The sequence below is a fragment of the Mesorhizobium hawassense genome, assembly GCF_003289945.1.
Lineage (GTDB): Bacteria > Pseudomonadota > Alphaproteobacteria > Rhizobiales > Rhizobiaceae > Mesorhizobium > Mesorhizobium hawassense.
In genome coordinates this window covers 52,922-108,453 of record NZ_QMBP01000016.1, presented here as the reverse complement: position 1 = coordinate 108,453, position 55,532 = coordinate 52,922, and the positions used below count along the sequence as shown (strand labels likewise).

The following is a 55,532-nucleotide window of genomic DNA, read 5'->3' as shown; positions in this document are numbered from 1 at the left end:
TCTCCGAAGTCGTTGCGACGTTCGGCCTCGTCGCGGTCATCCTCTCCGGCCTGCGCTTCGAACAGCGGGCCGTGCCGTGGCTGGTCGGCCTCTACATCACGGCTGCCTACTGGTTCACGGCGTCCACGTCATTCGCCAACCCCGCCGTCGCCGTGGCGCGCTCGCTCACCGACACCTTCTCCGGCATCAGGCCGATCGATCTGCCGGGCTTCATTGCCGCCGAGCTGCTCGGCGCCCTGATTGGATTGGCGCTGATGGGCTGGTTGCTGCGTCCGGGCATGATCCAACAGCCTTTGAAAGCGGAGCCATGACGGTCACGATCTATCACAATCCCGATTGCGGCACCTCGCGCAACACGCTGGGCATGATCCGCGCCAGTGGCGAAGACCCGATCGTGATCGAATATCTGAAGACGCCGCCAAGCCGCGAACGGCTGCTGGAATTGATCTCGGCGATGGGCATGGCCCCGCGCGCGCTTTTGCGGGAGAAGGGGACGCCTTACGCCGAGCTCGGCCTCGCCGACCCGAAGTGGGGCGATGAAGAGCTGATCGATTTCATGCTCGCCCATCCGATCCTGATCAACCGGCCGATCGTCGAAACGCCCAAGGGCACGAGGCTATGCCGGCCGTCGGAAGCGGTGCTGCCGCTGCTCGACGATCCGGTGCGCGAATTCGTCAAGGAAGACGGCGAGAAGGTCGCCTATTCGAGCAATTCCAGGAAAAGTGTGTAGCGGTTTTCCGTCCGGAATTGCGCAAAACAAAGACTCTAGCCTCCAGCCTCAGGGCGCCAGGTGCTTCATGAAGTAGATGGACGACCTCGGTTTGCCGAACGGGTCGACGAAATGATGCGGCACGACGCCGACTTCCCGCCAGTTCATGCGCCGATAGAGCCGCTCGCTCGCTCCGCCTTCGGCGGTGTCGAGAAGCAGCAGGGGGCGCTTTCTCTTCCTTGCCTCGCCTTCCACGGATGCCATCAGCGCGGAACCGATGCCTTGCCGTTGGAAGTCCCGGTGAACGAGAAGTTTGTAGACCTCCGCCCGGTGCAGCGCATTCGGTTCCGGCGACAGATAGAGCTGGACGGTGCCGACGAGATTATCCTCGAGATAGGCGCAGATGAGGAGGCGTTCGCCTTCCGCCAGCGAGGGGAAGATGCCTTGCCAATAGGACCGGGCCTGTTCGGCGTCGAACGGCAGGACGAAGCCGACGAGCGCCCCATCCTCTATGCTCTGCATCAACATATCGGCGAGGCCGTCGAGCTGCGCCGTTGCCTCGGCCTCGTCGATCACCGCAATACGCATGTGCTTCCCCATTCGAGAAACTCGATTGATAGTGCGCTTTGAGCAATCCGTGAAGGCGCCTGCGCCGGTCGCGCGCAATCACCATGTCCTGCGCCCAGGCCTCATCGTCCGACCCGGCGCCACCGGCCCGGCCAAACTTTACATTTTTGTAAATTGCCCCTGGTCGCCTGTTCGCGATACGGCTGGCCGGCGGCTCGGTTCGCTCATCGACTTGTTGGGCAACAGCACTCCCGGATGAACGGGTCGAGCCGTCCTCGATTTGGGAGAAAGCCATGATTCGCAAGGTTCTGGTTGCAGCTTCGGTTACGGCGCTTTTCAGCATGCCGGCATTCGCCGCCACGCAATATTGGGTGGCCAAGGACGCCACGACGAAGAAGTGCTCGGTGGTTTCCACGAAGCCGGACGGCAAGAAACTGACCGACGCCGGGACAAAGGCCTATACGTCCCAGGCCAATGCCGAGAAGGCGCTGAAGCTGCTGAAAGACTGCAAGTAAGCTTGCAATCTTGAAGCTTTTCGCCCGCTCCGGCATGCCGGGGCGGGCTTTCTTTCGCCTGCCGGTCTGGGCGCACGGCCAGCCGGAGCGGCAGCACCCAGCCGATTTACTTGTCCACCGCCAGCGTCTCGTTGAGCACCGCCGCCAGATGCAGGCCGCCGAGCGCGAGCTGCTCGACCGCCACCGGCGAAAACTGGTCGAAATAGGCCTGGTCGAGGATCACCGCGTGCGGATTGTCGGACTTGATCTGCGTGCCCTTGGGCAGTGCGCGATAGGCCTCCTCGGCCTTCCCGTGGCATTCGGCCAACCATTTTTCCGGCGTCTGGTCGGCGGCCGGCATGGCTGGCAGATGCGGGATGACGTCGGTTTCGATGTCGAGCGCGACCTTGCCCCAGTCATAGTATTTGAACAGGATCAGGCTTGAATCCCACACCGCGTGGAAGGTGGTGAGGTCGCGATAGGTCGATCCGTCGGGCTTCGGCCTGTAGACGTTGAAACTCACCGTCAGGGTGTTGCCGCCCTGGTCGCCCTGGCTGCCGTCCATGCGCTCGACGCAATGCAGCGGCTGCGACAGATCGCCGACCAGATGGATGACGAAGGCCAGCGCCTGCCAGCGCTCCTCGTCGCTCTTTGCCGGATCGGCCAGGATCTGCTCCTGCGCCGGCAGCGCCCGCATCAGGCAGACGCCGAAGCTCGCATTGTCCTTGCAGTCGCGCGCCGGATCGTAGGCCGTGGTGCTGGCGCTCGCGTCGCCGGGTTTCGTGGCCAGCGGAATGTCGATGAAATGCCAGTTCGACGTCTCCTTGTGGCTGTCGGCGCGATAGTCGTCGGCCCAACTCGCCACCGAGGCCAGCGAGACGGTGGCCGGCGGCTGCAGCTTCAGATGCGAGCGCAAGAGCTGCTCGATCGTGTCATAGGTGTTTTGGTTCAACCGGTGCTGCGCGATCTCGGCGATCACCGCATGCCCTTCCTGTCCCCAGGCCAGCGCCTGACCGCACATCGCTCCACTCATCGACGTCGCCGCCAGGGAAAATGCCGCTGCAGCTTTCCACTTCATTGCCTTGCCTCCTCCAGACCAGAAGTCTCGATATGCAAGTACAATGGAGGCTTGTGACGCGGACATGAAAGATCTCACGGAGGCGAGATTTGTGCGTTGAAGTCGCCGGGCCGGCGATCATATTTGCCGCGCCGCGCAAAGAAACCTGGCCGGTAATTGCCGGCCAGGTTTCTTATTCACTTACAATCGCGAAGCGCTTCAGTCCCGATGCTCCGGCATCGCCTTCAACTGGTCCTTGGTCCAACGGGTGACGGCATGCACGTCGCCGTCCTCGTCGCGCATGAAATCGAGCTGGCTGGCGGTGACGGCCACCGGCTTGGCGCCGATGCCGAGGAAGCCGCCGACGTCGATGACGACCTGGCTGCCGTGCAGATGGTCGACCGAGCCGATCTTTTCGTCATCGGGGCCATAGATGGTGGCGCCTTCGAGGATGGCGGGCGTGAGCTCGGCATTGGTCAGTCTTACGTGGCTGGTGTGGTCCATGGGGCATCTCCTGTGGGTGTACAGGGGAAACCGCCGATGCGGCCGAGGGTTCCGCCGACGGAGCGAAAAGCGGGGGGCCGCTCTGGTCGTGGACGGCAAGGTTTCGCTGCTGCAGGCGCCAAGGAATGTGCCCTGGGGTATGCCTGTCGTGCTGACGGTGGAACGAAAATAGAGAGCGTAGTGATGGAGTTTTGTCCCAGCACAAGCTATCATTGGCCATGGGAAATGATGCGGTACACATGGTCTGGGATTACTGGGACGGAGTTCGGACTGGCGTCGCCGATCTGAACGGCGCTCCTCATTATTTTGCTGCCCAGTTCGACGACAGTGCCGACGGGTACTCTGATGATTTCAGACTTTTCCGGTCGGATCGGAATTCATGCAGCGTGCGAAACGCAATTGGGCGATCTATCGCGCCTGGGAGGATAAATTTCACGCTGGCGCAACGGATGTAAAATCTCACCCTGGCCACAGTGGGATCGACGCTGAATACGACGAGTTGGGAGCATGGCTCGACGATCAGATAACCCGGCTTCCCGCATTGCCATTGCTGTACCGAGCCAAGTTCCGCGCGCTGCCCGGTCAAGAAGGTCTTACCCCCGGCATAATGCGAGAACTGGAGGTGACCTGGTCGCCTTCTCCGAACCAAGCTGACAAGGTGACGTCATCGGCCTGACGAGCGCCGGCCTTTAGCCAACGCCCCGCTTCGCCTTCAGGCTCCGCGCCGCTTGCTCGATCGCCGCGCGATCGTTGCCCAGCCTGTCGAGCAGCGCCTGCGCCTCGTCGCCCGAAATGCCGGTGCGCATGGCGAGTGCCTCCACCGTCAGCACATCCGCGCTGTCGATCTCGCGCGTTTCGGGCAGTGCATCGCCTGCCGTCAGCGGCAGCGCCGCCTCGCGATCGATCTCCATTTCGGCCTGTTGCCAGTGCCGGTCATGGTGGCCGAGGATACCGCCCTCGCGCTGAAAGATCTCATAGGCACGCTGCCTGATCTTCTCGGTCCGATCGTCGTCGTCCATCGCCGTTCCTCCTTGCTCGTCACAAGAACGCAGGACTGGACAGAACGATCCGTAATTTTGGCGAAGTGATCGGCGGCGAGCACAGCCGGCCGAGATGTCCCATCGGGGTAATCGCATAGGTGGTTCCCCCACTGCGTCTCGGCTTTGCCGAGCCACCTCTCCCCCCTCCGGAGGGAGAGGAAATGCTAACCGTCGAGGGCGCGCGGAAATACTAAACCGCGAGGGAGTTAGAAAGGCTGACCGCAGAGGCGAGACGTCGGCGATTGGCATTTCCTCTCCCTCCGGAGGGGGAGAGGTGGCGCCGCGAAGCGGCGACGGAGTGGGGGACGGCGCTGATGATTGTTGCCAACGCCCGCGGCCGTTCCGATCCGTGCTTCTCGCTCTACGGCCCGTACATCGCTCCAGGTTTGCCGAACATGCCGGGTTCCGGCTTCACGCCCAGCCCCGACCGTTGCGGCACGGCGATGTGACCTTGCTTGATGACGACCGGATGCTTCTGGTCGAAATGGCCCTTGATGTATTCCTGCGCGATCCAGGCGCCTTCCATGCGGCGCGGCTCGACCGTCGCGGCCAGATGCACGCAGGCCGCGGCGATGATGTCGCCGCCCCAGGCGTCGTCGCAGCTGTGCGGCAGCGAGCGGATGGCACACAGGTCACGCACCGTCGTCATCTTCGTCAGACCTCCGAGACGGGTCACCTTGAAGCCGAAGCCGTCGGCGATGCCGAGCGAGATCGCCCTGAGCACCGCATTCTGGTCCTCGGTGCTCTCGTCGAGATAGACCGGATGCGTGACGCGGCCCTTCAGCGTCGCGATCTCGTCCATCGTGTTGCAGGGCTGCTCGAAGACGAAGGGGATCGCCTGGCAGAGCCGGTCGAGATGCATCGCGGCGGCCACGGTCATCCCCCGGTTGCCGTCGACCGCCAGTCGCGCCTTGTAGCCGACCGCTTCCCAGACCTTGTGGACGACGGCCACGTCCTCTTCGAGATCGCGCCCGCCGATCTTGACCTGCAGGCGCGGATAGCCGGCCTTGACCTTGTCGGCGGCGACTTTTGCCGTCTCGTCCGGAGGGCCGACGATCAGCGAATAATAGGCCGGCACGCGGTCGGTCAGCGCGCCACCGAGCAACGTCGAGACCGGCACGCCGAGCTTCTGGCCGAGCAGGTCGAGGAACGCCATGTCGAAGGCCGCCTTGGCGTAGCCGTGGCCGTTCAGCCGCTCGTTCATCTGTCTCGCCAGCAGCCTGATCGAGGCGATCTCCGAACCGATGAGGCCTGGCGCGATTTCGGCGATCGCCGCGCGGGCGCCCAGCGCATGATGCGGCTGATAGACCGGGCCGATCGGGCAGGTCTCGCCCCAGCCGGCAAACCCGTCATCGGTGACGATCTCGACAAGCGTGGAGTCCAGCGCCTCCACATCGGCACTGGCCATCCGGTAGACGCCGTTCTTGACCGGCAGCTGCGCCGAATAGACGTTGATCCTGTCGATGCGCATGCAGGCTTGTCTCCAAAGGACGGGTCGGCAACGGGGCCTTGACTGGGCCCGGTCCTACATCCGCGCCCGGGCCGAGGTCGGATCGTAAGGCGAATCCGCGACCACCTCCGCGACCTTCCAGTCCCCCAGGATCGCGACATCGAGCTTCGTGCCCGGTTTGGCGAAACGCTCGGGCAGCAGCGCCAGCGCTATGTCGTGGCCGAGCGCGTAGCCATAGCCGCCCGACGTGATGCGCCCGACCAGCGCGCCGTCGCTGTAGAGCCCCTCATTGGCAAGGGTGCTTGCGCCATCGGTATCGATCCTGAGCGTCACCGACCGGCGCTGGTCGTTGCGCTCCTTGTATTTCTTGACCGCCTCGCGCCCGACGAAGTCGCCCTTGTCGAGGCGGATGAAACGCTCCAGTCCGCTCTCCAGCGCGTTGAGTTCCGGATTCATGTCGCGATACATGGCGCGATAGGATTTCTCGAGCCTGAGTGACTCCAGCGCGTGCAGCCCGACCAGCAGCATGCCGTGCTTCTCGCCCTCCTTCAGGATCGCGTCGAGCAATTGCCGCTGGTAGGGCAGGGGATGGTAGAGCTCCCAGCCCAACTCGCCTTCGTAGTTGACCCGCAGCAGTCGCACGTCGCTGGCCAGGGCCACATTGCCGGTCTTGACGCCGAACCACGGGAAGCTTGCGTTGGAAAGGTCGATCTCGGTCAGCGGCTGCAACACCTCGCGCGCCTTGGGTCCGACGACCGTAAAACAGCCGCGATCGTTGGTCACGTTCTTCAAGGATACGCTGCCGTCGGCGGGCAGCAGCCTGGACAGATCGTCGAAATTCCAGCGCTCGGCGCGCGGCGTCGAGATCAGGTAGAACATGTCTTTGCCAAGACGCGCCACCATATACTCCGCCTGCACGCCGCCGCTCGCGGTAAGCTGGTGCGCCAGCGTCACCTTGCCGACCGCCGGCAAGCGGTTGGCGATGATCCCGTCCAGCCAGCGGGCCGCGCCCTGTCCCGACACCTCGAACTTGGTCATCGGCGTCATCTCGACCAGGCCGACGGCGTTGCGCACCGCCAGCACTTCCTCGCCGACGAGGTTCCCCTTGGGCGTCCAGCGCCAGCTATACTGGTCCTTCTGCTCGACCCCGTCGCGCGCGAACCAGTTGGGCATCTCCCAGCCGTTGAGCACGCCCCAGACGGCGCCGAGCTCGGTCAGCCTGTCGTATGAGGGCGCGGTCTTCTGCGGCCGCGCGGCGGGCATGTCCTGCCCCGGATATTTCTGCTCAGCATGCGTGCCCCAGGCCTCGCGCACCTTCTCGCGCGTCCAGGCCTTGTTTGCGTAGTCGCCGAAGCGGCGTGGGTCGAGGTCGGAGACATCGAGGCTGTTGCCGCCCTCGACGATCCGCTCCGACAGGTAATAGCCTATTGTCCCGCCCCACAGGATGCCGCCGGGCACGCCTTCGGCGAGCCAGACATTGGGCAGGCCCCAGGCCGGTCCCATCAAAGGCAGCTCGTCCGCCGTCATCTGGAAGGGGCCGCGCACATTGGCCTTGATGCCGACGCGCCCGAGCGCCGGCACCAGTTGCAGCGCCTGCTCCCAGTTCCACGACACCGCCTCGAAATCCTCTTCGACGAGGTCGGCGCCGAACCAGGCGGGAACGCCGTTCTCGGCGAACAGCTTCAGATGCTCTGTGCGCTCATAGGGCCCGAACATGAAGCCGTCGCCTTCCTCGCGCAGATACCCCTCGAAACCTTCGTCGCGCAGGATCGGCATTTCGGGACGTCCCGCACGCTTGCGCTCCACGATCTCCGGCACGGCCTCGGTGATCCAGTACTGGTGCAGGATCGGGATGGCCGGTATTTCGAGGCCGAGCAGCGCGCCGGTCTGGCGCGCGTAGTTGCCGGTGGCGCAGACCACATGCTCGCAGGTGATGTCGCCCTTGTTGGTCTGCACCAGCCACTCGCCGCCGGCGGTCCGCTTGAAGCCGGTGACCTCGGTGTTGAGATAGACTTTTGCGCCGAGATCCCGTGCGCCCTTGGCCATGGCGTGTGTGACGTCGGCCGGGGCGATATGGCCGTCATCGGGATGATAGAGCGCGCCGAGCATCTCTTTGTTGTCGAGCAGCGGCGCCAATTGCCTCGCCTCGGCGGGCGTCAGCAGCTGCGCCCGCATGCCCTGCACCTCGGCGACGCTCATATAGCTCTTGTATTCGTCGAGCCGGTCGCGCGAATTGGCGATCCGCAGCTGCCCGCATTTGTGCCAGCCCACCGGCTGCCCGGTCTCGGCTTCGAGCCCTTCATAGATATCGATGGTCTTGTTGATCATGCGCCCGACATTGATGTTGCGGGCATAGGAAGGGATCAGCCCCGCCGCGTGCCAGGTCGAACCGGCGGTCAACTGCGTGCGCTCCAAAAGCGCCACATCGGTCCAGCCGCGCTTGGCCAGGCCGTAGAGAATACCCGCGCCGACGCATCCCCCGCCGACGATCACCACCCGCGCATGTGCCTGCATCAAACCACCAGTTTCCGACCGAGCTGAGAACAACCGCGGTCGAAGTTACAGGCGCGAAAAGCCCGTGTAACGTCTTCAAAAATTAGGGGTCATGATAAATCGGGCTTATGCAGCGGCGATGCGCGATCCATGCGGCTGGCCCGCAGGCGCCGGACCAGTGCGCTCCGGCGACTATCCTCGAATGCCTATGCCTCAGCCAGTCGCCCATGCGCATGGGTCGTGTCGGCCAGCGTCTCGATGACGCGGCAGTCGCCGATCCGGCCGCTCTCGCATTGCTTGACCATGCGCAGCAGTTCGTCGCGCAGCGCATTCAGGCTGGCGATACGCTTTTCGACCTCGATCAAGCGAGCCTTGGCGATCGCATCGGCGGCGGCGCAGGACTGATCCGGACTGTCCTGCAACGTCAGCAAGGTGCGGATGGCCTCGACCTCGAAGCCGAGCTCGCGCGCGTGCCGGATGAAGGCGAGGCGGTCGAGGTCGCGGCGGTCGTAGAGCCGCCGGTTGCCTTCGCTGCGCGAGGCCGCGGGCAGAAGGCCGATCTGCTCGTAATAGCGGATCGTCGGCACCTTGACGCCGCTCTGCCGCGCGGCCTCGCCGATGGCAAAATCACTTTTGAGCATTTTCCGCTTGCTCCTCTAGTCGCTAGAGGATGTAGCACGACGTTCAAGCAAGGCAAGGAGGCCGATGTCATGGATGTCAAGGAGACCCGCTATCGCGTGACGGGCATGGACTGCGCCGCCTGCGCGGCCAAGATCGAGACGGCGGTGAGCCGCCTTCCGGGCGTAGCGAACGTCTCCGTCTCGGCGACGGCCGGCATGATGCGTGTCGGCCATGCGGACGATGCCGCGCTGTTGCCGGCCATGAAGGCGCAGCTCGGCAAGCTCGGTTACGGCATCTTTCCCGCCGACGGCGACAGGGTCGCCGCGAAAAGTCCCACCCATGACCGCAACGACCACGATCATGGCGACCACGCTCATGACCATCACGACCACGATCATGGCGATACCGGAAGTCACGCGCATGCGGATGAGGCTGGCGACGGGCAGGGCGCCTGGTGGCAGACCCGCAAAGGCATGCTCACCATCGGCTGCGGGCTGGCGCTCGGCGTCGCGTATGGTATTGGCCGGCTCTATCCGCCGGTCGAATGGTGGGCATTTCTGGCGGCCCTTGCCGTTGGCCTGCTGCCGATCACAAATCGTGCGCTCGCTGCCGCCCGTGCCGGCACGCCGTTCTCGATCGAGACGCTGATGACGATCGCGGCCGTCGGCGCGGTCATCATCGGCGCGGCCGAGGAAGCAGCGGCGGTCGTCTTCCTTTTTCTGGTCGGCGAGCTCCTCGAAGGCGTGGCCGCGCGCCGCGCCCGCGCCAGCATCCAGAATCTTGCCACCCTTGTCCCCAAGACGGCGTTCGTCGAGCGCGACGGCGCGGTCGCCGAGGTGCCCGCCGAAAGCCTTGCCGTCGGAACGGTGATCCTGGTTCGCCCCGGCGACCGGATCGCGGCGGATGGCGAGATCGTCGAGGGTGACGGCGCCATCGACGAGGCGCCGGTCACCGGCGAAAGCGTGCCGCTGCGCAAGAAGGCCGGCGACGCCGTGTTTGCCGGCACCATCAACACCGACGCCGTGCTGCGCGTGAAGGTCACGGCGGCCGCGGCCGACAACACCATCGCGCGCGTCGTCAAGCTGGTCGAGGAGGCGCAGGAGAGCAAGGCTCCGACCGAGCGCTTCATCGACCGCTTCTCCAAAATCTACACGCCCGGTGTGCTGGCGCTCGGCGCGCTGGTCGCCGTGCTGCCGCCGCTCACCGCCGGCGCAAGCTGGAGCGAATGGATCTACAAGGGCCTCGCCATCCTGTTGATCGGCTGCCCCTGCGCGCTGGTCATCTCCACGCCTGCCGCGATCGCCGCCGCCTTGTCGGCCGGCGCGCGGCGCGGCCTGCTGATCAAGGGCGGCGCCGTCCTCGAAGCGCTGGGCTCGATCGACGCCATGGCGCTCGACAAGACCGGCACGCTGACCGAAGGCAAGCCCAGGGTCACCGACATTGTCGCCATCGGCACCAGCGAGGCCAATGTGCTGTCGATGGCGGCCGCGCTCGAGACCGGCTCCAGCCACCCGCTCGCCATTGCCATCCTGGAACGCGCCAAGGCCGACAAGGTGCCGGTGCCGCCGGCGTCCGAGGCTTCCGCGCTCGGCGGCAAGGGCGTCGCCGGCAAGGTCGGCGGCAAGGAGCTGTTTCTCGGGTCTCCGGCTGCCGCCGGCGAGCGTGTCGCGCTGCCGGCCGAGCAACTGGCGCGCATCGCCGCCTTCAACGACGAGGGCAAGTCGGTCTCGGTGCTGCTTGTCGCCGGCGCGCCGGCCGGCATCATCGCCATGCGCGACGAGCCGCGCGCCGACGCGCAAGCCGGACTGGCGGCGCTGCGCGAGGCCGGCGTCGAGCCGGTCATGCTGACCGGCGACAACAAGCGCACCGCGCAGGCGATCGCCAAGGGCCTGGGGCTTCCGATGCATGCCGAAATGCTGCCGCAGGACAAGCAGCGCGTCGTTCGCGAATTGCAGGCCTCCGGCAGGAAGGTCGCGAAGGTTGGCGACGGCATCAACGACGCGCCGGCGCTTGCCGCCGCCGATGTCGGCATCGCCATGGGCGGCGGCACCGATGTCGCGCTGGAGACCGCCGATGCGGCGGTGCTGCACGGCCGCGTCGGCGACCTCGCCGCCATGATCGAGCTGTCGCGGCGGGCGCTGAGCAACATCCATCAGAACATCACGGTGGCGCTGGGGCTGAAGGCCGTGTTCCTGGTCACGACGATCATCGGCATCACCGGCCTCTGGCCGGCCATCCTCGCCGATACCGGCGCCACCGTGCTGGTGACGGCCAACGCCATGCGCATGCTGGCGTGGCGGCCGCGGGCGCTCGTCAAAGCGGCGTGATTTCCTCAAACAGCCAGTCGCGAAACGCCTTCACCTTGCGCTGGCGGATCGCTTCCGGCGGGTAGACCAGATAGAAGCTGGAGACCGCCTTCAGCGCATGGTCGAACGGCCGCACCAGCCGGCCTGTGGCGAGGTCGGCCGAGACCAGCATGGTGCGGCCGAGCACCACGCCTTCGCCTTGCACGGCCGATTCCACCGCGAAGGTGGCGGAATCGAAAGTGAGGCCGCTGTTCGGGTCGACGCCTTCGACGCCGGCGCTTGCGAGCCACGCCGCCCAGTCGATGCGGTAGCCGTCGCGGATCAGCGTGTGGTGCCTGAGGTCGGCCGGCGTCCTGAGCGGGTGCGGGCCTTGCAGCAGCTTCGGGCTGCAGACGGGAAATACTTCCTCGCCGGTGAGGAATTCCGACGTCAGCCCGTGATAGTGGCCGCCGCCATAGCGGATGGCGACGTCGATGCCGTCGCCGCGGAAATTGGTCAGCCTGCCGGTGGTCGAGACGCGCACGTCGATGTCGCCATGCGCGCGGTGGAAACGGTAGAGCCGCGGCACCAGCCATTTGCCGGCGAAGCCGTCCGACGTGCTGACGTTGAGCGTCGAGCCGGAATGGCGCGAGGTCGCCGTCTGCGTGGCGAGCGCCAACTGGTCGAGCGCCTCGCGCACGGCGACCGCATAGGGCTCGCCGACCGGCGTGAGCCGCACCGAGCGCGTCGCCCGTTCGAAGAGCTGCACGCCGAGCTGGTCCTCGAGATGTTTCACCGCGCGGCTGATCGCGCCATGGGTGAGGTTGAGCTCGTCCGCGGCGCGCGAAAAATTCAGGTGCCGGGCGGCGGCCTCGAAGGCCGGCAAGGCGTTGAGCGGCGGCAGTCTGCGTGCCATGACGACAAAGCCATTTGTGAGTTCTGGTAACCAATATTTGCCAAACTTTGGTTTGTCCGTCGAGCTTTTCCAGTCAAAAATCCTCACAGAATTTGTGACGAAAACTCACTTCGGATCAAACCTGCAAGGACATCATGGCCACCGTTCATCCCTTCCTCTGGTTCAACCTGGACGCCGAAGCCGCGCGCGATTTCTATCTCTCGGTCTTCAAGAACGGCCGGGCGCTGGAAACGATCACCTTCACCGACCATGTCGGCGGCACCAACAAGACCGTGCCGCACGCGATCTTCGATTTCGAGCTCGAAGGCCAGCGCTTCACCGCGCTCAACGCCGGCGGAGTGCCGCCCTTCAACGAGCGCATCTCGCTCTACATCGAGACCGGGGACCAGGCCGAGACCGGCTATTTCTGGAGCGCGCTCACCGCCGGCGGCGGTTCGGAGCAGCCCTGCGGTTGGCTGAAGGACAAGTTCGGCGTCTACTGGCAGGTCATCCCGAGCGAAGCCCTGCGGCTGATGAGCGACCCGGATCGTGCCAAGGCCGACCGGGCGCGACAGGCGATGTATTCGATGAAGAAGATCGTCCTCGCCGACATCGCGGCCGCCCACGCCGGTCACGCCTGATTTTTTGACCCACTACTGGAAAGACGGAGAAGACCCATGAGTAGTATCACGGGAAAGAAGATCGTTGTCGTCGGCGGCAGCTCCGGCATCGGCTTCGGCGTCGCGGCGGCCGCGCTGGAAAACGGCTCGGAAGTCGTGATCGTCGGCCGCTCCGAGGACAAGCTGAAGGCCGCCGAAAAGCGGCTCGGCGGGGCAGTGACGGGCATCGCCGCCGACATGGCCAACGAGGCGGACGTCGCCCGTCTGTTCGAAGCGGTAGGCGCCTTCGATCATCTGGTGGCGACGGCCGGCACGCCGCCGCCGAACGATCCGATCGGCGAGACCGACATGGATTTCGTGCGCGGCTTCGTCGACGGCAAGCTGATCGGCGCGGTGATGCTGGCCAAGCACGCCGTGCGCAGATTGAGCAAGGGCGGCTCGATGACCTTCACCTCCGGCATCAACAAGGACCGCCCGCCGGTTCCCGGCGGCTCGGTCGTCGCGGCGGTCGCCGGCTCCCTCAGCTATCTCGCCCGCGCGCTGGCGCTTGAGCTCGCGCCGACCCGCGTCAACATCGTCTCGCCCGGCTGGGTCGACACCGAGATGTGGGACGCGATCGTCGGCGAGGCGAAGACGGGCTATTTCGAGCAGATGGGCGCGCGCATTCCGGCGGGCCGGATCGCCACGCCCGCCGACATCACGCCGGCCTATCTCTACCTGATGCAGAACGCGTTCATGACCGGCGAAACCATCCACATCGATGGCGGACAGCGGCTGGTTTGACAGGCAGGACCGGAACCTTGGTTTGAGGATTCGGCTCACCGATCGCCGCCCTTCAGCGCAGAGCATCGCTTTCCGCGCATTCGCGGGCCGGTGGCCTTTCCGGCCGAACGCTAATAACATGACGCTCGAATGAGCAGCGCCTCCGCCTCGTCGAGGAATGCCATGCGAAGGGTCATCGTCACCGCCATGTGCATTGCCGCCGCGACAGGCGCCAACGCCCACGACTGGTACGAAAACAAGGTCGATCCGGTCACGAACTTCAAATGTTGCGGCGGCACCGACTGCCGCCCCATACCGGAGTCCACGGTGCAGTCGAGGGCCGACGGCGGCTACCTCTATCTGCCCGACGGCTTCAACATCCCGCGCGACCGCGTGCAGGAATCGCCGGATGGCCGGTACCATATCTGCGAGAACAGATATGTCATAACCAACCAGCCCTATCTTCGCTGTTTCTTCGCGCCGCGCCTCAAGGTTTCGCGGCTGCTCCCGCGCTGACCGCAAGCCCCCGTCAACCGCGATGCCGCAGCGCCTCGACGATCACCGCCATCGCGGGAGACAGCTGCCGCCGACTCGGATAATAGAGGTGATAGCCGGCAAAGGGCGGGCTCCAGTCGCCGAGCACCAGCGTCAGGCGTCCCTCGGCGACGTGGCGGCTGACCAGGCTTTCCGGCACATAGGCGATGCCGCGGCCGCTTAGCGCGGCGTCGATCATCGGGATGGTCGAGTTGAAGGTGAGCTGGCCCTCCACCCGGACCCTGAGGTCGCGGCCGTTCTTGGCGAATTCCCAGGCATAGAGGCCGCCGAACGTCGTCAGCCGAAGGTTGATGCAGTCGTGGCCGACGAGGTCCTGCGGTGTCTTCGGCGCCGGGCGTCGCGAAAAATACTCCGGCGAGGCGACGGCCACCAGCCGCCAGTCCGGCCCGATCCGCACCGCGATCATGTCCTTGTCGATGCTTTCGCCGAGCCGCACGCCGGCGTCGAAGCGCTCCTCGACGATGTTGCGCATGCCGTTGTCGCTGTAGAGCTCGACGCTGAGGTCGGGATAGTTGCTCAGCACCGGCTTGAGCTTCGGCCACACGGTCGACTGCAGCGCATGGTCGGAGAGCGTGATGCGCACCGTGCCGGCCGGCTTGTCGCGGAAGGCGACCAGCCCCGCGAGGTCGGCTTCGATCGCTTCGAAGCGCGGCGCGAGCGAATGGTAGAGCCGCTCGCCCGCCTCGGTCGGCGCCACGCTGCGAGTGGTGCGTGTCAAAAGCCGCACACCGAGCCGCGCCTCGAGCTCCTTGATGGTGTGGCTGAGCGTCGACTGCGACGTGCCGAGCTCGGCCGCCGCTTTGGTGAAGCTGCGCTCGCGTGCGACCGCCACGAACCACAGCAGATCCTTGATGTCGTCACGCTGCATGGGCCGCCTCGTAGATTTATATCACAGATCGATAAGTCCATGCTGATTATATCGCCTAATCGAACGGCGTCGACTGCAATATTCTTCCGGCAAACCGAAGCGGCAGGCTCGCCGGCGCTCCGGCCGGGTAGCGACGGCAAGGCCGTGACTGGCCAACAGGTCAGCGGCGCCGCCCACCACGCCCGACATTCGAACATCCGATATCCGAACCCAAGGGAAGCAAAAATGCTCGCAACCATTCTGCACAAGCCCGGCGACATCCGCTGCGAGGAAATCGCCGATCCGAAGATCCTTCGTCCGACCGATGCCATCATCAAGCTGTCGGCAAGCTGCATCTGCGGTTCGGACCTGTGGCCTTATCGCGGCCTGCAGCCGGCCGACGAGCCGATGCATATGGGCCACGAATATTGCGGCATCGTCGTCGAGGTCGGCGCCGAGGTGCGCACAGTCCGCCCCGGCCAGTTCGTGGTCGGCTCGTTCTGCCTCTCCGACAACACCTGTCCGCACTGCCGCTTCGGCTTCCAGTCGTCCTGCGAGCAGCGCGAGTTCATGTCGGGGGCGCAGGCGCCCTATGCCCGCGTGCCGCTCGCAGACGGCACGCTGGTGGCGACGGCCGAGGTGCCGCCGGCCGAGCTGGTGCCGGACCTTCTGGCGGTCTCCGACGTGCTCGGCACCGGCTGGTACGCGGCCGACGCCGCCGAGGTGCGCGAGGGATCGACGGTGGTCGTCGTCGGCGACGGCGCGGTCGGCCTGATGGGCGTGCTGGCGGGGAAGGAGATGGGCGCGGCGCGCATCATCGCCATGAGCCGGCACGAGAGCCGCCAGAAGCTCGCCCGCGAGTTCGGCGCGACCGACATCGTCGCCGAGCGCGGTGAGGAGGGGATCGCACGCATCAAGGAGCTTACCAAGGGCGTCGGCGCCGACTCGGTGCTGGAATGCGTCGGCACGGGCGAATCCTTCGACCAGGCGCTGGCCTGCTCGCGCCCCGGCGGCACCATCGGCTATGTCGGCGTGCCGCATGGCGTGAGCTTCGACGGCCAGAAACTGTTCTTCGGCCAGAAGCGTATGCTGGGCGGCCCGGCGCCGGTGCGCCGCTTCCTGCCCGACCTGATGGACCGCGTGCTGAAGGGCCGGATCAAGCCCGGCAAGGTTTTCGACCTGAAACTGCCGCTGGCCGAGGTCGCGGAAGGTTACCGCGCCATGGATGAGCGCCGCGCCATCAAGGTCATACTCGAGGTCTAGACATCGATGATGGCCTCGATCGACACTTCAGCCGATCGAAGCGGGACGACTGCGGGACTGCTGCCGATCATGGCGGCGGTTTTCGCCGGGTTCTTGCTGATCGGCCTGGCGCTGCCTGTCCTGCCGCTGCACCTTCATCAGGAACTGGGTTTCGGGCCTTTCGCCGTCGGGCTGGTGACGGGCAGCCAATTCGTCGCCTCGCTGCTGTCGCGCATCGGCGCCGGAAACTATGCCGACGGGCGTGGCGGCAAGCGCGCCGTCGTCATCGGGCTGGTTGCCGCTGCCTTGGCCGGGCTCATCTATCTCGGCTCGCTGGCTTTGCTCGACCGGCCGATAGCGTCCGCGACAGCGCTTTTCGCCGGTCGGGCGGTGCTGGGCGCAGCCGAAAGTTTCATCATCACAGGCGGCGTCGCCTGGGGGCTCGCTCTTGCCGGCGGACGGAATTCCGGAAAGGTCATCGCCTGGGTGGGCACCGCGATGTTCGCCGCGCTTGCCATCGGCGCTCCGATCGGCTCCGCGCTCTATACGGCCGGCGGCTTCGCCGCGATCGCGCTCGCCACATTCGTGCTCCCCCTGGCGACGCTTCTCGCCACCCTTCCGATGCGCGGCGCCAACGCGGCCGGCGGCACGGCACGGCAGTCATGGATGAGCGTGGCGCAAGCCGTGTGGCTTCCGGGCGTAGCCGCTGCCTTCAGCAGTCTCGGCTACGGCGCCATCCTGTCCTTTGCGGCCCTGCTCTTTGCCGAACGCGGCTGGCAGCCGGTGTGGCTTCCCTTCACCGCCTATGCCGCGTCGCTGATCGTGGCACGGCTGTGTTTTGGCCACCTGCCGGACCGGCTTGGAGGCGCCCGCGTCGCCACTATTTTCGTGGTGGTCGAGGCGGCGGGCCTCTTGCTGATCTGGTTGGCGGCGGAGCCGATGCTTGCCGTTGTGGGAGCAGGCCTGGCCGGCCTCGGCTACTCGCTGGTCTATCCCGGCCTCGGCGCCGAGGCCGTCAGCCACCTTCCGTCAAGTAGCCGTGGCCTCGCCATGGGGCTCTACACGGTCTTCCTCGACCTGGCGCTCGGCTTCGGCAGCCCGGCGCTCGGTCTGGTCGCTGCATCGGCCGGATTGCAGTTCGTATTCCTCGCCGTCGCGGCGGCGGCGCTTCCCGCCTTTGCCATCGCGCTCATGCTTGGCCGCAAGGCATCCGGGGCAAGGGGGCTGTAGGACAGCGAACGCGCTACCGCTCCGACGTTTCTGCCAGCCGTCGGTCGCCGGCCCGTCTCAGTGCTCGGGAAGCACCGCCCATAGCTTTTTGGCAAAACCCCGTTTGTCGAGCTGCCACGAACTGTCGGTGACCACCGCCTTGCCGCTCGCGCATTTGTAGGAATAGACGGCGTCGTGGCCGGTCGCGAAGGCCGGCACGACGTCGGCATTCGGGTTGGTCCTGCAGAATTCGTCGGCGCCCGGATTGTCGCGCGCTGCGTTCATTTTGGTGCAGGGCAGGTTGGCGCCGACGAAGCAGGCCAGCACCTTGCCGTTCATGCAGCGATAGCTTGCCTGGGTCCGCAGCTCCTGCTCCCGCGGCGCGTTCGTGGCATCGGGAAACAGCTTTTTGAACGCCTTGAGCGTGCCGGCGTAGAGTTCGTGCGAATAGGGGCGGATCGTGTCGTCGTTCCTCACCTGACGGCACAGCTTGTAGAGATCGTCCGCGGGCGCGGCTTTGGCAGTCGCGGCGCCGGCGGCGATGAAGGCCGACAACAGCGCGAACGCAAGCAAGCCGATCGTCGAAAGGCGAAATGCAGTCATTGTGACCTCCTCGAAGTGACCGGAGCAAAACGCCCGGGAAACCGTTAGACCCGATGATACGGGTCGAAGGAAGGGCAGGGATGGCGCAACTGGTCAAAAAGCTCGAACCTCTCGCCTTCCGGTTCGCCGATGACGGGTTGGTGCCCAACCATCCGCGCTGGCCGATGCTGGTTTATCCCGGCGTGGTGGAATTGCCGGACGACGTCGATCCGGCCGCGATCTTCGAGAATGTTTTCGGCGCCAATGGCTGGGGCGACAGCTGGCGCAACGGCATCTACGGCTTCGTCCACTATCACTCGCGCATCCATGAGGTGCTGGGCATCGCGCGCGGCGCCGCCGAGGTCCGCTTCGGCGGCGACAAGGGCAAGGTGATCGAGGTCAAGGCGGGCGACGTGGCGATCCTGCCGGCCGGCACCGGCCACCAACGCCTGTCGGCCTCCGCCGATCTGCTGGTGGTCGGCGCCTACCCACCCATCGGCACATACGATCTGTGCCGCGGTCCGGAGCAGCACGCCGAGGCGTTGCGCGCCATCCCGAAGGTCGGCCGTCCCGACAAGGACCCGGTTTATGGCGGCGGCGGGCCGCTGCTGAAAGCATGGCAGGAGGGATGATCGGCTAGGAGCCGTAGCGAGGGACGCGGGCTCCGTCGCCTACGGATAGTGCTGCTTCTTCGGCGCGTAGATTGCCGGGTCGAAATCCAGTTCCTTCGGCAGCGGTTGGCTCGAGCACTGCAGATGCATCTGGCGGGCGAGCAGCCGCCGCTGCTGCTGCTCATGTTCCTTGACCGACGCCACCATCCCCATGCTGTAAGGCCCGAGCAGGACGCCGAAGCCCCAGCCGGGATGGTCCTTCTCGCGCTGCGCATAATCCGCGGCGGCGGCACGGGCCTGCTGGCATTCCGGCGACGCCCATTTCGCATCCTGCTGCGACAGCGAGGCGCCATAATCGACCGGCGAGGACACGCATCCCACCATTGCCGCACAGAGCGCGACGATCACCGCAATTCTCATCCTTGAGTCCTCGCTAATGTAGGCCGGAGAGACCATAGAATGCTTCTTCGCACAAGCGAGATGGTGGCGAAAGGCGGGGGGAAGGCCGGACTTCCGCATCGCCGTCCTTCGAGAGATTTTTTCAACGTCTCGTTCCGTTTCCAGCCGCCGTTTCGTCCTTGGCTGCGTCCGCAACGAAAAAAGGAGAGCCGCTATGGCTGGAATGGTCGTTATCTACAAGCAGCCGGCTGACGCGAAAGCGTTCGACAAGCACTATTTCGAGACGCACATACCGCTGGCCAAGAAGATCCCCGGCCTGAGGAAATACGAGGTCAGCCGCGGGCCGATCACGGTGCTGGCCGGACCGTCCGACGTCTACCTGATCGGGACGCTGCATTTCGACGATCTCGACTCAATGCAAAAAGGTTTCGCGAGCGCGGAGGGAAAGGCGGCCGGCGCGGACCGCCGCCTTTACGCACCCGACGAGTCGGGCGTTCAGATGTTCATTTTCGACAGCAGGGAGGTTTGAGCCGGTCAATCGCGACCGGCCGGCTGAGACAGCGGGGCCTGCCGCGAATGCGGATTTCAGCAGAATTTCAGAACTCTGTCGGTACGGGACGGCCAATCTCGGGCAAGCTGGACCAAGAGATGGAGCAAGCCATGTTCGACGATCAAGCCCGCTACCGCGCACGCCAGGAACTCTTCGAGATCGCTGCCGCCGGAATGGTCAACCCCGGCTATGCGACACCAGGCGCGCTTATCGAAATGCTCGAGATCGCGGCGATGGACGTGAAGGGCGACCGCGCCCCCATTCCAACGGATATCTTGACCCCGGCGAGGATAAGTAGCCGAATGGGCGACTGGATGTTGCGCAAGGGCAGGTCGCTGTTCCATGGCGGAAGCCGCATCGCAGGGAGTTTTGCAACTCGGCGCCTGCCAGCTTGACCTGGAGCGCGGCCTGCTGCTGCGCGACGGAGCGGCGGTTCCGCTGCGCTCGAAGGCGTTCAGCCTGCTTTCCTATCTGGCCCGGAACGACGGCAAGGTCGTCACCAAGTCGGACCTGATCTCCGCGGTCTGGGGCAGCATCGCCGTCACCGAGGATTCCCTCACGCAAGCAGTGCGCGACATAAGGAAGGCGCTCGACGATAGCGACCAGGCGATCCTGAAGGCCGTGCCGAAACGCGGCTACGTTCTCTCGGCACCCGGTCAAAAGGCCCCGCTGTCATCGCAACCAGTCGTCGCGGTCGTGCCGTTCGAGGATGGTCGGTCGCCCGGTGAAACGTCGGATCCTGTGATCGATGCCTTCGCGGGCGACGTGGCGGACAAGCTTGCCCGCTTCCATACTGTGACGATCCTGAACCGGGAAACGGCGATCGCCGCCTTCCGCCAGGCTCAAGGCAGTGGCCCGCCGATCGCGGTACGGCCGGACTATTTCGTGCAAGGCTCCGTCATTCGCAACCGCGACCGGTTGAAGATCAGCGCCAAGCTCGTCGACGCGCGAGCCGGAACGCTGGTCTGGGGCGAGAGCTACACGGCCGCCGGGCCGGACCTGTTCGCGGTGCAGGACGAAATCGCCTATCGTGTCGTCAACCGGCTGGTTTCGAACCTGGAGGCGGCGGCGCTGCGGCGAACCGCCGGCAAGCCGACGCAGGACCTCGCGGCCTATGAACTGGTGACACGCGCGATCGTGCGGTTTCGCGGTTATCGTCCCGAGGACAACAGCGAAGCCTTGAGCATGCTCGAGGCAGCGGTTTCACGCGATCCAGACTACGGACTCGCCCATGCTTACATGGCGCTGGTGGAACTGGCGATTGCCGACTACGGAAGCGCGCCGCAGGATATCATCGCAAGCTGCATCGAGCGCGCCTCGCTTGCCGTGGCGCTTGCGCCGGACGAGCCTCGCTGCCACCGCATCCTGGCACAGGCGCGGCTTGCCGCGCGCGACCATGAGGTGGCGCAGTACCATATGCGGCGGGCGCTCGACATCAACCCCTACGATGCCGACACGATGATGCAGATGGGCCACGTGCTGTCCTTACGCGGAAGGCCGCGCGACGGGCTGGAGTTGATGGACAGGGCAATCGCGGTAAACCCCCTCCATGCCGAATGGTATCATTGCGACCGGGCAATGGCGCTTTACGCCGCCCGCGATTATGGCGGCGCGGCGACGACCATACAGCGCTTGCCTTACGGGCCTCGGCGCTGGTCGCTGCTTGCCGCCACGCTGGCGCGCTCCGGCGACGAGGCCGGCGCCAGGGAATGCGTCTTGCACATCCGCAAATCGGACCCGGGCTTCTCGCCGATAGACCACTTGCGCTTGGGTATCGAGTTCGAAAAGCCGGAAGACAGCGATCATCTCGTCGAGGGCTTCGAAATCGCCGCCGCGATTGCCGATTGAGAGATGCCGCGGGGCTGACTCAGAACCTGCGGCTGAGATAGCGCGATCCGCCAAGCCCGAACCGCCACTCGAATTCCACCGCCTTGGTCAACCCGATCCGGCGTCCGCTCACGATCGCTGCCGTATCGGTCCGCGATGGCGCGAACTCGAACGGCAAAGCGGTCAGCGGCAGTCGATTGTGGGAGGCATCAATGCCCAATGCCTGGCAGAGCTTGCCGGGACCGGAGCAGAGCAGCCGGTCGTCATCGGTGCCGCGCCTGTCGCGCATGGCGGCGATGCCCGATTGCGGCTGGAGTGCCCGGATCAGCACCGCGCTGCCCGGCAAGCACACCGCGTTCAGGCACCAGTGCAGGCCGTAGGAACGGTAGACATAGGCGGTGCCGGGCGCGCCATACATCGGCGCGTTGCGCGGCGTCTCGCCGCGATAGGCATGCGAGGCGGGGTCGTCGGGCCGGTAGGCCTCGGTCTCGACGACGATGCCGCCGACGCCGGCGAGCGTAAGCGTGGCGCCGATCAGGTCGCGCGCCACGACAAGCGCGTCGCGGGTGAAGAAATCGGAACCGACGTCAGGCGGCATGGCGATTGATCGGATCGTTGCCAGTCGATCAGCCCAGTAAATTGCGCGCCGTGCGCATGAAGATTTTTGAGCCGATCGGGATCAGGTCGTCGGGAAAATCATAGTCGGGGTTGTGGAGCGACGGGTACTTTTCGCCCGCCCCGAGGAAGAACATCGCCGATTTGGCGCTGTGGCCGAAAATGCCGAAATCCTCCGAGGCGCGCATCGGCAGCGTTGCCTCGCTGCGCACGACCTTTTCCTCGTCGAGCGCGCGGTTGAGATGCTCCACCGCGTCCGGTGCGTTGACGCTGGCGACGAAGATTTCGTGATAATCGAAGCGCGCGCCGAGGCCATGCCTGGCGGCGATCTTTGCCGCAAGCGCTTCGGCGGCGGCGACCTGCTCGGCCATGCGCTCGTCGCGCCGGGTGCGCAGCGTTGCCCACACTTCCGCATGGCCCGGCGCGATGCCGAACACGGCTTCGCCCATCGCACAATGGGTGACGGTCACCATGCCGAAATCCTCGTCCGCGAAGGTGCCGCGCCCTAGCGCGGGCAGCGCCGGCATCAGCTCGCTCACCGCCGGCATCGGCGAGATGCCGGTTTCGGGCATCGAGGAATGCGCGGTCTTGCCCTCGAGCACGATGCGCATGCCGCGCGAGGCGCAGTTGACGGTGCCGGCCTTGAGCCGCGCCTCGCCGAACGGCACGCCCGGCAGGTTGTGCAGCGAAAAGGCGAAGTCCGGCGTGATCTCGCCAAAGCGCGGATCGGCGACGACGCCGGCCGCGCCATTGCCGGTTTCCTCCGCCGGCTGGAACATCAGCACGACCCGGCCGCGCGCCGGCCTGTCGCGCCCGAACTGCCGGCCGAGCGCGGCCAGGATCGCGGTGTGACCGTCATGACCGCACATATGCGACTTGCCCGGCACCTGGGAGCTATGCTCGACGCCCGAAAGCTCCTCGATCGGCAGCGCGTCGAGCTCGGAGCGGAACAGCACCGTCGGCCCGGCCCGGCCGCTGTCATAGACCGCCGCCACGCCATGCCCGCCCAGGCCCGTCAGCACCTTGTCCGGCCCGGTATCGGCGAGGAAGTCCACCACTTCCCTGGCGGTCTTTTCTTCCTCGTTCGAAATCTCCGGTTGCCGGTGCAGCTTACGGCGCCATTCGGTGAGTTCGATGAGGTCGCGGTTGGTGAGGGTCATGAACTGAAACTCCGGTTGGGCTTTGCCGGTCACAGAAACACGATAGGGTTTTTCTCGCGCCGTGCCATGTCGATCAATTCCTGTAGGCCATTGGCGAATTCGCGGACATATTCGTCCGAGCTGGTCTCGATGAGCTTCAATTCGCGTTCGAGCTCGCCGAAGCTCGGCTCCTCGATGACATCTCCACCATGGCTGCCGGAATAGAGCACGAGCCGCTCCAAAGCGGACGCCTCACCGAGATATTCTCCAATTGTTATGCTCAGCGCTCCGATGTGGGAGATGTTCCCAAATCGCCTGCTGTACGCCACCACTTCGTCCAAGCGGAGTTCCACGCCCTCGGGATGGATGACCTCGCATTCGCCCGTCATCGGCTCGCGCTGAAATCGATAGTCGGGGAATTCCCGTTCCATCGCCGAGACACTTTTGAAAACCGCTGCGTCGAGACCCATGCCGCTCCTCCCGCCGAGCCGGAACCATCCTTGGATTCGACACCGTTGGAGGGTCAAACCTGATGCGAGCTGAGCCGAACCTCCGGGCGGTTGCAGGAGGCAGTCGCTGCCTATCGGGCCGAGGAGCGGCCGCCGCTGACTGGGCGAAAGCGGCGCCGAGACTGGCTTCCTTCATCCGGCAACTCGACGACGGTCCAGGAAACGCGATAGGTTTTCCGTCCGCAATTGCGTTAAAACAAAGAGATCGAACGGAGTTTCGCGAGCGGTGAAACGCCCGCAAGCTGACTTCGAACCGGGGGAAGCAGATGAGCGATGCGGAAGAACAGCTCGATCTGACGGAGATCGGCGCCATCCGCGCCCTGTTGGCGTCGAGGCCGCGTCCGGTGGGCTGGGACGAACGGCGGGCGCGGCTCGACGAGGTCGGCTCGTCGTGGCCGGTTGCTGGCGATATACGATGCGAGGCGGTGGCCTTCGACGGCCTCGCCGCGGAGTGGTCCCTGGCGCCTGGAAGCGACGGCGACAAGGTGCTGCTCTTCTTCCACGGTGGCGGCTACTGCTCCGGCTCGGTCAAGAGCCATCGCCGCATGGTGACCGAGGCCGGCCGTGCGATGGGAATGCGCACGCTGGCGATCGACTATCGACGCGCGCCGGAACATCCATTTCCCGCGCAGCATGAAGACGCGCTCGCGGCATGGCGCTTCCTTGCCAGGCAAGGCGTCGCGCCGGATCGCATCGTGGTCGGCGGAGACAGCGCGGGCGGCAATCTCAGCCTGTCGCTGGTCGGCCGGTTGCGCGCGGCGGGCGAGCGGCTGCCGTACTGTCTTTGGCTGGTCTCGCCCTGGACCGACCTCTCGATGTCCGGCGCTACCCTGGCGACCAAGGACGGCGTCGACCCCATCATTCACGGCGCCTATCTGGAGGAACTGGCGGGCGCCTATGTTCCCCGTGACGTTGAACGGCGTGATCCGCTGATCTCGCCCTTGTTTGCCGATCTGAGGGGTTTTCCCCCAATGCTGATCCAGGTCGGCTCGGCCGAGACGCTACTATCGGATGCGACGCGGCTCGCCGAGGCCGCCGGCGCGGCCGACGTCAAGCTTCGCCTCGAGATCTGGCCGCATATGATCCACGCCTGGCCGGTCTGGAATGCGCAATTGGACGCCGGTCGCCGCGCGCTTGCGAGCGCCGGCAACTTCGTCCGCGACCAACTGTAGCCCGGATGGCGGCGCCCTCGACCGACTGGTCTTTGTCGAAACAGGGTGGCTCGCTTCGGCGCTGCGGAAACTCCGAATTGAGTGCCTACCGCCCTTTCTTCACCTGCGGCAGGTCGCGGCTGATCGGGCGGAAGCCGACGCCGTAATACAGGGCGCGGGCGGCCGGATGCGCCGGGGCGCCGCGGCAGGCGACCAGCATGCGCGCAGCACCAGCCGCTTTGGCCAGATGCATGCCGTGCAGTTGCAGGGCGGTGCCCAGGCCGCGCCGGCGAAAATCGCGGTGCGTGCCGACCGGCTCGAATTCTGCCGTTCGCGTTTTCTCGTCCAACCAGATGATCGCGGTCGCGGCCAGCGTGCCGTCGGGCGCGGCGATCAGCACATTGAGGTCCGGCCGGTACGGCCAGGTCCGTCGCACGCGCTCGAACGCCGTCTCGTTGAAACGCGAGCGATCCCAGGCGTCGCGATGCGCCTTGACCGCGTCGGCCGTCGAGACATCCGCAGCCGTCAGGAAGCGAAACCCCTCCGGCAACTGCGGGCTCGGCACATCGGTCAATTCCCTTGTGTTGAACTGCACCCAGGAGCCGTCATCCCCGCCAGCTTCTGCATCGAAGGCATAACCATTCGCGGCGGCGATCGCCTGCGCCTCGACGTCCGCCGATTGCAGCGTCAGCAGCCGGTCGGCACCGTTCGCCACGTCGTCATACCAGTGGAGGATTTCGCCGAGCAGCGCCGCGCGCTCCGGATGCGTCTGCCAGGTCAGATTGGCGGTCTCGGCTTCGAGCGTCGTGCCGTCGCCGCGCGGCACCCGATAGGGCAGGCAGGCCCAGCCCCACGCCGCCAGCCGCCCATCGACGAACCACAGCCGGTGCCGCCAGAATGGGCCGAGCGCATCGAAATCCTTGGCCCAGACCCAGGCCAGCTCGCCGACGGTCGCGTCGCCGTTGAGCAATTCCGGCTGCAGCGCCGTCACTTCCTGGGCGAGGCCCTGCATCAGCCTGAGCTCGGTCGGACCAAGGGGTTCGATGTTCATCCGCCTGTTTTGGCAGCCCCGCCACCGATCTCACAGCAAAAACGTCTGCCGGTCGCGCAATGTCGAGGTGATGGCGGCGATGCCCGTCTCGATCTCGCGTTTGTTGGCCAGGATCGCTTCGCCCGCCACGCCCTCGACCAGCGAGCGCAGCAGCTCCGCCTGGCCGACGAGCACCGCGTCCTTTTCGGCGAGCGTGGCCAGCGTCGCCGCTTCCAGCCGGTAACGCTGCGTCATGCGATCGTTCTCCGGCACCGGCTGGTGGCGGATCAGACCTTCGAGCCCGCCCACCTCGCGTCCCAGCCGCTCCAGCGCCTGGGCGTTGGCGACGACGGCCGGATCGGGGAACGGATTGGCGCGCGTCGGCGTCGGGATGTTCTCGCGCCGGTAAGCACTCTCGGCCTCGTCGATCGCTCCTCGAGCCCGGCCGAGCAGCGAGCATGCCATCTGGCGCACCCGCTGGTCGTCCGCCCTGAGCTGGTTTTCCTGTCGGTAGAAATTGTAGCCATAGCCGTAGAACAGGTTGATCCCGACCTGCGCGAGCGGCCCTGCCTCGTAGAAGCGGCTCATCGCGTCGCGCCCACTTCGTCGCCGAGCGGGTAGAAGCCCGTCGGCTGGCCGCCGATCTGGAAGGGCACGCCGGCCGCCGCGTTGGGCGCCGAGACCAGGCCTTTGTCGGCCATGCGCAGCGCCAGGTAATAGCGCACCGCCTCGATGGGGGTGAGCCCGATCGCCTGCAGCGAGATCAATTCGCGCATGCGCTCGTCGCGCGGCATGATCAGAACCTTGAGGTCGTTGAGCATGATGCCGTAGACTTTCAGGAAGTCGGTGAGGTGCGCCTTCACCGCCTCGCGCACGTCGCTGATCCGCTCGTTGACGTTCTCCATCTTGGTGATCTGGATGATCTGGTTGATTGCCTGCTCGATGGCCGGCCCTGCATAGTCGGCGATCTCCTTGGTGTCGATCACAGCACCGGCGAACGGCATGTGGGTGATGAGATCGAGCGCTTCTTCCTTGCTGTCGATGTGGATGTAGTAGTCCACCACATAGGACATCTCCGCCATCTCGGCGCTGGTCGCCACGCCCTCGTTGCGCACCAAAAGCTTGGAGCGGTTGATGTATATGACCTCGTAGACCCAGGGCGAGGAGCCGCCAAAGAAGCCTTGCACGACCGAGCCGACCAGCGGCTTGTCCGGCGTCTGCAGCGCGTATTGCCCGGTCTCATAGACGTTGAGCACCGCGCCGCGCGACTTCAGGATGCAGAAATGGTTGCTCTCCACCGTCAGCAGCGAGCCCGAGACGATGCTCTCGTCGACGATCTTCATCGCCACGGTCCTGGTGCCGAGCGCGTCCGTGCCGTCGCGCTGTAACGACGTGATGACCTGTCTGGTGATTGCCATTTTCTTTCCCTCGCTGGTTGGAGGCGCGCCCCGCGCGAGCCTCATGGATTTACGATGTTAAAACAAAGAGTTGTAGCGGATAGGCGATTCAAGATGAGAGCCGTGCTAACGCGGCGAGCAGAGGCCCTTGCCCCTGAAGGATTGTTCGAGCCGGGCGGTGCGATCGGTGCGCTGCCGGAAGCCCCCGTCGCCGTCTAGCAGATATTTGGCGCGCTGCTTGCCCTGCTGCTGTGCGGTCGTTTTCTTTGCCGCCTGCTTGGCCTGCCGGATCGGCTTGATGACATCGGCGGCTCTCCGCTCGATCTCGCCGGCGACGCCGGACTGCTGCAGGGCATGGCTGACGGCCTGGCCCAGCAACTCCCGCCCGGTTTCACCCAGAAGGCCTTTCTCGCCGAGCAAGCCTGCCTCGCCCAGAAAACCCTTCTCGCCGAGGAAGCTGGACACCGCCTTGGCGACATCGGCGATCTCGTCGCCGTCCGCGTCCTCGTTGGACCGCCGCGAAGCGGCTTGGCCGCCTTCTGGTCGAATGTCTTTCGCCCCGCCCTGGAGCTTGGCGAACCACCGCCAGGCCACGAAGGCGAGGGCGAGGAAAAACAGCAGATGCGACATGCGAAAACCCCGTTCAAATCGAAGGACAAGGCAAACAACAACCACTCACGGAACCCGGGCATCCCGGTTTCGCGTCGTCGCGGAAAACCGTTTCGAACGGCCCCGCTCAGTAGTCCGTGTTGATTGCCGTGCTTGAAGATGCCGGAACGTGCCGCCAGCGGCGGATCAAGGCCTGTTCCGGACTGTTCGTCCCCCCTCCATCCGTTGCCTCATCGAAAAAGACGCTTCTTCCCGGACGGGGCTGTCCGGGACCTGTGGATGGCATGCTCAATCGTTGATAAGCGAAGACTGAATTGCCGGCCATACACATTATCGCGAGCTATTCTCGGTAAGGCGCCGCTGGCTCTCCGCGATGGCGGGGCACGCCTTGTTACGCCGCGGAAATATACCCTAACCGTTGGAATCCTTAACACGATTTTCATCCCGCTCGCCTAACCACGTTCATCATGGCGAAGCATGACGAGCGGCTGGTTGCAAGTCCCTCTTCCGGGGGACAGAGCGAAGCCGTCGAAGCCGGCATCCTGCGCGACCAACTTGGCGATCTGAGCAAGGGCGTCTTCGTCTCGATGCCGGTCGGCACGGTGCTCTCGGCCTTGGTCCTGATGGTGCAGCTGATCTCCGGCGGCGGCCTTGCCGCGGTGCTGTGGTTCGTCGCGATCGCCCTGATCAACGGCGCGCGCCTGGTGCTGGCCATCGCCCAGTCGGGCGCGGCCGACGACAGGCCGGAGGCGGTCCGCGCCCGGCTGTCCGTCTATGGCCTGCTGGCGCTGGCATCGGGCGTCGCCTGGTCGTTTCTGGCGCTGCTCAGCGACGGATACACCACGGCCGAGGCGCCGCTGTACCTGATCGTGCTGGCCGGCGCCGCGGCCGGCTCGGTCACCTACTGCACCTCCTACGCGCCGGCTTCGATCAACTTCGTCACGCTGCCGCTGCTTGCCGCCGCCGGCTGCGTGCTGGCGAATGGCGGCGTTGCCAACTATGTGCTGGCCTTCACCATCGCCATGTTCCTGGGCGGCATGGTGAGAGGCGCGCTGCTCGGACAATCCCGCTTCCAGGAGACCAGCCGTCTCAAATACGAGGCGCGCGAATTCGCCGCCGAGATGGAGCGCAACTCGCGGCGCGACCCGCTGACCAATCTGCTCAACCGCTACGGGCTGGAGCAGGCGATCCGCGAGCTCGGCCAATCCGACGGCCCGTTCGTGGCCATGCTGATCGACCTCGACGGCTTCAAATCCGTCAACGACACCTATGGCCACACCATCGGCGACGATCTGCTGGTCAAGGTGGCGCGCCGGATCGAGGAGCACGCCCCGCAAGGCGCGACCATCGCGCGCATCGGCGGCGACGAGTTCGTGCTGCTGTTCTCCGCCAAAGAATCCAGCCAGCAGGCCGGCACGCTTGCCTGCGCCATCATCGCGGCGATCGCCAATCCGGATCCGGATTTGAATTCGGTGCGCGTCGGCGCCTCGATCGGCATCTATCAGGCGGAAAAGCCGCGCCTGACCGAGATGCTGCTCAAGGCGGATTTCGCGCTCTATGCCGCCAAGCGCGGCGGCAGGAACGAATATTGCCTGTTCGATGCGGGTCTCGATGCCGCGCTGGAGCGCAAGAACTGCATCGAGCGCGATCTGCGTGGGGCTATTGAAGACGGCGCGCTCTGCTCCTGGTTCCAGCCGCTGGTGCGGCTCGACACCAGCGCGGTCGTCGGCTTCGAGGCGCTGCTGCGCTGGCATCATGACGTCCATGGCGCCATCTCGCCGCCCGAGATCGTCACCGCCGCGCGCGAGACCGGCCTGCTTTCGCTCCTGACCGAGACGGTGTTCTTGAATTGCTGCGCCATGATCGCTGAGCTGGTGCGGCAGGGGCGCCCGGATGTGCGCGTCGCGATGAACCTGTCGCCGCGCGAGCTCGAGGCCGGCAATGTCGACGACATGATCCTCGACGGGCTGAAGGCGGAGGACGTGCCGGCCGCCATGCTCGAGATCGAGATCACCGAGGAGGCGCCGGTCGACCGCGCCCGCGTCGACGAGAAGGTCGGGCGCCTGGCGGATGCCGGCATATCGATCGTCCTCGACGATTTCGGCACCGGCTTCTCGACGCTGGTGTCGCTGAAGGACAGCCGCATCCGCAAGATCAAGATCGACAAGGATTTCGTGCGCGACCTGGCGAAATCGGTGGAGGACCAGGCGCTTGTCGAGGCGGTGATCGGCCTTGGCCGCACACTGGGCATCGAGGTGATGGCCGAGGGCGTCGAGACCGACGCCGATCGCATGATCCTGCGCTCTCTGGGCTGCATGATCGCGCAGGGCTATCTGTTTTCGCCGGCCCTGCCGATGCGCGATGCGCTCGCCTTCGACCCGACCGGCGCCGAGGTCGTTTTCGAGCCGCTGCGCAGTCCTCGCAGCGGCAGCGCCGCCTGACGGGGAGCCGCGAAAGGGCAGGGTAGCGGCACAGGGGCACCCCGGGGGCAATCGCATGGCAGCGCTGCCCCCGCTCCGTCTCGGCGCTGCGCGCCGAGCCACCTCTCCCCCATTTCATGGGCGCGAGGAAACGCCAATCGCCAAGCGCGCGGCCTCAAAAGCTTGGGTTCCTCGCCCCCACGAATGTGGGGGAGCGGTGGCTCGGCGAAGCCGAGACGGAGAGGGGAGCGCCCTATACGATTGCCTCGGACGGCACTTCCATGAAACCTTTTGATTTTTGGGCCGTTGTCGCGCGATGCCCCCGGCCAAGCGCAAACCGAAACCGGACGACAGTGCCATTGAGCGCGGTGAAAGCAAGCCGCGCCCGGCGACGTCGCGCCACGATACCTCGCACCAGTTGAAGCCGCGCCAGTCGAAACCGCGCGGCGCTCCGAAGCCGCGCTTGGATAAGGCGGCGGAAGACAAACCGGAAGACAGGCTGAAAGAAGGCAAGGCGCGGCACGGCAAGCCGTCGGCCGGCGAGAAGCCATCCGGGAAAAAAACACCCGCCGACGCCGCGCCCGAGGCCATCGGCCATGCCGGGTCGCCGCCGCCGGAGGAGGCGGAGCCCAGTCCGCGGCTGTCACCGGAGGAGGCCGAGCGGGCGCGCAAGAAATATCTGCTCAGGCGCTTCTGGATCAGCGGACGCGGCTATTGGGGGCTGCGCGGCGACAGGCTCGCCTGGCCGCTGTCGGTCGGGCTACTCGTGCTCATCTGCGTCAATGTCGGCTTTCAATACGGCATCAACCGTTGGAACCGCGCCATCTTCGACGCCATCGAGCAGCGCGACGCGGGTACCGTCTACTGGCTGAGCGCCATCTTCCTGCCGCTGGTCGCCGGCAGCATCAGCCTGGTCGTCGCGCAGGTCTATCTGCGCATGACCATGCAGCGGCGCTGGCGCTCCTGGCTGACCACGGCGGTCATCCAGCGCTGGCTGGCCAGCGGCCGCTACTACCAGCTCAACCTCGTCAAGGGCGACCACGCCAACCCCGAGGCGCGCCTGACCGAGGATCTCAGGATCGCTACGGAATCGCCGGTCGATTTCGTCGCCGGCGTGCTCAACGCCTTCCTGGCTGCCTCGACCTTCATCGTCGTCTTGTGGACCATCGGCGGCGCGCTGAGTTTTACGCTGGGCGGCCACGCCATCACCGTGCCCGGCTTCCTCGTCGTCACCGCCGTCATCTATGCCGCGATCACCTCGACCTCGATGTTCTTCATCGGCCGCCATTTCGTCGAGCTTTCCGAGGAGAAGAACCAGACCGAAGCCGAGTTCCGCTACGTGCTGACGCGCGTGCGTGAAAACGGCGAGAGCATCGCGCTGCTGGGCGGCGAGGAGGAGGAGAATGCCGGCATCGACCGCTCCTTCGCCGCCGTGCTCGGCCGCTGGGCGCGGCTCACCGGCCAGCACATGCGTACAGCACTGGTCTCGCAGGGCTCCAGCCTGTTCGCGCCGGTCGTGCCGGTGCTTTTGTGCGCGCCAAAATTCCTCGACGGCTCGATGAGCCTTGGCCAGGTGATGCAGGCGGCCTCCGCCTTCGCCATCGTGCAGGGCGCCTTCGGCTGGCTGGTCGACAATTATCCACGTCTCGCCGACTGGAACGCCTCGGCGCGCCGCATCGCCTCGCTGATGATGTCGCTCGACGGGCTGGAGCGCGCCGAGACGAGCGACACGCTCGGCCGCATCCAGCGCGGCGAGACCAAGGGCGGCGCCATGCTGGCGCTCGACGAGCTCTCGGTGACGCTCGATGACGGCACCTCGGTGGTCAAGGAAACCGAGGTCGAGATTCAGCCCGGCGAGCGCGTGCTGGTCTCGGGCGAGTCCGGCTCCGGCAAGTCGACGCTGGTGCGCGCCATCGCGGGGCTGTGGCCCTGGGGCAGCGGCAGCGTCGATTTCCATCCCGGCAAGCGGCTCTTCATGCTGCCGCAGCGCCCCTATATCCCGTCGGGCACGCTGCGCCGCGCCACCGCCTATCCCGCCGCCGCCGACAACTGGAAGAAGCCCGAGATCGCCGCTGCCCTCGACAAGGTCGGCCTCGGTTACCTGAAGGACCGGCTGGAGGAGGAGGCGCCCTGGGACCAGACGCTGTCGGGCGGCGAAAGGCAGCGCCTGGCCTTCGCCCGCCTTCTGCTGCATGCGCCCGACATCGTCGTGCTCGACGAAGCGACCTCGGCGCTCGACGAGAAGAGCCAGGACAAGATGATGCAGACGGTGATCCGAGAACTGCCCAAGGTCACCATCGTCAGCGTCGCGCACCGCGCCGAGCTGGAAGCGTTCCACACGCGCAAGATCACGCTGGAGCGGCGCCAGGGCGGGGCGCGGCTGGTCAGCGACATCGATCTCGTGCCGCGCAAGAAACGCGGCATGCTGCAGCGCGCGCTGTGGGGGAGCGGCGCGAATGGCAATAAGGGGTAGGACGGCGCTCCGAGATTGTGCGCAATCGCTTAGGGCGCTCCCCCGCTCCGTCTCGGCGCTGCGCACCGAGCCACCTCTCCCCCACCTTCGGCGGGGGCGAGGAAACGCCAATCGCCGAGGGCGCGGCCTTGGAAAGCCTGGGTTCCTCGCCCCCACAAAGTGGGGGAGAGGTGGCTCGGCGAAGCCGAGACGGAGAGGGGGCAGCGCCGGCGTCCGCGATGTTGCACCCACCTTTGTGCCAACCGACAATTGACGCTTACACCCCCCAGTCTGTAATCGCCACAGGAGGACGCCATGGAAAAGATCATCCTCGACTGCGATCCGGGGCACGACGACGCCATCGCCATCCTGCTGGCGGCCGGCAATCCGAACATCGACCTGCTCGGCATCACCACGGTTTCGGGCAACCACAATGTCGACAACACCACGCGCAACGCGCTGGCCACCTGCACCGCCTATGGCATCGAGGTGCCGGTGGCGAAGGGCTCGCCCGGGCCGTTGATCATCGACCAGGTGCTGGCCGTCGAGATCCATGGCGAGACCGGGCTCGACGGCCCCGAATTGCCGCCGGCCTCGTTCGAGCTCGACCGGCGCCATGCCGTCGATTTCATCATCGACACGGTCATGGCGCATGAGCCGAAGACCGTCACGCTGGTGCCCGTCGGCCCCTACACCAACATCGCACTCGCCGTCCGCAAGGACCCGCGCATCGTCGAGCGGGTGAAGAAGGTCGTCGCCATGGGCGGCAGCTATACGCGCGGCAACATCACGCCCGCGGCCGAGTTCAACATCTATGGCGACCCGGAGGCTGCCGACGTGGTGTTCCGCGCCGATTGGGACGTCACCATGGTCGGGCTCGACCTCACGCACCAGGCTCTGGCCACGAGGGACCTGCAGGACAGGGTGCGCGCCGTCGGCGGGCCGATCGCCAAGTTCGTCCTCGACATCTGGGAGTTCATCGCCACCACGCATGGCGGCCTGCTGCAGATCGAGTATCCGGCCGTGCACGACGCCTGCTGCGTCGCGGCCATGATCGACGGGAGCGTCTTGACCACCGAGAAGGCCGACATCCGCGTCGAGACCGCTGGACGCTGGACCAAGGGCATGACGGTCTGCAATTTCGAGAAGATGGGCGGCATGCATCATTTCGGCGGCACGGCGAGCGAGCAGGTGAATTTTCGCCACAGCGTGGCGATGAAGCTCGACCACCAAAAATTCTGCGACCTGATCGTCGACGCGCTGGAGCGGCTGACCCGGCGGAAGGCGTGAGCCGCTTCGGCCCTGGCCTCGCCCGTTTCGAACGCCTCGCTTCGATGGCCGGCTTGTGGCAAGGAACGGCCGGAATATATTAGAATTTTCTTGAGTTGCCGGCGGAAGCAGGGAGCGGCTTTCGCCCGGCATGGCGCAGGCAGGGAACTCGGGCGCATTGGCGCCGTTGGTGCAGCATGCGCGCGAAGGGGGTATGGTGAAGGGGGTTGCGGTCCTGACCGAGGCAAGGAGCGGTTCGAGCTGGCTCGGCAGCCTGACGAATGCCTCGGGCGTCATGGGCCAGACGAAGGAATGGCTGAAACCGCTCTTTCTGAAGCCCGAGCCGCGCGGCTATGAGGCGCTCGAGCAAGCGGTGCTGCGCCAGGCTTCGACCGAAAACGGCCGCTTCGCCATAAAAGTGTTTCCGCGCCAGCTCGCCTGGTCGAAGGGCAGATGGGGCAGGGATTTCCTGTTCGAGATGCGCAGGCGGCACGATCTGGCCTTCATCACGCTCGAACGCCGCGACCGGCTCCGCCAGGCCATTTCCTTCTACCGCGCCGGCGTCTCGAATTCATGGACGAGCTGGGACAAGGGCAGGGATGTCGCGGTCCCTTACAGCTTCGCCGGCATCAGCCGCGCCTTCTTCCAGATCGAGCAGAGCTATGCCTTTCGGCGAGCCTATCTCGACTTTTCGCAATTGCCCTCCCGGCATTTCGTCTACGAGGATCTGCTGGCCGATCCGCAGCCCTATATCGAGGCCGTCGCCGGGCTGCTCGACGTTGGCGTGCCTGCAAGCCTGCCGGTTTCCCGCTTCGTGGTGCAGCGCGACGACATCACCGAGGATTGGGTCGCGCGCTTCCGTCAGGCCAGCGCGGAGAGGGGCGCCATCGAGGCGATCGAGGAGCAGCCGGTGCCGCGCACGCTGCAGAACTTCGCCCGCATCGCCCTGAAGCGGCCGCTGAACCGAAGGCAATTCTGACGCGCCCGCGGCAGGTGCAGACAAGCCGGCCGCGCCTGCGCTAGTCTCCTGCCGGGGCAGGGAAAATCATCGAAGGGGAGCATCGCGATGAACGAAGCCAAGTCGCAGGATCCGAGGCCGGTCGCGGAAATCGCCAGCTATCATGCCCACATCTATTACGGCGATCCGGGCGAGCGGCGGCATGCCGAATGGCTGCGCCTGCGCATCGCCGAGCGTTTCCGTGTGCGCCTGGGCAGCTGGCGCGACGAGCCGGTCGGCCCGCATGAGCAGGCCATGTACCAGGTCTCCTTCGCCACCCAAATTTTCGCCACGCTGGTTCCCTGGCTGATGCTGAACCATGGCGGCTTGAGCATCCTCATCCACCCCAACACCACGAACCCCAAACGCGACCACCTGATCGACCCGGTCTGGATCGGCCGCGCGCTCGGCGTGCATGGCGAGGTGCTCGGCGAGGAGGACGAGGCGGAGGAGGCGCTGGAGGTGAATACCGAGCCGACGCTGGAGGCTTAGAGCAATTCCAGGAAAGTGCGCAGCGGTTAGGCTCGGCGACGGCCGTAGCCTTCCGTCCGGAATCGCGTCAAAACAACGAGATAGAGCGGTCCGCCGTTTCCGTGAAACGGCGAACCGCCCTAGTAGCGCCGTTCGTTTGAGACCAGCCCCTGCTGCAAGCGTCCCGAAAATTGCCGAGACGGTTGCGAGGATCTCGCCGTCTCGGAGATCCGGAATTGCTCGACCTCGGCGCCCGCGGAGACGACTTCGTCGAGAACGATGGGCTTCGCGAAGTAATAGCCCTGAGCGAGCTCGACACGGGTCGTGGCCTGCAGAAAAGCCACCTCCTCGAAACTTTCCACCCCCTCGACGACGATTGTCATGCCCAGGGAATGACCGAGAGCCTCGATCGCTTTCAGGATGCTCTGGTTGCGCGGCCGGCGGTGCAGCTTGGTGATGAACGACCTGTCGATCTTGACCTCGTCGGCGGTGATGTCCGCCAGAACCGACAAGGACGAGAAGCCGACTCCGAAGTCGTCGATCGAGATCTTGGCTCCGATTGCCCGGATCATCGGCAGGATGCACTCCTGGAACTCGTTGCGCGACAGCAACGTTTCCTCCGTGATCTCGACGATGAAACGGCTGGCGAACCCTGTCTCTTCGATCGCGTCCACGAACGACCGCATGAACTGCCTGTCGCCGGCCTGCTTGGCCGCGACGTTGATGCTGATCGTCGACGTCGGTCCGAACATCTCGTTGAGGCGGTCGATCGAAGCGACCGTTTCCGCCAGGATCAGATGCGTCAGCTCATCGATCAATCCAAGCTCGACGGCCAGGCCGAGGAAGTCGCCGGGCGGCTGAATGGCGCCTTCCTCGTCGCGCCAACGCATCAGCACCTCGACACCCATGGTCTCCCCGGAGCGGAGGTTGACCTTGGGTTGGTAGGCGCAACACACCCGCTTGTCGCGGATGGCCAGGCGGATGCGCTGTTCGAGCCGACTGCGCTTGTCCACGACACGCTGGATGGATTCATCGAAAAAGCGGACGGTGCCCTTGCAAATGGTCTTGCCGTCATACATCGCGCGATCGGCGTTATCGCGCAGGACGTCATAGGCGCGGCCATGATCCGGGAACAGGCTGACGCCGAAGGACGCCGAGACCAGGATCTCATAACCGTCGATGAAGAAAGGTTCCTTCAGCCGCTCGCTCATCCAGACCAGATCGCGCTCCAGCTCGAGCCTGTCGTGCACGGGCGAGACGAGCAGGACGAACTCGTCGCCGCTCAGGCGCGCCAGCATGTCCGAGCGCCGCAGGCCGGCGCTGAGCCGTTCCGCGATCTTGACGAGCAGCCGATCGCCAACCCCGTGGCCGTAGTAGTCGTTGATGCTCTTGAAGCCGTCCACGTCGATGAACGCCAGCGCGAAGGTCCCGTTGGCGTCGGCAATGAGACCGCTCAGGCTCCGTTCGAGCAGGCTTCGATTGGGCAGCCCGGTCAGATCGTCGAAATAGGCGCTGCGTATCAGCTCGTCCTCGCGCGATTCCCATTCGCTTTCGTCGAGGGAGATGGACAGGGCGTAGGCCCTGCCATTGACGTCGATGTCGAAACGGCGCGTGCGGAAACTGTCGCTGTTTTTCGCCGGCGAGCAGAAAACGGTGTTCCCGTCCGCGGCGACGATGGTGAGGCCGAGCGGAGCCGCGGCCAGGATAATCGACAGATCGCCGTGGTCCCGCTGGGCCGTCGGCTCTTTGCTCGTCGGATCAGATGGTGTGCCCATTGCAGAGGCCGCGTCAGCGTTTGAGAATCGAATAGCGGGCCGGGTCGAGCGGGACCCGGTCCCTTTGAGGCAGCCGCTCGCTGGCGATCGCTTCCAGTCCCCGCTCCACGGCGTCGGTATCGAACTCCGGACCGCCGGCTTCGCGCGGGCCGCCCTTTTGCGGACCCGGCTGCGCGGTCGTCGCCTTGCGCCAGCGTTCGATCGTGCGGCGCACGAGCTCGGGGCGCGACAGGTTCGCTTGCTTCATTTCGTCCCCGTCCACCTGCTCGCTGCGCGGGACGAGATGGGCCGGCAATGTCCGGAAGGAAAGCCGGGCGGGCAGAGGCATGCCTTCGCCGATGCCGATGAGCTCGCCGGTGCCCAGCGAGGGAACGAAGGAAAGCAGGTTGGCGGCCGCGTCCGGCAGGGCCGACCTCAGCAGCAGCTGGTCTTCGTCATTGGCCATCCGCATCACGAAAAGGGTGCTGCATTGCGAGATGATCGTCGGGTCCAGCTCCGCGGGGCGCTGCGTCGCGAGACCCAGATAGACGCCGTACTTCCGCCCCTCCTTGGCGATGCGCGACAGCGCGCGCCGGGCCGGGGCGAAGCCGACCGTCCGATCCGACGCGGCGTAGCGGTGCGCTTCCTCGCAGGCGATCAGGATCGGCGCGGCGCCTTCGCTCCAAAGGCCGAATTCGAACGCGAGACGGCAGACGGCGCATACGACCGCGTCGAGGACCTCGCCGGGCAGGCTGGCGAGCGTGAGCACGGTGATGCCGTGCTCGTCCGATTCCAGCTGGAAGAGCTGGTCGAGCACCGCGGCCATCTTGTCGCCGGCGACATTCGAGCTCTCGAACATGAATGCGTAGCGCGGATCGTTCTTCAGCGCCTCGATCCGCATCATCAGGCGGTGATGGACCATGCGGGTCGAACGGTTCTCGAGCTTGCCCATGCGCTCGTCGATGAGCCAAAGCAGGTCCTGGACCTGGTAGGGCGACGGCGTGTCGACCGTGAAGCCCATATGGCGCGGCCCCTTGCGCGCCAGCGCGGCGCGCTCGCCGCCCTGCTGCAGCGCCATGTAGGTGGCCTTGGCGACCGGGATCAGCTCGGCGAGGATTTCGACTTCCTCGGCGACCGGCGGCCGGCCGGCGAAGATGACGTCGATCATTTCCTCGAAGCTGAACAGCCAGAAGGGCAGCCTGAGGTTGCTCAGGCCGAAGACATGCGCCTTCTGCCCGAAGCTGTGTCCGTATTCGCCATGGATATCGAGCAGCAGGATCCGCACGTCCGGCCGTGCGCGCATGACTTCGTTGAGAATGATGGCGACGCCGCTGGATTTGCCGACGCCGGTGGACCCCAGCACCGCGAAGTGTTTCGACAGCATGCTGTCGACGTCCACGCAGGCGGCGATCGAGGGGTCCTGCTGCAGGTGGCCGATCTCGATCGAGTTGCTGGTCGACTTGGAATAGATGAGCTTCAGGTCCTCGCGGCTGACCATCACGGCTTCGTCGCCGATCGCCGGGTACTCCCGCACGCCGCGCCGGAACCACGACGAGCCGCCGCCGCGGCATATCTCACCCATCAGGTCGACGCGCGCCAGCGCCTTGTAACCCGATCCCGCGCCGCCGGGGGCGGCCTCCACCTCCGTGATCATGCCCAGCACGACATCGTCGCGGATACGGATCGCGATGAATTTGCCGACCGTCGCGCGGTGGTCTTCCGACATCTGCGAGCTCAGCACTCCCACTGTCGCCTGGGATCCGCAGCAGGACAGGACCTGCCCGAAGGTCACCGGGCGGCCGGGCGGCGGATAGGACGGTTGTTCGGACACTTGGGACATTGGACTACGATGCTCTGGTCGACTGGGTTGAAAGACCGAAGGCGGCCTCGTTCCGCCGGGAAGTCCGCGCGGCGCATCGTCGGCGATGGCCGCTCGCAGGACGGCGACCGATCGCGCCGGGACGTTGCGGCGCTCGAAATCCCCTGCCGCCGGCCGGCCGATGGGGGCTGGCTTCAAGTCTTGCCGAAAGGGGAAAGAATTCCATGGTGGGTCGTTTCTTGCCTCGGGTCCGGTATTTATTAGTTCAACCTAATTCGAAAATTATTAAGCGATGCACGCATGAGGGGTGTTCCTGCCTGCGTGGTTAAGCAATCGTCATTCGCGCGCATCCGAGTTTCAACATCGGGCGCCGTGGGCCGATCGCCGCGCAACGCCGCCAACCCCAGTGCGACCATCTGATCGACCCGGTCTGGATCGGTCGGGCGCTCCGCGTGCATGGCGAGGTGCTGGGCGAAGAGGACGAGGCGGAAGAGGCGCTGGAGGTGAATACCGAGCCGACGCTGGAGGCGTGAGCGGGTGCTTCAGGTGGCCGGCGCCTGTTGCCAGTTGCCCGATGTATCGACGTCGGCCCGGCGAACCGGAGTCCGCCGCAGCATTCAGCCTAGCTAAATTAGCGACACCGCGACATGGCGCGATCGGATAAGCGGCGATTGGCGTTTCCTCGCCCCCCACGAATGTGGCTACGCTATGCACACATCTTCTGTGACTGGCGTGACTGATCGGCCGAGGCTTGATTGCCACGTGGTTCCCCCAATCCGTCGCTGCTTCGCAGCGCCACCTTTCCCCCTTCCGGACCCTCCGGAGGGAAAGGAAGGGAGCGTCGCTGGACGAGTGTTGACGCCAAAAAGGCTTAGCGCCTTCCTCTACCCCGTCGATCGGGGGAGAGGTGGCTCGGCGAAGCCGAGACGGAGTGGGGGTCGACCAGCGCTACATTGGACAATAAATGCATGGCTCGGCGCGCAGCGCCGGGACGGAGAGGGGGCAGCGCCGCCCTCTGCGATTATCCGCCCCTCAAGCTGGCGCCATCTCCTCGACCCGCTCCAGCCTTGCCGCCTCGTCGACCACGACATTGCCGAGCGGCGCCGACAGCGTCCAGCGCACGAAGCCGGGCTGGCGCTCCAGCGAGGCGCTGCCGGAGAGGCTGGTGGGCACGACGCGCTGCAGCACCACGCTGCCGAAGCCGAGCCGCTGCTCCGCCTCGGGCGGCTCGGCGCCGCACGCCGTGCGCTCTTCCCACACCAGCTCGAAATCGCCGCGCTCCTGCGTCTCCGTCGGCACCCGCCAGCTCACCCGCACGGTGCCTTTGTCGGCCGAAAGCGCGCCATATTTGGTGGCGTTGGTGCCGAGCTCATGCAGCGCCATGCCGATGTTCTGCACGGCGTTGAGGCGCAGCGTCACATCCGGCCCCGACAGCTCCACGCGCTCCTCATGCGCGAAGGGCGTGAGATGCTCGCGCACCAGGTCGGACATGCCGGCGCCGCGCCAGTCGTTCATCACCAGGAGGTCGTGCGAGCGCGATAGCGCCATGATGCGCTCGCGGATCTGGTGCTCGAAGACGCGCGGGTCGGTCGCCCGCTTGGCCGTCTCGCGGATCATCGACAGGATCACCGCATACTGGTTCTTCACGCGGTGGTTCACCTCGCGCATCAGAAGCTGGATGTGCAGGTCGCTCGCCCGCTTGTCCGTGATGTCGGCCGCCATGCCGAACCATTCGAGGATCGCGCCGTCCAGATCCACGATCGGGATCGCCCGCGACAGCGTCCAGCCGGTGCTGCCGTCGGCGCGCCGCACCCGGTGCTCCAGCTCGAACACGCCGCGCTCGAGGATCCCCCGGTCGATCACCGCCTGCACCGCCGGCATGTCCTCGGGGAACAGATAGGCGTCGCGCCAGCGGATCGCCGGCCCATCGGCCGTCGACAGGAAGCCGCGGCCGTCCAGCTCGTGCATTTCCTGCCAGTCCGGGCTCATGCGGTAGATGACGTCGGAGCTGGCATTGACCAGCGCGCGGAAGCGCTGCTCGCTCTCGCGCACTTTTGCCGCCGCCAGCACCCGCGCGGTGGTTTCCGAGACGATGCACAGCACCGCCTCGACCGAGCCGTCCTGCGCCCGCACCGCCGAATAGGAAATGTCGAAATAGACCGTCTCGCCGACCCCGCCCGAACGCTCGATGTAGAAGGGCCGGTCCTTGGCCGAAAACGTCTCGCCGGTGGTGAGCACGCCGGAAAGCAGCGGCTCGAGGTCGGTCCACAGCTCCGCCCAGTTCTCCCGCGCCGGCCGGCCGAGCGCGCGCGGATGCTTGTCGCCGATGGTCGGCGCATAGGCGTCGTTGTAGAGAGCGGCGAAGTCAGGCCCGCAAAACAGCACGATCTCGGCCCGCGCCGCCAGCATCAGTTCGACCGTGGTGCGCAGGCTTGGCGTCCACGCCTCGGGCGGCCCGAGCGGGCTCGAATCCCAGTCATAGCCGCGGATCAATCCCGCGACCTCACCCTTGCCCCGAGGCCATGCGCCGTCCACCATGGGGGCATAAACGCGCGAGGCGGGAGATGTATCCGTGCGGCGGGGAGGAAATTTGGCCGGCCGAGCGCGGGTCGCCGATGGTCGGCGCACAGGCGTTACCATAGCGCGAATTGCGGCCCGCGAAATGGCACGAACCCCGGCATTCGCGCCGGCGCGAAAATCGGTGCGTGAACCCCCTTTCATGCGCTATGATGCGCTCCGTTGCATTGGGGCGTGCCGGGCGAGACGACACTGGATTGTCCCCATCAATGCCTTTCCACCGTCGGAGGGACATCGTGAACCTCTTGATCGTCTATGGAACGACTGAAGGGCAGACCAGGAAAGTCGCCGAACGGATGGCGACCGACATTCGCGGGCGCGGGCATCGGGTCGAGCTGCTGGACAGCGCGAAGTTCACGCCCGATTTGAAGCTCGGGCATTTCGACGCCTTCGTCATTGCCGCGTCGGTCCACCAGGAGCACCATCAGGAAGCCGTCACGACCTTCGTGTTCGCGCATCACGACCTGTTGAGCGGCAAGCCTTCGGCGCTGGTATCGGTCAGCCTGTCGGCGGCTCTGGAAGGCCACGGGGCCGCTGCCCGGAAATATGTCGACCACTTCGTCTCCCTGACGGGGTGGCAGCCGCGCATGACACTTCTGCTGGGCGGCGCCTTGCGCTTCACCAAATACGATTACTTCCAGGAGCAGTTCGTCAAATTCGTCGTCATGAAGGGCGAGGATCCAGGCCCGGAGCAGGATCACGAATTCACCGACTGGAACGCGCTCGCCGGCTTCACCGATCGGTTCCTCGCGACGGTCGGCTAGAGCAATTTCAGGAAAAGTGTGAAGCGGTTTTCCGTCTGAAATTGCGCCAAGACAAAGAGATAGGGCATTCGCCGTTTCCGTGAAACGGCGAAATGCCCTAGCCTGCGGCTGAGCCGGCCTGTCCCGCGCCGGCGCCTGGTTGCTTAAAGCACGCGGTCAGCGCCGTTTCGAAAGCCGGTCAAAATTGCGCCGCACCTGCCTGGCCGCGGGCAAGAGGGCAGCCGCCGCCGCTTCCATCGCCACCGTTCCATCGCAAAGCGACGGGCTTTTGCCGGAAAGGACGTCAGGCCAGAAACGCAACGCCGCCTCGAACGTCTTAGCCTGTGCCGCGAACAAACCTTCGGTCGCCGCCAGCACCTTTTCCTGCACCGCCTGCAGCGCTTCCCGCCCATTGGGCGCATGGCTCACGGCATCCAGCACCAGCAGCGGCACCCGCATGCCGACCACCGCCGGCGCCAGCAAGAGATCGCTGCCGGAATGCTTCCTGCGTTTTCTGCGGACGGGCATGAGCATCTTGCCTTGTGATGAGAACGATGGCGAAACTACGCGCCAAAGGCAGGTTGGTTCCACCTGGATGGAGTGCAACTGTTGCGGGAACTCGTCGATAGGCGAGACGGGCGGACAGGCGCGCTCCGCTGGCGAGAGCCGTGACGGCTTGATGCCGGTCCACCGCGATGGCGAGCTTTCCCGCCTGCGCCTCGGCAACTGGTGCGACGAGTCGGTCGGCCCGCACGGGCAGGCTAAGGTCTCATTGGCCACCGGGTCTTCGCCACGCTGATTACCTGGCTGATGTTGAACCACGGGGCATCCTCATCCATCCCGACACCACCAACCCTAAGCGCGACCACCTGATCGACTCGATCTGGACCGGCAGGGCGCTGGCGGTGAAGAGCGAGGTGATGGGCGAAGAGGACGAGGCGGAATAGGCGCTGGAGGTGAATATGGAGCCAACGCTGGGGGCGTGAAGGGCGGCTTCGACCGGGCGGGGCACCGGCTGGCTGAAGGGCAGTATCGTGGAAGAGTAGTACTTTGGAGCTAGACTACAGTGGCGAAAAGCAGTCTGGCCTTCATGCGCTTCTCCCTGGGCAGGCCCGATGTCTAATTATGGGTGCGTAACGGAGGGAAAGCTACTCAGTTTCATTCTATTGCGGCGATCGCCATCAGTTCAGAAAAGTCTAGACAATCTTCTCGGAAACAATCAGTAGTAACAAATCAACGTTGGGTAGCAGGGGTGGAAGCGTGCAATTTGTAAAAGACGGACCTGATATTCCAGAATTATTGCTACAAGCGCACGAGGATGGCAGGGTCGTATTTTTTTGTGGTGCAGGAATATCGTACCCGGCTGGTCTTCCAGGCTTCGCCGGGCTTGTCCAAAAAATCTATTCCGAAATCGGCGAGTCTCCAAACGAGGTCGAACAAACTGCCCTCAAAGCCAATCTTTATGACACTGCAATTTCGCTTCTTGAGAATCGCGTCGTCGGCAACCGAAATACAGTTCGCGCTGCACTCGCAAGAGTTCTAACTCCGGATCTGGCACTATCAAACGCAACCACAACGCACGAGGCCCTTATCACCCTTAGCAAAACTCTGAAGGGTCAGTTCAGATTGATCACGACCAATTTCGACCAATTATTTGAGGAAGCCAAATCTCGACTGAACACCAACTTCCAAGAGTTCAGTGCGCCGCTTCTGCCGGTCCCAAAAAGAAAATGGGACGGGCTAGTTTACCTGCACGGGCTGTTGCCGAAAATCGCTACGAGTGCCGCTCTCGACCGTCTTGTGGTGTCCAGCGGAGATTTCGGGTTGGCATATCTCACAGAGCGATGGGCCGCTCGCTTCGTCGGCGAGTTGTTTCGGAACTACACAATTTGCTTCGTCGGATACAGCCTAAACGATCCTGTCCTCCGGTATATGATGGACGCTCTTGCCGCCGACCGATTGTTGGGCGAAGCGCCTCTCGAAGTGTTTGCTTTTGGGAGCTATACAAAAGGTCAAGAAGCGCAGATTACAAATGAATGGCGCGCGAAGAATGTAACGCCCATTCTATATCGCAGTCGTAACCGCAGAGATCACGCTCACCTTCATGAGACTTTGCGGGTTTGGGCAGGCACCTACCGCGATGGCACGCGTGGTAAGGAAGCTATAGTTGCCCGCCATGCAAACGCGAAGCCGACAGGCAGCACTCGGCAAGATGACTTTGTCGGACGATTGCTTTGGGCGATCAGCGATAGTACGGGCCTCCCTGCTAGGCATTTTGCCGAGTTCACCCCACTGCCGCCGCTCGACTGGCTATTCGCTTTCGCTGAAAATCGGTTTCACCAAAGCGACCTTATCAGATTTGGCGTTCGGGCCAACGAGGTCGAGGACGAGAAGCTTACTTACAGTCTCGTCGCGCGACCGGCTCCATATACTCATTCCCCATGGATGACACTCGTTCACCGCACCTCTCGGAACATTTCGAGTTGGGATCCGGTTATGATCCAATTAGGCAGATGGCTTGCGCGCCATGTCCCCGATCCGAGATTGCTGGTCTGGGTGGCACAGAACGGCGGGCATTTGGATAATCGCTTCGGCTACTTCGTCTCTGAGGCACTTGCGTCGAATCCACCACCACAATTGATAGAATCGTTATGGCTGTTCGCTCTTGCAGGGCGACTACAAGACATCACGGGGCGGTTTGATTTGTACGATTGGTGTCGTCGGTTCTCCAAGACCGGCATGTCGCCGATCCTTCGTTTGGAACTCCGCGAAATCCTAGCGCCCCGCCTGAAGCTGCGTGAAGGGTATCAGTGGCAGGATAATGAGGTTGAATCCCGCACCGAAGTTGAACGCATTGAGAGCGCTATTAGTTGGGAGATTGTTCTTGGGGCGGAGTTCGTTCGTTCCGCCCTCGATCCAATGAACAGTAACGAGCGGTGGCAGGCAGAGATGCCAATGCTGCTTGCCGATTTCACTCAGTTGTTGCGCGACGCGTTAGATATTATGCGTCAGTTAGGTGGTGCTGGGCCACATTCCGATCGCTCTCACTGGTATCAGCCCTCAATCCAGCCCCATCCCCAAAATACACGATTTCGGGACTGGACCGTTCTGATCGAACTCGTACGCGATGCATGGGTTGAGACAGCACACTCAACTCCCGATAGAGCACATCACGAAGTCCTAGCCTGGCTTAATATTGACTATCCGCTTTTCAAAAGGCTCGCATTTTTTGCTGCCACAGAGCAGAGAAATCTATTTCCGACAAGCCAAGTCATTGGGTGGCTTCTGTCAGATGCTCAATGGTGGCTATGGGCGACTGAAACACAACACGAGGTCCTCCGACTACTCGCATCCTTAGGCCCAGATGTGACTGCTGTCGAAGCGGAGGCGCTGCAAACAGCCATTTTGAATGGTTTACCTGAGGAGATGAAAGGGACCGCCGATGCGGAACAGGTCAGGCTTATCCAGGACAGGGAAATTTGGCGAAGGCTATCGATCCTCTCTACGGCAGGATGTGCACTTACCCCGGCCGCGTCCCAAAAACTGGACGATATCCTGCAGGAGCATCCTGGTTGGGGGCGGGTTGAGGAGCGTGACGAATTCCCAGTTTGGATGTCAAGCGATGGCAGTTGGCGCCGGTTCTCCACGACCCCCAAGTCACGGCGCGAGCTGGAAACGTGGTTGCAGGAAAACCCCAACGTTGATGACCTTCATCAAGAAGATGACTTCAGGGAAAGGTGTCAGACGGATTTTCCGCGAACACTTGTTGCGCTCGTCAATTTAGCTCGCCGTAATATTTGGATCGTGGACAGGTGGCACCAAGCTCTTAACGCTTGGTCCGACGACTCTCGCGCGCGGAGAGCTTGGCGCTGCCTACACGTCCCGTTGGCGGAAGCTCCGGACTATGTAATGGAGGCCCTTGCTCGACCCATAGCTCAGTTGCTAAAAGCCTGCGCCAAAACGGTAGGACCTACAGCCGATGCTTTTTTCGTCCTGGCCGATCGAGTGGTCGAAGCATCTCGTGACGAAAGCCGCGAAAGTAGCAATGATATTCTTATTTCAGCTATAAATCATCCCATTGGATATGTAACTGAAGCAGTTTTGGATTGGTGGTATGCAGGAGGGCTTGAAGATAACCAGAAGATTTCGGGAAGAATTAGGGAATTATTATCGAAACTTAGTGATTTAAACGTAAATAGCTTCAGGCATGCGCGGATAATAATAGCAACCCACGCGATCACCTTTTTCCGGGTCGATAAGGAATGGGCAGATACCTATGTTTTGCCTCTCTTCTGTTGGGAGCGGCCTGAAATCGCTTTAAATGCCTGGACAGGATTTCTATGGTCGCCGCGTTTGTATTGGCCTTTGCTAATTGCGCTGCAGGAGCCGTTTATAGCGACGGCTCAACACTATGACGATCTCCAACAGGTGGGAGACCAATACGTCGCTCTACTGACGTTCGCAGCCCTAGATCGCGCGCCATCCTTCAAAGCGAGCAAGTTTTCGGCAGCGATTTCTGTTTTGCCGCCAGCGGGCCTCGCTCGTGCAGCACAAGCACTAACAGACGCGTTGCAGGGCGCGGGTGAACGGCGACCGGAGTACTGGGAAAACCGTATCAAGCCCTTTCTGAAGTCAATATGGCCGAAGTCCCAACAACTGCGAAGTGCCGCTATAGCTGAAAAATTTGCCGAGCTTTTAGTAGCCTCAGGAGAGGCTTTTGCCGATGCGCTGCGCGTGCTCGGTGATTGGTTGATGCCCTTCGAAGGCTCGGGGTACGTGCTTGGTCGACTGGCAGAAGCAGGGCTTTCTAGTAGTTTTCCAAATGAGAGTCTGGAATTCATGAGCCGAATCGTCCCAGCGCAAGGTCTTTGGTCGCGCGATGAGCTGCGAAATAACCTCGTCGTGATAAGAGCGGCGAATCCAGCTCTTGTTGACGATCTAAGGTTCATTCGCCTCGAAACACTTATTCGTCAGTTGGGGATTTCGCTGGATTGACCCCTTTCCAACGTGATCGCGATAACTACTTTGAACCTGCAACTCCCACCCACAATTCGGTGCTTAGACTACAGCGGCAGGCCCCGCAACCATAACACTCACCCACCCGCCAGCCTCGGCAGCAGAAAAATCTCCGCCCCCGGCGGCAGTTCCTTGCTCCACGTGTCGCGATAGATCGTCCCGTCGATCGCCACCGCTATCCCGCGATCGATCCACGGCTCTATTCCGGGATACTGTTCCGCCAGCTTGCGGAACAGCTCCCTGATGTCCTTGGCCTCGATGTCGTGCCTGGCCTTGCCTCCGGCGACGGCGCTGAGCGAACCCCAGAGGGTGACCTCCACCATTACCCCCAAATCCTCATCGGGGGGGTGATGTCAGCTGAAAAACGCTGCGCGCTTTTCAGCATTAGCCTTCCCGCTCCGCGTCGAGCGCCGCGAGAATCCTCGGCGGCGACATCGGGATGTGGGTCATGCGCACGCCGACCGCGTTCGACACCGCGTTGGCGATCGCCGCCAGCGGCGGCACGATCGAGGTTTCGCCAACGCCGCGCACGCCATAGGGGTGGTTGGGGTTGGGGATTTCCAGGATCTGCGTGTCGATCATCGGCAGGTCGGAGCAGACCGGGATGCGGTAGTCGAGGAAGCCCGCATTCTGCAGCCGCCCGTCCTTGCCGTAGATATACTCCTCGTTGAGCGCCCAGCCGATGCCTTGCGCCGCACCGCCCTGGTACTGGCCCTCGACATAGGTCGGGTGCACCGCCTTGCCGGCATCCTGCACCACCGTGTAGCGGATCACCCTGGTCGCACCGGTCTCGGGGTCGACCTCGATGTCGCAGATATGGGTGGCGAAGGAGACGCCGGCGCCGTCGGCGACGAGCTCGCTATGGCCGGCGATCGGCCCGCCGGTCGTGCCCGACTTGGCGGCGATGTCCTTCAGCGACAGCGCAGAGAGGTTGCCGTATTTCTCGCCCTTGGCGATGGCGTGGCCCTTTTCCCAGACGACGTCGTCCACCGGGATGTCCCACATCTGCGCCGCGCGGTCGCGCAGGATTTTGATCGCGTTGCGCGCGGCCGAGATCGTCGCCATCGAAGACGAGAAGGTGCCGCGGCTGCCGTCGGTCATGTCGTTGTAGCCGAGCGAGGACGTGTCGGCGACGATCGCCTTGAGCTGGGAATAGTCGATGCCGAGCTCTTCCGCCGCAACCAGCGACAGCGACGCGCGGGACCCGCCGACGTCGACCGTGCCGACGGCCAGCGACACCGAGCCGTCCATGCCGATGTTGAGGTCCACGCAGGTCTGGCCGCCGAAATTGAACCAGAAGCCGCAGGCCATGCCGCGCCCCTGGTTCGCCTTGAGCGGCGCCTTCATGTGCGGATGGTTCTTCACCGCTTCCAGCGTCGGGCCGATGCCGATCGGCCCGTAAACCGGGCCGTAGGAGGCGCGGGTGCCTTCCTGCGCGGCGTTCTTGATGCGGAAGTCCACCGCGTTCATGCCGAGCTCGTGGGCGAGCTCATCGACGGCGCTTTCCACCGCGAAGGCCGCCATCGGCGCCGACGGCGCGCGATAGGCCGCGGTCTTGGGCCGGTTGACCAGCACTTCGAAGCCGACCGTCTTGACGTTTTCGAGATTGTAGCAGGCGAACGCCGTCATCGCGCCGATCTCGGCCCAGGAGCCGGGGTAGGGGCCGCAGCTGTAGCGCAGCGTCGCTTCCGCGGCGGTGATGGTGCCGTCCTTCGTCGCACCGATCTTGACGTCGATCGAGGTGGCGCTGGTCGGACCCGACGCGCGAAAAACCTCGTCGCGGGTCATCACCAGCTTCACCGGCCGCCCGGCCTTGCGCGACAGCGCCAGCGCCACCGGCTCGGCCCAGACATGGGTCTTGCCGCCGAAACCGCCGCCGATCTCCGACGAGGTGACGCGCAGCTTCGAGGCTTCGAGCCCAAGCAGCTGGGCGCAGTGCTGGCGGTAGACGAAATGCCCTTGCGTGCAGACCCACAAATCGGCCGTGCCGTCCGGGTTGACGCTCGCCACGCAGGCATGCGGCTCGATATAGCCCTGATGCGTCTGCTCGGTCTTGAACGAGCGCTCAACGATGAAATCGGCCTGGGCGAAGCCCTTGTGCACGTCGCCATGGCCGAACTGCGTGCGCTTGGTGACGTTGGAGGCCTTGACCGGCTTTTCCTCGAGGCCTTCGGTGAAGATGGCGTCGTTGATCAGCGGCGCGTGATGGTTCATCGCCTCGTCGACATCGGTGACATGCGGCAGCACCTCATAGTCGACCTCGATCAGCTTCAGCGCCTGGCGGGCGATACGGGCATCGATCGCCGCCACCGCCGCCACCGCATGGCCGTCATAGAGCGCCTTGGTGCGCGCCATCGAATTGTCGAGGATGTCGTACATGGCGGCATCGCCGTCGGTGAGGTCCGGCAGGTCCTTGGCCGTGATCACCGCCTTCACGCCGGCGAGCTTTTCCGCCTTGGAGGTGTCGATGCTCTTGATCACCGCATGCGCGTGCGGGCTTCTGAGCACGCGGCCGACCAACTGGCCGGCCATGTTGAAGTCGGCGCCGTAGCGCGCGCGTCCGGTCACCTTGTCGATGCCGTCGGGGCGCAGCGGCCGGGTGCCGACCGAGGAGAATTTGCGTCCGGTAAAGCGCGGATCGAAATTCATGGATTACGCTCCCTTCATCACGGCGGCGGCGTCCTGGACGGCGCGCACGATCTTGTCATAGCCGGTGCAGCGGCACAGGTTCCCCGCGAGGCCGAAGCGGATTTCCTCCTCGGTGGGCGAGGGGTTCTTCTCCAGGAGGTCCTTCGCCGCGATCAGGAAGCCGGGCGTGCAGATGCCGCATTGCAGCGCCGCATGCTCGATGAACTTCTGCTGCAGCGGGTGCAGCTGGTCGCCATGCGCCATGCCTTCGATGGTCTCGACCTTGCGCCCTTCGGCTTCCGCGCCCAGCACCAGGCAGGAGCAGACCAGCCTGCCGTCGACGATGACGCTGCAGGCGCCGCAGTCGCCGGTGCCGCAGCCTTCCTTGGCGCCGGTCAGCCCCAGCCGGTCGCGCAGCACTTCCAGCAGCGTCTCGTCGGGCTGGCAGAGATATTCGACGGCGTCGCCGTTGATCGTGGTTGATACAGCTACACCGGCCATTATTTGCCTCCCGCACGCTTGTAGGCGATGGCGGCGGCCCTTTGCGCCAGCACGCCCGCGACTTTTCGTCTGAATTCGATGGTGCCGCGCTTGTCGTCGATCGGCCGGCAGGCGCCGGCGCAGATTTTCGCCAGCCGCTCCAGCGTCGCTTCGTCGAGCTTCGAACCGATCAGCACCTGGCCCGCTTCCTTGACCAGAAGCACGGTGGGCGCGGCGGCGCCCAGCGCCACGCGCGCGGTCTTGATCGCGCCATGATCGTCCAGCGTCAGGTTGACGCCGGCGCTGACCACCGCGATGTCCATCTCGGTGCGCGGAATGAAGCGCAGATAGGCGTCGCCCGCATGCACGGGACGCTTGTCGAGCAGGATCGCCTCGATGATCTCGCCCTTGGCCAAAGAGGTACGGCCCGGTGCGGTCGGCACGCTCTCGACGGCAATGGTGCGCTTGCCCGAAGGCCCGGCGACCACCGCCTTGGCGCCGGCCGCCACCAGCGCCGGCACGCTGTCGGCGGCGGGCGAGGCGTTGCACAGATTGCCGGTGATGGTGCAGCGGCCCTGCACCTGCTTGGAGCCGATCAGGTTTGCCGCCTCGACCACGCCCGGCCACGCCTGCTTGAGCGCCTTGTGCTCGCCCAGCACCGCGCAGGGCACGGCGGCGCCGATGCGGAAGCCGTCAGCCGTTTCGCTGATGTCGGCCAGGCCGCCGATGGCCTTGATGTCGACGATCAGCTCGGGCTCGATGAAGCCACCCTTCATCCTCACCAGGAGGTCGCTGCCCCCGGCCAGGATCGCTGCCGGGCCTACCGCCTTGGCGAGCTCGCCAACGGCATCTTCGATTGAAAGCGGACGTATGTAACGCATCGTCTCCCCTTGGTGGTCATAATCAGATCGCCCGTTATAAAGTGTCTGTTTATAATGGCCATCCCGTTCGTGCATGTCCCGGTTGGGCCACAGCGATGTTCCAGATGCGCCCAGCGGCCGGGCCAGGGCGTCGGGATCACTCGTCTGCGCCGGCCGCGCCACCATGGAGGGAGCTTTGAAATCCGTGACCAGCACCGGCCAGGTTGGCAGCGAGGATCTGGTCCGCCGGGCGGTCGCCGCCTTCAATTCCGGCGACCATGCCCAAGCGATGGCGCTGTGCGAGCTCGGCCTGAAGCGGCACCCGGGCGATGCCGCACTTTGCCATCTTCTGGCGGCCGTGTCGTTCGCCAAAGCGGACCTGCCGGCGGCCCGGGCGCGCATCGAGGCGAGCCTCGCCGCGCGTCCGGACAATGTTGCCGCCCTGATCCTGGCAGGCAGGATCGCCCGTGCCGAAGGCCGGTTCGAAGCGGCGCTGCAGGTGCTCGATCGCGCTGCAAGCCAGTCGTCCCGGGTGGAAATCCACCTCGAGCGGGCGCGTATTTTCGATCAGGCGGGCGACGCCACGGCGGCAGAGGCAGCCTGGACACGGGTCCTGCAGGGCGATCCGAAATCCGTGGAAGCGATGGCGCGCCTCGGACGCCTGGCGTGGCAACGCAGCGCGCCCGCCGAGGCGGAAGGCTTCCTCGAACGCGCCGTCGCCGGCGGCGGACATCCGGCGCAATGGTTCGACCTCGGCCTGGTGCGCCAGGACATGCGCAGGTTCGAAGCCGCCGCCGAAGCCTACCGGCATGTGCTGGCGATGAGCCCGGATGCCGCGGAAGCCGCGGTCAATCTGGGCGTCGTCCTGCAGGAGACGGGCGATCTCGACGCGGCGATGGCGGCCTATTCGCAAGCCTACCGGCTCAGCCCGTCCACCTTCGGCATCATCGCCATGGCGCTTACCTCGGCGCCAAGCGGCGGGCTATGGCTCGATGAGGATGCGCTGCGCCGATTGCTAGCTCGTGGAGCGTCCGCGCCTGGCGCGGAACCGCTTGCGGTAGACGCCCGGCGTTGACAGGACGTCCGCGACCGTTTGCGCATAGGCGGCCTGGCGTTTGTCGTCGAACACCTCGAATTCCAGTTGCGGGGCTGCGCGCGGAACCGCGAAGCATTGCGCGACCGGAGTTCCCTTGCCGAGCACGCCGGAGAATTCGGGCTGCTTCCAGATCGCCGGGAAATTGATGCCGCCATCGCTGAACCGGTCCGAATCCACCAGGCCCGTCACCAGCCTGAAGGGAAGGTCCTCGCGGTTGACCGGATGCGTCGCGTAGAGCGACCAGCCATCCTCGACCTCGATGGTCCAGAAACTGTTGAATTTGAGCGCGGCCTGGCCGGGCACGGCGAAGGGGCTGCCGGCAAGCTGCCCCGGCGTGTGGAAGCTCAGCGGCGCGCGCGGGTGGTTCCCGGTGGCGGGTTCCGGGATCTTCCAGTCCCAGGAAAACCTGCCCCGGTCGACAATGACGTCGCAGGGCAGCAGGATCATGAAGCCATAGGTCATCGCGTCGACCACCGGCGGGCATTGCTTGAGCGTGCGGATGTCGCGGCCGTGGATGGCCGAAAAGGCGGTGGCGGGCATCGCGCGCAGCCAGTCCGGCAGCACGCCGCGCGCCGGCACCGGGCGCGGCAAATGCTCGGCCAGCATCGGATCGCATCGGAAAATCACACGCATCGCCGCCTCCCGGCATTGCGATACCACGCCTGCCGGCCGCGCTCCAAGCGGCTCCCGGCCGGTCTGTCATCCGCGCCCCCGTCTGCGTCGAGCGAGGCATCAACCTGCCGCGTCGGATGTCCAAAGCGGCCTGAACGACACGTTGCGCAGCCCGGCCCTGCGCACCCGCTCGACGAACATGTCATTGACGAACACCGGCGAGGCTCGCATCGGCAGCTTGAACACTTCCGCGCTGCCGATCTTGCCGGCATCGAACGCGTATCGCTCGATCGCCAGCATGTCGCCGTCCTCGAACCGCACGATTTGCGATCGCGCCTCGTCCAGCGCGTCGATCACCCTGGTGACGTTGAGCAACCAGACCTTCTCGCCGCGCAGCGGGACCAACTCGCCATGGGGGCGCAGCGCTGCCGCCAGCGCCTCGACGGCCGGCTGGCGCAAAAGCGGCGCATGCTCGCTGAGCCACGGGAAATCCGAATAGAGCCGCTCGCCCTCCTCGACGCGCCGCATCACCGGCGGATCCCAGCCTTCCAGCGAGCGCCCGTCGAGGCTGAAGAATTCCTCGTAAGCGCTGTCGTCGACCGGCAGCACCCACTCCTGCCCCTCCGACACGGTGAATTCATGGATGGTCGTCATCGTCTGTCGGCTTCCGTCGTTTCGATGAAGGCCGGGAAGGCGGCTGCATGCCGACGCGATCCGCGGCAGCCATCAAGGTGCGCAGGAACCATGCACCGGCAAAAGGCGCCATTCAAGGCCACGCTATCCAGTCCGCTTGCCGATTGATAAACGTTGCGGCCGGTGCTTCAGGATAGCTCCTGGCTGAAAAAGAGGGGGCGGTTCCGCAAACGAATGGCCAAAAAATTCGCATTTCTGTTGGTGCGCGATTTCACGCTCTCGCCGCTGTCGCTGTTCATCGACACGCTGCGGCTGGCCGGCGACGAGGGCGACCGCAGCCGCCGGGTCGAGTTCGACTGGCAGATCGTCGGCGAGCGCGGTCTGCCGATCCGCGCCAGCTGCGGCGTCGAATTGCTGCCGACCAAGGCGATCGGCAATCCCGAGGATTTCGACAATGTCGTCGTGGTCGGCGGCCTGCTCGACACCAACCGCGTCCTGAGCTCGGAGAAGGAGGCGTTCCTGATGCGCGCCGCCGAGAAGGGCGTGCCGCTCACCGCGCTCTGCACCGGCAGCTTCGTGCTGGCCCGCTACGGCCTGCTCGACGGCTACAGCGCCGCCGTCAGCTGGTTCCACATCAAGGATTTCCGCGCCGAGTTCCCCGATGTCAACGCCCATGCCGACAGCCTCTATTCCGTCGATCGCGGCCGCGCCACCTGCGCCGGCGGCACCGGCGCCGCCGATCTCGCCGGCTATTTCGTCTCGCAGTTCATCGGCCAGAAGGCGGCGGAGAAGGCGGCGAAAATCCTCGTGCTCGATCGCATCCGCAACATCAGCGACGTGCAGCCGGTCGGCGATCTGTTTCCCGAAGCCGCGAGCCGCGCGGTGAAGCGCGCGCTGCTCCTGATGGAGAGCAATCTGCAGGAGAAGGTCTCGGTCACCGAGATCGCCAGCCGCCTCAACTGCTCGCGCCGCCAGCTCGAGCGCCTCTTCGCCACCGAGCTAGGCACCAGCCCGATGGCCGCCTATCTGGCGCTCAGGGTGCACTACGCCAAGTCGCTGCTGGAAGGCAGCGACCTCGCCATCGGCGACATCGCCTATCGCTGCGGCTTCGAGAATGCCGGCCATTTCAGCCGCGTCTTTCGCCAGCACACCGGCATCACGCCGACGAATCTCAGGCATCCGAGCCGCGCCGCGAACGGGGCTGCGAAGGCATGACTGCCGGCGGGCTCGGCAGCCACCGGGCTGCCGAATTAGGCGCAGCCCTGGAACTGAACAGGGAAGATCGCTCCCGGTCCGGTTGGTGACCGACTATTGTTTATCGAAACAATAGTCGCAAAGGCCAAGATGGCTTGCGGCTGCCGGTATTGGGTCGAAGGGCTGGCCGCAACGGATGCACTCGACCTTGGGAACCCGGCCGCCGCGGCCCTGAAAGCCCACCTGGCGACGCTGTTTGAGATACTCGACGTCCCTGTCCGGGAACTCCGACTTGTCACTCATACGCGTTACTCTCAACTCGACGAGTGGAGCCTTATATCAGATTTTACTAAAATTGGTAGGACCAGCGGGTGGTTCGGCCGGGCGGCTCGGGTGCCTAAGATGCGACCCTTGTTGTTAACCATCAATTAACTATGCGGTCGCTTTTAATACGGGTCTGGAGGATACTGATTTTGGCCGCGAGCGATGACCTCGCGACCGCCGAAATGAGAAAAGAAGCGGCGGGTACCGTCGCCATCTGCCGGGGAGGCGCCCAGCATCTTTTTGATGAGGAGCGCCGGAATGAATATCGAGGAAGCAGTCACCGCGGCGACGGCAGGGTCGGGCGCGCTCCTGTCCTGCCTCGGCCAGCCCGTCGTCGCCTATCACGTCACGGCCATCATGCGGGAAACCGACAAGATCCATGCGCGGGAGATGCAACTCGCGCTGCTGCGGCGAAGCA

General features: G+C 64.8%; 53 protein-coding genes (2 of these 53 running past the window's edge). 25 read left to right on the top strand and 28 right to left on the bottom strand.

The window, feature by feature from the left end:
• Both DPM33_RS27235 and arsC read left to right on the top strand, forming a co-directional pair.
• A protein-coding gene (locus DPM33_RS27235) for an aquaporin (RefSeq protein WP_112100489.1) crosses the window boundary here: on the top strand, nucleotides 1–311 show its end. Its footprint begins 382 nt before the window's first position; 311 of the gene's 693 nt are visible here — the last part of the coding sequence; its start codon lies off the left edge, out of view; it ends in the stop codon at nucleotides 309–311.
• A complete protein-coding gene (gene arsC, locus DPM33_RS27230) occupies nucleotides 308–730 on the top strand; it encodes an arsenate reductase (glutaredoxin) (RefSeq protein WP_112100488.1) in 423 nt (140 codons plus the stop codon). Before DPM33_RS27235 ends, arsC begins: the two co-directional genes overlap by 4 nt.
• A 48-nt stretch (nucleotides 731–778) precedes the next feature.
• Here arsC and DPM33_RS27225 read toward each other — a convergent pair whose 3' ends face one another.
• Nucleotides 779–1,297, bottom strand: coding sequence for a GNAT family N-acetyltransferase (locus DPM33_RS27225; RefSeq protein WP_167449246.1), 519 nt, complete (start codon nucleotides 1,295–1,297; stop codon nucleotides 779–781).
• Between the two features lie 272 nt (nucleotides 1,298–1,569).
• On the opposite strand from DPM33_RS27225, the gene DPM33_RS27220 reads away from it, so the two are divergent.
• The gene (locus DPM33_RS27220; protein WP_112100486.1) at nucleotides 1,570–1,791 is read left to right on the top strand and encodes a hypothetical protein; all 222 of its coding nucleotides are present in this window, start codon (nucleotides 1,570–1,572) and stop codon (nucleotides 1,789–1,791) included.
• 106 nt (nucleotides 1,792–1,897) lie between these two features.
• On the opposite strand, the gene DPM33_RS27215 is transcribed toward DPM33_RS27220, so the two are convergent.
• Both DPM33_RS27215 and DPM33_RS27210 read right to left on the bottom strand, forming a co-directional pair.
• Entirely contained in the window at nucleotides 1,898–2,848 is a 951-nt protein-coding gene (locus tag DPM33_RS27215) for a S1/P1 nuclease (RefSeq protein WP_167449245.1), read from the bottom strand.
• Between the two features lie 198 nt (nucleotides 2,849–3,046).
• A complete protein-coding gene (locus DPM33_RS27210; protein WP_112100484.1) occupies nucleotides 3,047–3,331 on the bottom strand; it encodes a PRC-barrel domain containing protein in 285 nt (94 codons plus the stop codon).
• Between the two features lie 379 nt (nucleotides 3,332–3,710).
• Between DPM33_RS27210 and DPM33_RS35940 the strand changes: the two genes are divergently transcribed.
• Nucleotides 3,711–4,007, top strand: a complete 297-nt coding sequence (locus DPM33_RS35940) for a hypothetical protein (RefSeq protein ID WP_146770333.1) — start codon at nucleotides 3,711–3,713, stop codon at nucleotides 4,005–4,007.
• A 13-nt stretch (nucleotides 4,008–4,020) separates the two neighbouring features.
• Here the strand turns inward: DPM33_RS35940 and DPM33_RS27205 are convergent, their stop codons facing one another.
• From DPM33_RS27205 to DPM33_RS27190, 4 genes are all read right to left on the bottom strand, one after another.
• Nucleotides 4,021–4,350, bottom strand: coding sequence for a DUF2934 domain-containing protein (locus DPM33_RS27205; protein ID WP_112100483.1), 330 nt, complete (start codon nucleotides 4,348–4,350; stop codon nucleotides 4,021–4,023).
• Nucleotides 4,351–4,732: 382 nt separating this feature from the next.
• Nucleotides 4,733–5,842 (bottom strand): mandelate racemase/muconate lactonizing enzyme family protein, encoded by a 1,110-nt coding sequence (locus tag DPM33_RS27200; protein WP_112100482.1) that lies wholly within the window; start codon nucleotides 5,840–5,842, stop codon nucleotides 4,733–4,735.
• A gap of 54 nt (nucleotides 5,843–5,896) precedes the next feature.
• Nucleotides 5,897–8,335, bottom strand: a complete 2,439-nt coding sequence (locus DPM33_RS27195; protein ID WP_112100481.1) for a GcvT family protein — start codon at nucleotides 8,333–8,335, stop codon at nucleotides 5,897–5,899.
• Between the two features lie 185 nt (nucleotides 8,336–8,520).
• Nucleotides 8,521–8,955 (bottom strand): MerR family transcriptional regulator, encoded by a 435-nt coding sequence (locus tag DPM33_RS27190; RefSeq protein ID WP_112100480.1) that lies wholly within the window; start codon nucleotides 8,953–8,955, stop codon nucleotides 8,521–8,523.
• 69 nt (nucleotides 8,956–9,024) lie between these two features.
• Here DPM33_RS27190 and DPM33_RS27185 point away from each other — a divergent pair, with 69 nt between their 5' ends.
• Nucleotides 9,025–11,262, top strand: a complete 2,238-nt coding sequence (locus DPM33_RS27185; RefSeq protein ID WP_112100479.1) for a heavy metal translocating P-type ATPase — start codon at nucleotides 9,025–9,027, stop codon at nucleotides 11,260–11,262.
• Here DPM33_RS27185 and DPM33_RS27180 read toward each other — a convergent pair.
• Nucleotides 11,249–12,136 (bottom strand): transcriptional regulator GcvA, encoded by an 888-nt coding sequence (locus DPM33_RS27180; RefSeq protein WP_112100478.1) that lies wholly within the window; start codon nucleotides 12,134–12,136, stop codon nucleotides 11,249–11,251. The genes DPM33_RS27185 and DPM33_RS27180 overlap by 14 nt on opposite strands.
• A gap of 134 nt (nucleotides 12,137–12,270) precedes the next feature.
• Between DPM33_RS27180 and DPM33_RS27175 the strand changes: the two genes are divergently transcribed.
• The 3 genes from DPM33_RS27175 to DPM33_RS27165 all read left to right on the top strand — a co-directional run bounded on the left by DPM33_RS27175 (nucleotide 12,271) and on the right by DPM33_RS27165 (nucleotide 14,013).
• Nucleotides 12,271–12,756, top strand: a complete 486-nt coding sequence (locus tag DPM33_RS27175; protein WP_112100477.1) for a VOC family protein — start codon at nucleotides 12,271–12,273, stop codon at nucleotides 12,754–12,756.
• 36 nt (nucleotides 12,757–12,792) lie between these two features.
• Nucleotides 12,793–13,518: an SDR family oxidoreductase gene (locus tag DPM33_RS27170; protein ID WP_112100476.1), complete on the top strand. Its 726-nt coding sequence runs from the start codon at nucleotides 12,793–12,795 to the stop codon at nucleotides 13,516–13,518.
• 129 nt (nucleotides 13,519–13,647) lie between these two features.
• Nucleotides 13,648–14,013 (top strand): hypothetical protein, encoded by a 366-nt coding sequence (locus DPM33_RS27165; protein WP_167449244.1) that lies wholly within the window; start codon nucleotides 13,648–13,650, stop codon nucleotides 14,011–14,013.
• Between the two features lie 13 nt (nucleotides 14,014–14,026).
• Here the strand turns inward: DPM33_RS27165 and DPM33_RS27160 are convergent, their stop codons facing one another.
• Complete coding sequence (locus tag DPM33_RS27160; protein WP_112100474.1) at nucleotides 14,027–14,920, bottom strand: LysR family transcriptional regulator; 894 nt, start codon at nucleotides 14,918–14,920, stop codon at nucleotides 14,027–14,029.
• Between the two features lie 225 nt (nucleotides 14,921–15,145).
• Between DPM33_RS27160 and DPM33_RS27155 the strand changes: the two genes are divergently transcribed.
• Together DPM33_RS27155 and DPM33_RS27150 are read left to right on the top strand one after the other, a co-directional pair.
• Nucleotides 15,146–16,162 (top strand): zinc-dependent alcohol dehydrogenase family protein, encoded by a 1,017-nt coding sequence (locus DPM33_RS27155; RefSeq protein ID WP_112100473.1) that lies wholly within the window; start codon nucleotides 15,146–15,148, stop codon nucleotides 16,160–16,162.
• A gap of 6 nt (nucleotides 16,163–16,168) precedes the next feature.
• Nucleotides 16,169–17,371: an arabinose transporter gene (locus tag DPM33_RS27150; protein ID WP_112100472.1), complete on the top strand. Its 1,203-nt coding sequence runs from the start codon at nucleotides 16,169–16,171 to the stop codon at nucleotides 17,369–17,371.
• Nucleotides 17,372–17,428: 57 nt separating this feature from the next.
• Here DPM33_RS27150 and DPM33_RS27145 read toward each other — a convergent pair whose 3' ends face one another.
• Nucleotides 17,429–17,953, bottom strand: a complete 525-nt coding sequence (locus DPM33_RS27145) for a hypothetical protein (protein ID WP_112100471.1) — start codon at nucleotides 17,951–17,953, stop codon at nucleotides 17,429–17,431.
• A gap of 80 nt (nucleotides 17,954–18,033) precedes the next feature.
• On the opposite strand from DPM33_RS27145, the gene DPM33_RS27140 reads away from it, so the two are divergent.
• Nucleotides 18,034–18,564 (top strand): cupin, encoded by a 531-nt coding sequence (locus tag DPM33_RS27140; RefSeq protein ID WP_112100470.1) that lies wholly within the window; start codon nucleotides 18,034–18,036, stop codon nucleotides 18,562–18,564.
• A 39-nt stretch (nucleotides 18,565–18,603) separates the two neighbouring features.
• Here the strand turns inward: DPM33_RS27140 and DPM33_RS27135 are convergent, their stop codons facing one another.
• Entirely contained in the window at nucleotides 18,604–18,963 is a 360-nt protein-coding gene (locus DPM33_RS27135; protein ID WP_112100469.1) for a hypothetical protein, read from the bottom strand.
• Between the two features lie 193 nt (nucleotides 18,964–19,156).
• Between DPM33_RS27135 and DPM33_RS27130 the strand changes: the two genes are divergently transcribed.
• The 3 genes from DPM33_RS27130 (at nucleotide 19,157) to DPM33_RS27120 (ending at nucleotide 21,340) form a co-directional block, all read left to right on the top strand.
• A complete protein-coding gene (locus DPM33_RS27130; protein WP_112100468.1) occupies nucleotides 19,157–19,471 on the top strand; it encodes an EthD family reductase in 315 nt (104 codons plus the stop codon).
• Nucleotides 19,472–19,602: 131 nt separating this feature from the next.
• On the top strand, nucleotides 19,603–19,887 hold the full coding sequence (locus tag DPM33_RS27125) for a hypothetical protein (protein ID WP_146770332.1): 285 nt from the start codon (nucleotides 19,603–19,605) through the stop codon (nucleotides 19,885–19,887).
• The gene (locus DPM33_RS27120) at nucleotides 19,835–21,340 is read left to right on the top strand and encodes a winged helix-turn-helix domain-containing protein (RefSeq protein ID WP_112100466.1); all 1,506 of its coding nucleotides are present in this window, start codon (nucleotides 19,835–19,837) and stop codon (nucleotides 21,338–21,340) included. The genes DPM33_RS27125 and DPM33_RS27120 overlap by 53 nt, the downstream gene beginning before the upstream one ends.
• Before the next feature lie 19 nt (nucleotides 21,341–21,359).
• Here DPM33_RS27120 and DPM33_RS27115 read toward each other — a convergent pair whose 3' ends face one another.
• From DPM33_RS27115 to DPM33_RS27105, 3 genes are read right to left on the bottom strand one after another with little or no spacing between them, the layout of a single operon-like run.
• The gene (locus DPM33_RS27115; RefSeq protein WP_112100465.1) at nucleotides 21,360–21,917 is read right to left on the bottom strand and encodes a DNA-3-methyladenine glycosylase; all 558 of its coding nucleotides are present in this window, start codon (nucleotides 21,915–21,917) and stop codon (nucleotides 21,360–21,362) included.
• Nucleotides 21,918–21,945: 28 nt separating this feature from the next.
• Entirely contained in the window at nucleotides 21,946–23,094 is a 1,149-nt protein-coding gene (locus DPM33_RS27110) for an amidohydrolase (protein ID WP_112100533.1), read from the bottom strand.
• A gap of 29 nt (nucleotides 23,095–23,123) precedes the next feature.
• The gene (locus DPM33_RS27105; RefSeq protein ID WP_112100464.1) at nucleotides 23,124–23,543 is read right to left on the bottom strand and encodes a hypothetical protein; all 420 of its coding nucleotides are present in this window, start codon (nucleotides 23,541–23,543) and stop codon (nucleotides 23,124–23,126) included.
• 305 nt (nucleotides 23,544–23,848) lie between these two features.
• Between DPM33_RS27105 and DPM33_RS27100 the strand changes: the two genes are divergently transcribed.
• Complete coding sequence (locus DPM33_RS27100; protein ID WP_112100463.1) at nucleotides 23,849–24,754, top strand: alpha/beta hydrolase; 906 nt, start codon at nucleotides 23,849–23,851, stop codon at nucleotides 24,752–24,754.
• A gap of 85 nt (nucleotides 24,755–24,839) precedes the next feature.
• Here DPM33_RS27100 and DPM33_RS27095 read toward each other — a convergent pair whose 3' ends face one another.
• From DPM33_RS27095 to DPM33_RS27080, 4 genes are all read right to left on the bottom strand, one after another.
• Nucleotides 24,840–25,784 carry a GNAT family N-acetyltransferase gene (locus DPM33_RS27095; RefSeq protein WP_112100462.1) on the bottom strand — a complete coding sequence of 315 codons (945 nt, stop codon included), beginning with the start codon at nucleotides 25,782–25,784 and terminating at the stop codon, nucleotides 24,840–24,842.
• A 30-nt stretch (nucleotides 25,785–25,814) separates the two neighbouring features.
• Nucleotides 25,815–26,351, bottom strand: a complete 537-nt coding sequence (locus DPM33_RS27090) for a hypothetical protein (RefSeq protein ID WP_112100461.1) — start codon at nucleotides 26,349–26,351, stop codon at nucleotides 25,815–25,817.
• Entirely contained in the window at nucleotides 26,348–27,181 is an 834-nt protein-coding gene (locus DPM33_RS27085; protein ID WP_112100460.1) for an SPFH domain-containing protein, read from the bottom strand. The genes DPM33_RS27090 and DPM33_RS27085 overlap by 4 nt, the downstream gene beginning before the upstream one ends.
• A 105-nt stretch (nucleotides 27,182–27,286) precedes the next feature.
• Nucleotides 27,287–27,790, bottom strand: coding sequence for a hypothetical protein (locus tag DPM33_RS27080; protein WP_112100459.1), 504 nt, complete (start codon nucleotides 27,788–27,790; stop codon nucleotides 27,287–27,289).
• Nucleotides 27,791–28,236: 446 nt separating this feature from the next.
• Here DPM33_RS27080 and DPM33_RS27075 point away from each other — a divergent pair, with 446 nt between their 5' ends.
• The 5 genes from DPM33_RS27075 to DPM33_RS27055 all read left to right on the top strand — a co-directional run bounded on the left by DPM33_RS27075 (nucleotide 28,237) and on the right by DPM33_RS27055 (nucleotide 35,399).
• Nucleotides 28,237–30,210 (top strand): putative bifunctional diguanylate cyclase/phosphodiesterase, encoded by a 1,974-nt coding sequence (locus tag DPM33_RS27075; protein ID WP_112100458.1) that lies wholly within the window; start codon nucleotides 28,237–28,239, stop codon nucleotides 30,208–30,210.
• Nucleotides 30,211–30,505: 295 nt separating this feature from the next.
• Nucleotides 30,506–32,662, top strand: a complete 2,157-nt coding sequence (locus tag DPM33_RS27070) for an ABC transporter ATP-binding protein/permease (RefSeq protein ID WP_167449243.1) — start codon at nucleotides 30,506–30,508, stop codon at nucleotides 32,660–32,662.
• Between the two features lie 294 nt (nucleotides 32,663–32,956).
• Nucleotides 32,957–33,931: a nucleoside hydrolase gene (locus DPM33_RS27065; protein ID WP_112100457.1), complete on the top strand. Its 975-nt coding sequence runs from the start codon at nucleotides 32,957–32,959 to the stop codon at nucleotides 33,929–33,931.
• A 130-nt stretch (nucleotides 33,932–34,061) separates the two neighbouring features.
• Nucleotides 34,062–34,889: a Stf0 family sulfotransferase gene (locus DPM33_RS27060; RefSeq protein WP_245442414.1), complete on the top strand. Its 828-nt coding sequence runs from the start codon at nucleotides 34,062–34,064 to the stop codon at nucleotides 34,887–34,889.
• Nucleotides 34,890–34,976: 87 nt separating this feature from the next.
• Nucleotides 34,977–35,399, top strand: coding sequence for a DOPA 4,5-dioxygenase family protein (locus DPM33_RS27055; protein ID WP_112100456.1), 423 nt, complete (start codon nucleotides 34,977–34,979; stop codon nucleotides 35,397–35,399).
• A gap of 119 nt (nucleotides 35,400–35,518) precedes the next feature.
• Here DPM33_RS27055 and DPM33_RS27050 read toward each other — a convergent pair whose 3' ends face one another.
• The 3 genes from DPM33_RS27050 to DPM33_RS27035 form a co-directional block, all read right to left on the bottom strand.
• The gene (locus DPM33_RS27050) at nucleotides 35,519–37,153 is read right to left on the bottom strand and encodes a putative bifunctional diguanylate cyclase/phosphodiesterase (protein WP_112100455.1); all 1,635 of its coding nucleotides are present in this window, start codon (nucleotides 37,151–37,153) and stop codon (nucleotides 35,519–35,521) included.
• 13 nt (nucleotides 37,154–37,166) lie between these two features.
• Nucleotides 37,167–38,963, bottom strand: coding sequence for an ATP-binding protein (locus tag DPM33_RS27045; protein WP_425373583.1), 1,797 nt, complete (start codon nucleotides 38,961–38,963; stop codon nucleotides 37,167–37,169).
• A gap of 1,020 nt (nucleotides 38,964–39,983) precedes the next feature.
• Nucleotides 39,984–41,489 carry a sensor histidine kinase gene (locus DPM33_RS27035; protein ID WP_167449242.1) on the bottom strand — a complete coding sequence of 502 codons (1,506 nt, stop codon included), beginning with the start codon at nucleotides 41,487–41,489 and terminating at the stop codon, nucleotides 39,984–39,986.
• A gap of 275 nt (nucleotides 41,490–41,764) precedes the next feature.
• On the opposite strand from DPM33_RS27035, the gene DPM33_RS27030 reads away from it, so the two are divergent.
• Nucleotides 41,765–42,292 (top strand): flavodoxin domain-containing protein, encoded by a 528-nt coding sequence (locus DPM33_RS27030; RefSeq protein WP_112100452.1) that lies wholly within the window; start codon nucleotides 41,765–41,767, stop codon nucleotides 42,290–42,292.
• Between the two features lie 156 nt (nucleotides 42,293–42,448).
• Here DPM33_RS27030 and DPM33_RS37135 read toward each other — a convergent pair whose 3' ends face one another.
• Entirely contained in the window at nucleotides 42,449–43,093 is a 645-nt protein-coding gene (locus DPM33_RS37135; protein ID WP_167449241.1) for a hypothetical protein, read from the bottom strand.
• Between the two features lie 438 nt (nucleotides 43,094–43,531).
• On the opposite strand from DPM33_RS37135, the gene dsr1 reads away from it, so the two are divergent.
• Entirely contained in the window at nucleotides 43,532–47,266 is a 3,735-nt protein-coding gene (dsr1, locus tag DPM33_RS27015; protein WP_167449240.1) for an anti-phage defense-associated sirtuin Dsr1, read from the top strand.
• 98 nt (nucleotides 47,267–47,364) lie between these two features.
• Here the strand turns inward: dsr1 and DPM33_RS27010 are convergent, their stop codons facing one another.
• From DPM33_RS27010 to DPM33_RS26995, 4 genes are all read right to left on the bottom strand, one after another.
• Nucleotides 47,365–47,610, bottom strand: a complete 246-nt coding sequence (locus DPM33_RS27010; RefSeq protein WP_112100450.1) for a MoaD/ThiS family protein — start codon at nucleotides 47,608–47,610, stop codon at nucleotides 47,365–47,367.
• Nucleotides 47,611–47,671: 61 nt separating this feature from the next.
• On the bottom strand, nucleotides 47,672–49,936 hold the full coding sequence (locus DPM33_RS27005; RefSeq protein ID WP_112100449.1) for a xanthine dehydrogenase family protein molybdopterin-binding subunit: 2,265 nt from the start codon (nucleotides 49,934–49,936) through the stop codon (nucleotides 47,672–47,674).
• Between the two features lie 3 nt (nucleotides 49,937–49,939).
• Nucleotides 49,940–50,416 (bottom strand): (2Fe-2S)-binding protein, encoded by a 477-nt coding sequence (locus DPM33_RS27000; RefSeq protein WP_112100448.1) that lies wholly within the window; start codon nucleotides 50,414–50,416, stop codon nucleotides 49,940–49,942.
• Nucleotides 50,416–51,276 carry an FAD binding domain-containing protein gene (locus DPM33_RS26995; RefSeq protein WP_112100447.1) on the bottom strand — a complete coding sequence of 287 codons (861 nt, stop codon included), beginning with the start codon at nucleotides 51,274–51,276 and terminating at the stop codon, nucleotides 50,416–50,418. Before DPM33_RS26995 ends, DPM33_RS27000 begins: the two co-directional genes overlap by 1 nt.
• Before the next feature lie 184 nt (nucleotides 51,277–51,460).
• Between DPM33_RS26995 and DPM33_RS26990 the strand changes: the two genes are divergently transcribed.
• Nucleotides 51,461–52,330 (top strand): tetratricopeptide repeat protein, encoded by an 870-nt coding sequence (locus DPM33_RS26990; protein ID WP_112100530.1) that lies wholly within the window; start codon nucleotides 51,461–51,463, stop codon nucleotides 52,328–52,330.
• Here DPM33_RS26990 and DPM33_RS26985 read toward each other — a convergent pair.
• A complete protein-coding gene (locus tag DPM33_RS26985; protein WP_112100446.1) occupies nucleotides 52,271–52,984 on the bottom strand; it encodes a hypothetical protein in 714 nt (237 codons plus the stop codon). The genes DPM33_RS26990 and DPM33_RS26985 overlap by 60 nt on opposite strands.
• Before the next feature lie 99 nt (nucleotides 52,985–53,083).
• Nucleotides 53,084–53,617, bottom strand: coding sequence for an imm11 family protein (locus DPM33_RS26980; protein WP_112100445.1), 534 nt, complete (start codon nucleotides 53,615–53,617; stop codon nucleotides 53,084–53,086).
• Between the two features lie 213 nt (nucleotides 53,618–53,830).
• On the opposite strand from DPM33_RS26980, the gene DPM33_RS26975 reads away from it, so the two are divergent.
• Complete coding sequence (locus tag DPM33_RS26975) at nucleotides 53,831–54,811, top strand: GlxA family transcriptional regulator (RefSeq protein WP_112100444.1); 981 nt, start codon at nucleotides 53,831–53,833, stop codon at nucleotides 54,809–54,811.
• 561 nt (nucleotides 54,812–55,372) lie between these two features.
• A protein-coding gene (locus DPM33_RS26965; protein WP_245442412.1) for a hypothetical protein crosses the window boundary here: on the top strand, nucleotides 55,373–55,532 show its 5' portion. It continues 122 nt past the right edge of the window; 160 of the gene's 282 nt are visible here — the first part of the coding sequence; its start codon is at nucleotides 55,373–55,375; its stop codon lies off the right edge, out of view.

Coding starts and splice junctions, on each gene's coding strand:
- DPM33_RS27170 (WP_112100476.1), top strand. CDS start 12,793: ATGAGTAGTATCACGGGAAAGAAGATCGTTGTCGTCGGCGGCAGCTCC.
- DPM33_RS27085 (WP_112100460.1), bottom strand. CDS start 27,181: ATGGCAATCACCAGACAGGTCATCACGTCGTTACAGCGCGACGGCACG.
- DPM33_RS27225 (WP_167449246.1), bottom strand. CDS start 1,297: ATGCGTATTGCGGTGATCGACGAGGCCGAGGCAACGGCGCAGCTCGAC.
- DPM33_RS35940 (WP_146770333.1), top strand. CDS start 3,711: ATGCAGCGTGCGAAACGCAATTGGGCGATCTATCGCGCCTGGGAGGAT.
- DPM33_RS27205 (WP_112100483.1), bottom strand. CDS start 4,350: ATGGACGACGACGATCGGACCGAGAAGATCAGGCAGCGTGCCTATGAG.
- DPM33_RS27070 (WP_167449243.1), top strand. CDS start 30,506: ATGCCCCCGGCCAAGCGCAAACCGAAACCGGACGACAGTGCCATTGAG.
- DPM33_RS27140 (WP_112100470.1), top strand. CDS start 18,034: ATGGCGCAACTGGTCAAAAAGCTCGAACCTCTCGCCTTCCGGTTCGCC.
- DPM33_RS27150 (WP_112100472.1), top strand. CDS start 16,169: ATGATGGCCTCGATCGACACTTCAGCCGATCGAAGCGGGACGACTGCG.
- DPM33_RS27190 (WP_112100480.1), bottom strand. CDS start 8,955: ATGCTCAAAAGTGATTTTGCCATCGGCGAGGCCGCGCGGCAGAGCGGC.
- DPM33_RS27000 (WP_112100448.1), bottom strand. CDS start 50,416: ATGGCCGGTGTAGCTGTATCAACCACGATCAACGGCGACGCCGTCGAA.
- DPM33_RS27120 (WP_112100466.1), top strand. CDS start 19,835: ATGGCGGAAGCCGCATCGCAGGGAGTTTTGCAACTCGGCGCCTGCCAG.
- DPM33_RS27055 (WP_112100456.1), top strand. CDS start 34,977: ATGAACGAAGCCAAGTCGCAGGATCCGAGGCCGGTCGCGGAAATCGCC.
- DPM33_RS27090 (WP_112100461.1), bottom strand. CDS start 26,351: ATGAGCCGCTTCTACGAGGCAGGGCCGCTCGCGCAGGTCGGGATCAAC.
- DPM33_RS27135 (WP_112100469.1), bottom strand. CDS start 18,963: ATGAGAATTGCGGTGATCGTCGCGCTCTGTGCGGCAATGGTGGGATGC.
- DPM33_RS27010 (WP_112100450.1), bottom strand. CDS start 47,610: ATGGTGGAGGTCACCCTCTGGGGTTCGCTCAGCGCCGTCGCCGGAGGC.
- DPM33_RS27180 (WP_112100478.1), bottom strand. CDS start 12,136: ATGGCACGCAGACTGCCGCCGCTCAACGCCTTGCCGGCCTTCGAGGCC.
- DPM33_RS27210 (WP_112100484.1), bottom strand. CDS start 3,331: ATGGACCACACCAGCCACGTAAGACTGACCAATGCCGAGCTCACGCCC.
- DPM33_RS27035 (WP_167449242.1), bottom strand. CDS start 41,489: ATGGTGGACGGCGCATGGCCTCGGGGCAAGGGTGAGGTCGCGGGATTG.
- DPM33_RS27100 (WP_112100463.1), top strand. CDS start 23,849: ATGAGCGATGCGGAAGAACAGCTCGATCTGACGGAGATCGGCGCCATC.
- DPM33_RS27130 (WP_112100468.1), top strand. CDS start 19,157: ATGGCTGGAATGGTCGTTATCTACAAGCAGCCGGCTGACGCGAAAGCG.
- arsC (WP_112100488.1), top strand. CDS start 308: ATGACGGTCACGATCTATCACAATCCCGATTGCGGCACCTCGCGCAAC.
- DPM33_RS27185 (WP_112100479.1), top strand. CDS start 9,025: ATGGATGTCAAGGAGACCCGCTATCGCGTGACGGGCATGGACTGCGCC.
- DPM33_RS27175 (WP_112100477.1), top strand. CDS start 12,271: ATGGCCACCGTTCATCCCTTCCTCTGGTTCAACCTGGACGCCGAAGCC.
- DPM33_RS27075 (WP_112100458.1), top strand. CDS start 28,237: ATGGCGAAGCATGACGAGCGGCTGGTTGCAAGTCCCTCTTCCGGGGGA.
- DPM33_RS27125 (WP_146770332.1), top strand. CDS start 19,603: ATGTTCGACGATCAAGCCCGCTACCGCGCACGCCAGGAACTCTTCGAG.
- DPM33_RS26985 (WP_112100446.1), bottom strand. CDS start 52,984: ATGCGTGTGATTTTCCGATGCGATCCGATGCTGGCCGAGCATTTGCCG.
- DPM33_RS27005 (WP_112100449.1), bottom strand. CDS start 49,936: ATGAATTTCGATCCGCGCTTTACCGGACGCAAATTCTCCTCGGTCGGC.
- DPM33_RS27220 (WP_112100486.1), top strand. CDS start 1,570: ATGATTCGCAAGGTTCTGGTTGCAGCTTCGGTTACGGCGCTTTTCAGC.
- DPM33_RS26980 (WP_112100445.1), bottom strand. CDS start 53,617: ATGACGACCATCCATGAATTCACCGTGTCGGAGGGGCAGGAGTGGGTG.
- DPM33_RS26975 (WP_112100444.1), top strand. CDS start 53,831: ATGGCCAAAAAATTCGCATTTCTGTTGGTGCGCGATTTCACGCTCTCG.
- DPM33_RS27200 (WP_112100482.1), bottom strand. CDS start 5,842: ATGCGCATCGACAGGATCAACGTCTATTCGGCGCAGCTGCCGGTCAAG.
- DPM33_RS27065 (WP_112100457.1), top strand. CDS start 32,957: ATGGAAAAGATCATCCTCGACTGCGATCCGGGGCACGACGACGCCATC.
- DPM33_RS27195 (WP_112100481.1), bottom strand. CDS start 8,335: ATGCAGGCACATGCGCGGGTGGTGATCGTCGGCGGGGGATGCGTCGGC.
- DPM33_RS27215 (WP_167449245.1), bottom strand. CDS start 2,848: ATGAAGTGGAAAGCTGCAGCGGCATTTTCCCTGGCGGCGACGTCGATG.
- DPM33_RS27110 (WP_112100533.1), bottom strand. CDS start 23,094: ATGACCCTCACCAACCGCGACCTCATCGAACTCACCGAATGGCGCCGT.
- DPM33_RS26995 (WP_112100447.1), bottom strand. CDS start 51,276: ATGCGTTACATACGTCCGCTTTCAATCGAAGATGCCGTTGGCGAGCTC.
- DPM33_RS27115 (WP_112100465.1), bottom strand. CDS start 21,917: ATGCCGCCTGACGTCGGTTCCGATTTCTTCACCCGCGACGCGCTTGTC.
- DPM33_RS27095 (WP_112100462.1), bottom strand. CDS start 25,784: ATGAACATCGAACCCCTTGGTCCGACCGAGCTCAGGCTGATGCAGGGC.
- DPM33_RS27080 (WP_112100459.1), bottom strand. CDS start 27,790: ATGTCGCATCTGCTGTTTTTCCTCGCCCTCGCCTTCGTGGCCTGGCGG.
- DPM33_RS27060 (WP_245442414.1), top strand. CDS start 34,062: ATGGCGCAGGCAGGGAACTCGGGCGCATTGGCGCCGTTGGTGCAGCAT.
- DPM33_RS27145 (WP_112100471.1), bottom strand. CDS start 17,953: ATGACTGCATTTCGCCTTTCGACGATCGGCTTGCTTGCGTTCGCGCTG.
- DPM33_RS27050 (WP_112100455.1), bottom strand. CDS start 37,153: ATGGGCACACCATCTGATCCGACGAGCAAAGAGCCGACGGCCCAGCGG.
- DPM33_RS27165 (WP_167449244.1), top strand. CDS start 13,648: ATGAGCAGCGCCTCCGCCTCGTCGAGGAATGCCATGCGAAGGGTCATC.
- DPM33_RS27160 (WP_112100474.1), bottom strand. CDS start 14,920: ATGCAGCGTGACGACATCAAGGATCTGCTGTGGTTCGTGGCGGTCGCA.
- DPM33_RS27155 (WP_112100473.1), top strand. CDS start 15,146: ATGCTCGCAACCATTCTGCACAAGCCCGGCGACATCCGCTGCGAGGAA.
- DPM33_RS27105 (WP_112100464.1), bottom strand. CDS start 23,543: ATGGGTCTCGACGCAGCGGTTTTCAAAAGTGTCTCGGCGATGGAACGG.